This is a genomic window from Bradyrhizobium sp. (assembly GCF_035935975.1).
Classification (GTDB): domain Bacteria; phylum Pseudomonadota; class Alphaproteobacteria; order Rhizobiales; family Xanthobacteraceae; genus Bradyrhizobium.
Window position 1 is genome coordinate 56,118 of the sequence record NZ_DASYWN010000045.1, and the last position, 56,967, is coordinate 113,084.

At 65.6% G+C, this 56,967-nt stretch carries 53 protein-coding genes, 1 tRNA gene and 1 other RNA gene (2 of these 55 running past the window's edge); 36 read left to right on the forward strand and 19 right to left on the reverse strand.

Features of this window, described 5'->3' with window-relative positions:
- The 3 genes from VGR99_RS27760 to VGR99_RS27770 form a co-directional block, all read left to right on the forward strand.
- Positions 1-4,301: the 3' portion of an NAD-glutamate dehydrogenase gene (locus VGR99_RS27760; protein ID WP_326903058.1), read on the forward strand. Its footprint begins 523 nt before the window's first position; 4,301 of the gene's 4,824 nt are visible here — the last part of the coding sequence; its start codon lies off the left edge, out of view; its stop codon occupies positions 4,299-4,301.
- Between the two features lie 38 nt (positions 4,302-4,339).
- Positions 4,340-4,660: a hypothetical protein gene (locus tag VGR99_RS27765; RefSeq protein ID WP_326903059.1), complete on the forward strand. Its 321-nt coding sequence runs from the start codon at positions 4,340-4,342 to the stop codon at positions 4,658-4,660.
- A gap of 64 nt (positions 4,661-4,724) precedes the next feature.
- Entirely contained in the window at positions 4,725-5,543 is an 819-nt protein-coding gene (locus VGR99_RS27770; RefSeq protein WP_414645192.1) for a pentapeptide repeat-containing protein, read from the forward strand.
- Between the two features lie 55 nt (positions 5,544-5,598).
- On the opposite strand, the gene VGR99_RS27775 is transcribed toward VGR99_RS27770, so the two are convergent.
- The 3 genes from VGR99_RS27775 to VGR99_RS27785 all read right to left on the reverse strand — a co-directional run bounded on the left by VGR99_RS27775 (position 5,599) and on the right by VGR99_RS27785 (position 8,356).
- On the reverse strand, positions 5,599-6,501 hold the full coding sequence (locus VGR99_RS27775; RefSeq protein ID WP_326903060.1) for a hypothetical protein: 903 nt from the start codon (positions 6,499-6,501) through the stop codon (positions 5,599-5,601).
- Between the two features lie 20 nt (positions 6,502-6,521).
- Positions 6,522-6,598: transfer RNA gene (locus VGR99_RS27780), tRNA-Arg, on the reverse strand.
- A gap of 258 nt (positions 6,599-6,856) precedes the next feature.
- Positions 6,857-8,356, reverse strand: a complete 1,500-nt coding sequence (locus VGR99_RS27785; protein ID WP_326903061.1) for a HAMP domain-containing sensor histidine kinase — start codon at positions 8,354-8,356, stop codon at positions 6,857-6,859.
- A 349-nt stretch (positions 8,357-8,705) separates the two neighbouring features.
- On the opposite strand from VGR99_RS27785, the gene rpmH reads away from it, so the two are divergent.
- The 12 genes from rpmH to dapE all read left to right on the forward strand — a co-directional run bounded on the left by rpmH (position 8,706) and on the right by dapE (position 18,702).
- Positions 8,706-8,840 carry a 50S ribosomal protein L34 gene (rpmH, locus tag VGR99_RS27790; RefSeq protein ID WP_008542748.1) on the forward strand — a complete coding sequence of 45 codons (135 nt, stop codon included), beginning with the start codon at positions 8,706-8,708 and terminating at the stop codon, positions 8,838-8,840.
- Between the two features lie 28 nt (positions 8,841-8,868).
- Positions 8,869-9,291, forward strand: coding sequence for a ribonuclease P protein component (gene rnpA, locus VGR99_RS27795; RefSeq protein ID WP_326903153.1), 423 nt, complete (start codon positions 8,869-8,871; stop codon positions 9,289-9,291).
- Positions 9,292-9,307: 16 nt separating this feature from the next.
- Positions 9,308-11,155, forward strand: a complete 1,848-nt coding sequence (gene yidC / locus VGR99_RS27800; RefSeq protein WP_326903154.1) for a membrane protein insertase YidC — start codon at positions 9,308-9,310, stop codon at positions 11,153-11,155.
- Positions 11,156-11,263: 108 nt separating this feature from the next.
- A complete protein-coding gene (gene yihA / locus VGR99_RS27805) occupies positions 11,264-11,917 on the forward strand; it encodes a ribosome biogenesis GTP-binding protein YihA/YsxC (protein ID WP_326903155.1) in 654 nt (217 codons plus the stop codon).
- A complete protein-coding gene (locus VGR99_RS27810) occupies positions 11,917-12,279 on the forward strand; it encodes a DUF423 domain-containing protein (RefSeq protein WP_326903156.1) in 363 nt (120 codons plus the stop codon). The genes yihA and VGR99_RS27810 overlap by 1 nt, the downstream gene beginning before the upstream one ends.
- A gap of 208 nt (positions 12,280-12,487) precedes the next feature.
- Positions 12,488-13,375: an acetylglutamate kinase gene (argB, locus tag VGR99_RS27815; protein ID WP_326903157.1), complete on the forward strand. Its 888-nt coding sequence runs from the start codon at positions 12,488-12,490 to the stop codon at positions 13,373-13,375.
- A gap of 77 nt (positions 13,376-13,452) precedes the next feature.
- Entirely contained in the window at positions 13,453-14,439 is a 987-nt protein-coding gene (locus VGR99_RS27820) for a DUF1036 domain-containing protein (protein ID WP_326903205.1), read from the forward strand.
- Between the two features lie 14 nt (positions 14,440-14,453).
- Positions 14,454-15,143 (forward strand): pyrimidine 5'-nucleotidase, encoded by a 690-nt coding sequence (locus tag VGR99_RS27825; protein WP_326903158.1) that lies wholly within the window; start codon positions 14,454-14,456, stop codon positions 15,141-15,143.
- A gap of 215 nt (positions 15,144-15,358) precedes the next feature.
- Positions 15,359-16,204 carry a 2,3,4,5-tetrahydropyridine-2,6-dicarboxylate N-succinyltransferase gene (dapD, locus tag VGR99_RS27830; RefSeq protein ID WP_326903159.1) on the forward strand — a complete coding sequence of 282 codons (846 nt, stop codon included), beginning with the start codon at positions 15,359-15,361 and terminating at the stop codon, positions 16,202-16,204.
- A gap of 89 nt (positions 16,205-16,293) precedes the next feature.
- Positions 16,294-16,827, forward strand: a complete 534-nt coding sequence (locus VGR99_RS27835) for a DUF805 domain-containing protein (RefSeq protein ID WP_326903160.1) — start codon at positions 16,294-16,296, stop codon at positions 16,825-16,827.
- Between the two features lie 67 nt (positions 16,828-16,894).
- Positions 16,895-17,539: a DUF805 domain-containing protein gene (locus tag VGR99_RS27840; RefSeq protein WP_326903161.1), complete on the forward strand. Its 645-nt coding sequence runs from the start codon at positions 16,895-16,897 to the stop codon at positions 17,537-17,539.
- Positions 17,536-18,702 carry a succinyl-diaminopimelate desuccinylase gene (gene dapE / locus VGR99_RS27845; protein ID WP_326903162.1) on the forward strand — a complete coding sequence of 389 codons (1,167 nt, stop codon included), beginning with the start codon at positions 17,536-17,538 and terminating at the stop codon, positions 18,700-18,702. The genes VGR99_RS27840 and dapE overlap by 4 nt, the downstream gene beginning before the upstream one ends.
- 193 nt (positions 18,703-18,895) lie before the next feature.
- Here the strand turns inward: dapE and truA are convergent, their stop codons facing one another.
- The 3 genes from truA to def all read right to left on the reverse strand — a co-directional run bounded on the left by truA (position 18,896) and on the right by def (position 21,224).
- A complete protein-coding gene (truA, locus tag VGR99_RS27850) occupies positions 18,896-19,633 on the reverse strand; it encodes a tRNA pseudouridine(38-40) synthase TruA (protein WP_326903163.1) in 738 nt (245 codons plus the stop codon).
- Positions 19,633-20,556, reverse strand: coding sequence for a methionyl-tRNA formyltransferase (fmt, locus tag VGR99_RS27855; protein WP_326903164.1), 924 nt, complete (start codon positions 20,554-20,556; stop codon positions 19,633-19,635). The genes truA and fmt overlap by 1 nt, the downstream gene beginning before the upstream one ends.
- Positions 20,557-20,699: 143 nt before the next feature.
- Positions 20,700-21,224 (reverse strand): peptide deformylase, encoded by a 525-nt coding sequence (def, locus tag VGR99_RS27860; protein WP_212027407.1) that lies wholly within the window; start codon positions 21,222-21,224, stop codon positions 20,700-20,702.
- A 171-nt stretch (positions 21,225-21,395) separates the two neighbouring features.
- Between def and VGR99_RS27865 the strand changes: the two genes are divergently transcribed.
- The 3 genes from VGR99_RS27865 to VGR99_RS27875 all read left to right on the forward strand — a co-directional run bounded on the left by VGR99_RS27865 (position 21,396) and on the right by VGR99_RS27875 (position 24,440).
- Positions 21,396-22,598, forward strand: coding sequence for a DNA recombination protein RmuC (locus VGR99_RS27865; protein WP_326903165.1), 1,203 nt, complete (start codon positions 21,396-21,398; stop codon positions 22,596-22,598).
- Positions 22,599-22,686: 88 nt separating this feature from the next.
- Positions 22,687-22,989, forward strand: coding sequence for a GIY-YIG nuclease family protein (locus VGR99_RS27870; protein ID WP_326903166.1), 303 nt, complete (start codon positions 22,687-22,689; stop codon positions 22,987-22,989).
- 86 nt (positions 22,990-23,075) lie between these two features.
- Complete coding sequence (locus VGR99_RS27875) at positions 23,076-24,440, forward strand: AmpG family muropeptide MFS transporter (RefSeq protein ID WP_326903167.1); 1,365 nt, start codon at positions 23,076-23,078, stop codon at positions 24,438-24,440.
- A gap of 132 nt (positions 24,441-24,572) precedes the next feature.
- Here the strand turns inward: VGR99_RS27875 and VGR99_RS27880 are convergent, their stop codons facing one another.
- From VGR99_RS27880 to VGR99_RS27905, 6 genes are all read right to left on the reverse strand, one after another.
- Positions 24,573-25,010, reverse strand: a complete 438-nt coding sequence (locus VGR99_RS27880; RefSeq protein ID WP_326903168.1) for a hypothetical protein — start codon at positions 25,008-25,010, stop codon at positions 24,573-24,575.
- Between the two features lie 27 nt (positions 25,011-25,037).
- Positions 25,038-25,640, reverse strand: a complete 603-nt coding sequence (gene recR, locus VGR99_RS27885) for a recombination mediator RecR (RefSeq protein ID WP_027561562.1) — start codon at positions 25,638-25,640, stop codon at positions 25,038-25,040.
- Position 25,641: 1 nt separating this feature from the next.
- Positions 25,642-25,962, reverse strand: a complete 321-nt coding sequence (locus VGR99_RS27890) for a YbaB/EbfC family nucleoid-associated protein (RefSeq protein ID WP_326903169.1) — start codon at positions 25,960-25,962, stop codon at positions 25,642-25,644.
- 39 nt (positions 25,963-26,001) lie between these two features.
- On the reverse strand, positions 26,002-27,840 hold the full coding sequence (locus VGR99_RS27895; RefSeq protein WP_326903170.1) for a DNA polymerase III subunit gamma/tau: 1,839 nt from the start codon (positions 27,838-27,840) through the stop codon (positions 26,002-26,004).
- Between the two features lie 94 nt (positions 27,841-27,934).
- Positions 27,935-28,031, reverse strand: an RNA gene (gene ffs / locus VGR99_RS27900) — signal recognition particle sRNA small type.
- A 106-nt stretch (positions 28,032-28,137) separates the two neighbouring features.
- Positions 28,138-29,109: a GlxA family transcriptional regulator gene (locus VGR99_RS27905; protein WP_326903171.1), complete on the reverse strand. Its 972-nt coding sequence runs from the start codon at positions 29,107-29,109 to the stop codon at positions 28,138-28,140.
- Between the two features lie 148 nt (positions 29,110-29,257).
- On the opposite strand from VGR99_RS27905, the gene VGR99_RS27910 reads away from it, so the two are divergent.
- The 11 genes from VGR99_RS27910 (at position 29,258) to VGR99_RS27960 (ending at position 39,272) form a co-directional block, all read left to right on the forward strand.
- Complete coding sequence (locus tag VGR99_RS27910) at positions 29,258-29,899, forward strand: HD domain-containing protein (RefSeq protein ID WP_326903172.1); 642 nt, start codon at positions 29,258-29,260, stop codon at positions 29,897-29,899.
- Positions 29,900-29,953: 54 nt separating this feature from the next.
- Positions 29,954-31,423: a catalase gene (locus VGR99_RS27915; RefSeq protein ID WP_326903173.1), complete on the forward strand. Its 1,470-nt coding sequence runs from the start codon at positions 29,954-29,956 to the stop codon at positions 31,421-31,423.
- Positions 31,424-31,900: 477 nt separating this feature from the next.
- Positions 31,901-32,749 (forward strand): transporter substrate-binding domain-containing protein, encoded by an 849-nt coding sequence (locus tag VGR99_RS27920; protein ID WP_326903174.1) that lies wholly within the window; start codon positions 31,901-31,903, stop codon positions 32,747-32,749.
- A 142-nt stretch (positions 32,750-32,891) separates the two neighbouring features.
- Entirely contained in the window at positions 32,892-33,554 is a 663-nt protein-coding gene (locus tag VGR99_RS27925; RefSeq protein ID WP_326903175.1) for an amino acid ABC transporter permease, read from the forward strand.
- A complete protein-coding gene (locus VGR99_RS27930) occupies positions 33,551-34,345 on the forward strand; it encodes an amino acid ABC transporter ATP-binding protein (protein WP_326903176.1) in 795 nt (264 codons plus the stop codon). Before VGR99_RS27925 ends, VGR99_RS27930 begins: the two co-directional genes overlap by 4 nt.
- Positions 34,345-35,100 (forward strand): SDR family NAD(P)-dependent oxidoreductase, encoded by a 756-nt coding sequence (locus VGR99_RS27935; protein ID WP_326903177.1) that lies wholly within the window; start codon positions 34,345-34,347, stop codon positions 35,098-35,100. The genes VGR99_RS27930 and VGR99_RS27935 overlap by 1 nt, the downstream gene beginning before the upstream one ends.
- Positions 35,097-36,224: a muconate cycloisomerase family protein gene (locus VGR99_RS27940; protein WP_326903178.1), complete on the forward strand. Its 1,128-nt coding sequence runs from the start codon at positions 35,097-35,099 to the stop codon at positions 36,222-36,224. The genes VGR99_RS27935 and VGR99_RS27940 overlap by 4 nt, the downstream gene beginning before the upstream one ends.
- 141 nt (positions 36,225-36,365) lie before the next feature.
- On the forward strand, positions 36,366-36,785 hold the full coding sequence (locus VGR99_RS27945) for an HIT domain-containing protein (protein WP_188103091.1): 420 nt from the start codon (positions 36,366-36,368) through the stop codon (positions 36,783-36,785).
- Between the two features lie 11 nt (positions 36,786-36,796).
- Entirely contained in the window at positions 36,797-37,735 is a 939-nt protein-coding gene (nudC, locus tag VGR99_RS27950) for an NAD(+) diphosphatase (RefSeq protein WP_326903179.1), read from the forward strand.
- A 6-nt stretch (positions 37,736-37,741) separates the two neighbouring features.
- The gene (locus VGR99_RS27955) at positions 37,742-38,665 is read left to right on the forward strand and encodes a sugar kinase (RefSeq protein WP_326903180.1); all 924 of its coding nucleotides are present in this window, start codon (positions 37,742-37,744) and stop codon (positions 38,663-38,665) included.
- A 97-nt stretch (positions 38,666-38,762) separates the two neighbouring features.
- Positions 38,763-39,272, forward strand: coding sequence for an Lrp/AsnC family transcriptional regulator (locus VGR99_RS27960; RefSeq protein ID WP_326903181.1), 510 nt, complete (start codon positions 38,763-38,765; stop codon positions 39,270-39,272).
- A gap of 4 nt (positions 39,273-39,276) precedes the next feature.
- Here VGR99_RS27960 and VGR99_RS27965 read toward each other — a convergent pair whose 3' ends face one another.
- Entirely contained in the window at positions 39,277-40,626 is a 1,350-nt protein-coding gene (locus tag VGR99_RS27965) for a sensor histidine kinase (protein WP_326903182.1), read from the reverse strand.
- Positions 40,626-41,348 (reverse strand): response regulator transcription factor, encoded by a 723-nt coding sequence (locus VGR99_RS27970; protein ID WP_326903183.1) that lies wholly within the window; start codon positions 41,346-41,348, stop codon positions 40,626-40,628. The genes VGR99_RS27965 and VGR99_RS27970 overlap by 1 nt, the downstream gene beginning before the upstream one ends.
- A gap of 185 nt (positions 41,349-41,533) precedes the next feature.
- Between VGR99_RS27970 and VGR99_RS27975 the strand changes: the two genes are divergently transcribed.
- The 4 genes from VGR99_RS27975 to VGR99_RS27990 all read left to right on the forward strand — a co-directional run bounded on the left by VGR99_RS27975 (position 41,534) and on the right by VGR99_RS27990 (position 44,953).
- Complete coding sequence (locus VGR99_RS27975; RefSeq protein ID WP_326903184.1) at positions 41,534-41,755, forward strand: hypothetical protein; 222 nt, start codon at positions 41,534-41,536, stop codon at positions 41,753-41,755.
- Between the two features lie 75 nt (positions 41,756-41,830).
- On the forward strand, positions 41,831-42,154 hold the full coding sequence (locus VGR99_RS27980; protein ID WP_326903185.1) for a cysteine rich repeat-containing protein: 324 nt from the start codon (positions 41,831-41,833) through the stop codon (positions 42,152-42,154).
- Positions 42,155-42,163: 9 nt separating this feature from the next.
- Positions 42,164-43,003 carry a sterol desaturase family protein gene (locus VGR99_RS27985; protein ID WP_326903186.1) on the forward strand — a complete coding sequence of 280 codons (840 nt, stop codon included), beginning with the start codon at positions 42,164-42,166 and terminating at the stop codon, positions 43,001-43,003.
- 480 nt (positions 43,004-43,483) lie between these two features.
- On the forward strand, positions 43,484-44,953 hold the full coding sequence (locus VGR99_RS27990) for a methyl-accepting chemotaxis protein (RefSeq protein ID WP_326903187.1): 1,470 nt from the start codon (positions 43,484-43,486) through the stop codon (positions 44,951-44,953).
- A 163-nt stretch (positions 44,954-45,116) separates the two neighbouring features.
- Here VGR99_RS27990 and VGR99_RS27995 read toward each other — a convergent pair whose 3' ends face one another.
- The 4 genes from VGR99_RS27995 to VGR99_RS28010 form a co-directional block, all read right to left on the reverse strand.
- The gene (locus VGR99_RS27995; RefSeq protein WP_326903188.1) at positions 45,117-46,616 is read right to left on the reverse strand and encodes a phosphomannomutase/phosphoglucomutase; all 1,500 of its coding nucleotides are present in this window, start codon (positions 46,614-46,616) and stop codon (positions 45,117-45,119) included.
- A 181-nt stretch (positions 46,617-46,797) separates the two neighbouring features.
- Positions 46,798-47,310 (reverse strand): TIGR02281 family clan AA aspartic protease, encoded by a 513-nt coding sequence (locus VGR99_RS28000; protein ID WP_326903189.1) that lies wholly within the window; start codon positions 47,308-47,310, stop codon positions 46,798-46,800.
- A 238-nt stretch (positions 47,311-47,548) separates the two neighbouring features.
- Positions 47,549-50,023, reverse strand: a complete 2,475-nt coding sequence (gene hrpB, locus VGR99_RS28005) for an ATP-dependent helicase HrpB (RefSeq protein WP_326903190.1) — start codon at positions 50,021-50,023, stop codon at positions 47,549-47,551.
- Between the two features lie 140 nt (positions 50,024-50,163).
- Complete coding sequence (locus VGR99_RS28010; RefSeq protein WP_326903191.1) at positions 50,164-51,480, reverse strand: UDP-glucose/GDP-mannose dehydrogenase family protein; 1,317 nt, start codon at positions 51,478-51,480, stop codon at positions 50,164-50,166.
- Positions 51,481-51,675: 195 nt separating this feature from the next.
- Here VGR99_RS28010 and VGR99_RS28015 point away from each other — a divergent pair, with 195 nt between their 5' ends.
- The 3 genes from VGR99_RS28015 (at position 51,676) to VGR99_RS28025 (ending at position 56,774) form a co-directional block, all read left to right on the forward strand.
- On the forward strand, positions 51,676-52,743 hold the full coding sequence (locus VGR99_RS28015; RefSeq protein ID WP_326903192.1) for an acyltransferase family protein: 1,068 nt from the start codon (positions 51,676-51,678) through the stop codon (positions 52,741-52,743).
- A 187-nt stretch (positions 52,744-52,930) separates the two neighbouring features.
- A complete protein-coding gene (gene polA, locus VGR99_RS28020) occupies positions 52,931-55,990 on the forward strand; it encodes a DNA polymerase I (RefSeq protein WP_326903193.1) in 3,060 nt (1,019 codons plus the stop codon).
- Between the two features lie 148 nt (positions 55,991-56,138).
- Positions 56,139-56,774, forward strand: a complete 636-nt coding sequence (locus VGR99_RS28025; protein ID WP_326903194.1) for a LysE family translocator — start codon at positions 56,139-56,141, stop codon at positions 56,772-56,774.
- 120 nt (positions 56,775-56,894) lie between these two features.
- Here VGR99_RS28025 and VGR99_RS28030 read toward each other — a convergent pair whose 3' ends face one another.
- Positions 56,895-56,967, reverse strand: partial view of a glutathione S-transferase family protein gene (locus VGR99_RS28030; protein WP_326903195.1) — the 3' portion only. 554 nt of this gene lie beyond the right edge of the window; only the last 73 of its 627 coding nucleotides appear in the window; its start codon lies off the right edge, out of view; it ends in the stop codon at positions 56,895-56,897.

Sequence of the window (56,967 nt, forward strand, 5' to 3'; positions counted from 1 at the left end):
CCAGGACATTGAGCAATGTCCGTGCCTGCGTCGCTGACTGGCGCAGCATGCGCGACCGCGTCGAGGAGGCGATCAAGACGTTCTCCTCCAACCCGCCGCCGCTGCCGATCGACGAGGTCGCCGAAGCCAATCAGTTCCTGCAATGGCTCTGCGCGGACAATTTCACCTTCCTCGGCGTCCGCGAATATCGCTTCTCGCCCGACAGCGACGCGTCGGACGACATCACGACCGGCGAAGGCCTCGGTATCCTGCGCGATCCGGACGTGAAGGTGCTGCGCCGCGGCAGCGAAATGGTGGTGATGACGTCGGAAATCCGCGAGTTCATGCACGAGCCGACCCTGCTGATCGTCATCAAGGCCAATGTCAGTAGCCGCGTCCACCGCCGCATCCGGATGGATTATGTGGGCATCAAGCTCTATTCGCCCGACGGCCGGCTCGAAGGCGAGTTGCGCGTCGTCGGCCTTTTCACCTCGGGCGCCTATACCCGCTCGGTCAGGCAGATCCCTTATGTGCGCCACAAGGTTTCGCGGGTGCTGCAGCGTGCCGGCTTCGACCCGAACGGCCATTCCGGCAAGGCGCTGATGCATATTCTCGAAGATTATCCGCGTGACGAATTGTTCCAGATCGACGTCGACACGCTCTACAATTTCGTCATCGAGATCCTGATCCTCTACGAGCGCCCGCGCGTCCGGGCGCTGGCGCGGGTGGACAAGTTCGATCGCTTCGTCTCCATCCTCACCTTCATTCCGCGCGACAAATACGACACCGACGTCCGCACGCGCGTCGGCGCCTTCCTGTCGCAAGTCTACAAGGGGACCCTGTCCGCCTCCTATGTATCGTTCCCTGAAGGTGCGCTCGCGCGCGTCCATTTCATCATCGGGCGCTATGAAGGCAAAACGCCCGTCGTCGAAGCCGCCACGCTCGAAGCCGGGATCAGCGCCATTGCCGCGACCTGGGCCGACAAGCTGAAGGCCGCGCTCACGGCGTCGACCGATGGCATGCGGGCACGCATGCTCAGCAACCGTTATGCCCGTGCCTTTGCCGGCGGCTACACCGAAATCTTCAGCGCGGAACAGGCCATCGCCGATATCGCGACCATCGAAAGGCTGACGCCAGCCCGCCCGGTAACGATTTCGGTTCACCGCGCCGCGGAGGACGATCCCAGGCGGCTCGGCCTGAAGGTGTTTTCGGACGCCGCACCGCTGTCGTTGTCATACCGCGTGCCGGTGATCGAGAATCACGGCCTGCGCGTGGTCGACGAGCGCACCTATCAGATCGTGCCCGGTAACCGGCCGGAGCCGGTCTGGCTGCACGACATGACGATCGAGACCAGTGACGGCCAGCCGATCGGGATCACCCCGGAACTCAGCCATCGCCTGGAAGCCTCGATCATGGCGGTGGTCACCGATCGCGCCGAATCCGACGGATACAATGCCTTGACGCTGCGCACCGACCTGGGCTGGCGGGAGGTCTCCACCATCCGGGCGCTGTCGCGCTATTTGCACCAGATCCGCGCTCCCTTCACCCAGGATTACATGTGGGAGACCTTGCGCAAGAACGCCGCGATCACGGCCAACCTGGTCGCGCTGTTCCAGACCCGCCTCGATCCGCGCCTTGCGCTAACGGATCGCGAGCGTTCGGCGCGCGAGACGACCCTGCTTGCCGAGATCGAGGAGCAGCTCAAATCCGTCGCCTCGCTCGACGAAGACCGCATCCTGCGCCGTTTCACCAATCTGGTGCAGTCGGCCATCCGCACCAATTTGTGGCAAGTCGGCCGGGACGGACATCCGCGTCCGGTGATCTCCTTCAAGTTCGACGCGCGCCGGATCGAGGACCTTCCCCCTCCCCGACCGCTCTACGAGATCTTCGTTTATTCGCCCCGCGTCGAAGGCATTCACCTGCGTTTCGGCAAGGTGGCGCGCGGCGGTCTGCGCTGGTCCGACCGGCCGCAGGATTTCCGCACCGAGATCCTCGGGCTGGTCAAGGCCCAGCAGGTCAAGAACGCCGTGATCGTGCCGGTCGGCGCCAAGGGCGGCTTCGTGCCGAAGCGCCTGCCGCCGCCTTCCAATCGCGAGGCCTGGTTCGCAGAAGGCACCGAAGCCTACCGCATCTTCGTTCGCTCGCTGCTCGAGCTCACCGACAATCTCGATGGCGACGTCGTCGTGCCGCCCGACTCGACCATGCGCCACGACGGCGACGACCCCTACCTCGTCGTCGCCGCCGACAAGGGCACCGCCACCTTCTCCGACGTCGCCAACGCAATCTCGGCCGAGAAGAACCATTGGCTCGGCGATGCCTTCGCCTCCGGCGGCAGCCAGGGCTACGACCACAAGAAGATGGGAATCACGGCGCGCGGCGCCTGGGAGGCGGTCAAGCGCCACTTCCGCGAGCTCGGCACCGACATTCAGAACATGCCGTTCACCGCGGTCGGCGTCGGCGACATGTCCGGCGACGTTTTCGGCAATGGCATGCTGCTCTCACCGGCGACACGGCTTGTGGCGGCTTTCGATCATCGCGACATCTTCATCGATCCCTCGCCCGATCCGGCGGTCAGCTTCGCCGAACGCAAGCGGCTGTTCGATCTGCCGCGATCGAGCTGGCAGGACTACGACAAGTCGCTGATCTCGCAGGGCGGCGGCGTGTTCTCGCGCCAGCTCAAGGCGATCCCGCTCACTGCGGAAGTGCGCACCCTGCTCGATCTCGACAAGCCGCAAGCCACGCCGTTCGAGGTGATGACGGCGATCCTGAAGGCGCGCGCGGACTTGCTGTGGTTCGGCGGCATCGGCACCTATATCCGCTCCTCCTCCGAAAGCGACGATCAGGTCGGAGACCGCGCCAACGATCCGATCCGCATCGCGGGTGGCGACGTGCGCGCCCGGGTGATCGGCGAAGGGGCCAACCTCGGCGTCACCCAGCGCGGCCGCATTGAAGCGGCGCAGAAGGGCGTCAAGCTCAACACGGACGCCATCGACAATTCGGCCGGCGTGAACACGTCCGACGTCGAGGTCAACATCAAGATCGCACTGGCGCGCCCCGAGCGCGAGGGACGCCTCAGTCCAGCCGACCGCAACAGCCTGCTTGCCGCAATGACCGACGAAGTCGGCACGCTGGTGCTGCGCAACAACTATCTGCAGACGCTGGCGCTGTCGCTGGCCGAGCGCAAAGGCGTGGCCGAGACCGGCTTCCTCACCCGCCTGATGCAGTCGCTCGAACGGCGCGGCTTGCTCAGCCGTGCCGTCGAATTTCTGCCCGACGATGCAGCGATCACCGAGCGCACAAGGCGCGGACAGTCCCTGACACGGCCTGAGCTTGCCGTGTTGCTCGCCTACGCCAAGCTGACGCTCTACGACGACCTGCTCGCCACCAGCGTGCCGGACGATCCTTATCTTGCCCGCAGACTGTCCCTTTATTTTCCGCGTGAGCTTCTCGATAAATTCCCGGCCGCGGTCGAACTCCATCGCCTGCGGCGCGAGATCATCGCAACCAGCCTGGTCAATGCCGTGATCAACCGCGGGGGTCCGGCCTGCATCGTTCGCCTGACCGACGAGACCGACGCCGATATCTCGACCATCGTCATGGCGCAAGTTGCGGTGGACGCGATCTACGAGCTCAGGCGGCTCAACGACGCGATCGACGCCCTCGACACACGAATCGACGGGCAGTTGCAGCTCAGCCTCTACGCGGCGATCCAGGATCTTCTGCTTTCCCGCATGGTCTGGTACGTGCGCAATGTCGATTTCAAGGTCGGCCTGGAGGCAGTGATCGCGCGCTTCGGCCCGGGCATCCGCGAGATCGCGACGTCTCTCGACAAAACCCTCCCGCCGGATTTGCAGGCCGCGCGCGGCAAGCGCCGGCAGGACCTCGCTGATGCCGGCGTCCCGGCCGGCCTTGCCGGCGAGCTTGCCGATCTCGACGCCCTGGTCGCGGCACCCGATATCGTGACGGTCGCCGAGCGCACCTCTCGCGCCATCGGCGATGCCGCCGCGACCTTCTTCGCTGCGGAAGCAGATTTCCGTCTCGACCGCATCATCAGTGCCGCGCGCGGCGTGCCGGCGAACGATTATTTCGAACGTCTCGCCATCGACCGCGCCGTCGACCAGATCGGCGGCGCCGAAAGGAGACTGGCCGCGGACATGCTGGCAACCGGCCAGTCCGGCCAGCAGGCGGTCGAGGCCTGGCTCGCGGCCCATCCCGAAGCGACGCGTATCCGCCGCGCGGTCGAGGAGATCGCGGCCAGCGGCCTGACGCTCGCCAAGCTGACGGTGGCGGCGAACCTGCTGGGGGACCTGGTCAAGGCTTGAGGGTCTGCGAGGCCGCGAAGCAGGAACGGAGGAAGCCAATGATCCACGCCACTTGCCATACCGCCGACAATGTCCGCTGCATCGAGTTCGATGCCACACCGTGGTTCAGCGAGGCTGACGCTCCGAGCATTGTCGATTTGGCCCGACGCGGATGGACCAGCCCGACGATCGCAGAATCCCTCGAGCACCGGCGAGGCTACGAAGGCTTGCACGACCTCGTCGAGTATGCGGTGAAGCGACTGCAACCGGAATCGCTGGAGGACCCGACCTGGGAAACCTTCGAGTGTGTCGTCGATGGACCCGAGGCGGTCGCCTGGCTCGAGAAAAACCGGCCCAACGTCGTGGCAAGGATCCCGTAAGCCGCGGCGAGCGCGGCAAGGCCCACAATTGATCGGCGGGTTACCGGAAAGCGGAGAGACAGCGATGCTGTTTCGTCTCGCGTTTGCTCTTGTATCGATGACGGCGCTATTGGTTGATCCCATCGATGCCGTGTCGCAGGACATGCTGCGCAGCGTCGACCTCAACAGCCCCGAAATGTCGACATCCGAGATGACGCGGGCCGAGGTCGAGACGCTTCTCAAGGCGGCGGCTCGAGACGCCGCGGGCCGGAGCTCTGCCGATTTGCAGGGAAAGCGGCTGTCGCACCTCGATCTCTCGGGGCTCGACTTCTCCGGCAGCAATCTCCGGCTCGCCAAGCTCAACCGGACCAGCCTGAAAGGCGCAGCCTTCGATCGTGCCATCCTCAACCAGGCTTGGCTGATCGACGCGGATTTGACGGGGGCGTCTCTCGTAAAGGCATCACTGCTCGGCACGCAGATGCAGCGCGCCAAGCTTGGCGGCGCCGATTTGAACGGCGCTCGCATAACCGCGGATCTTTCTGGTGCCAGCTTGATCGGGGCCAAGCTTGCTGGCGCCGACTTGAGCGCTGATATGCGCAATCAATCGATGGGCTTGATGCGTGGCGTGCTCAAATCCGCCGATCTCAGGAATGCCGATCTGAACGGCGCCAATCTCGCGCGCACCGATCTCGCATTCGCGCGGCTGCAGAACGCCAATCTGGCGAATTGCAATCTTGGCGGTGCCGACCTTTCGGGAGCCGACTTGTCCAACACCAATCTCGCAGATGCCGATTTCACCGAGACCGATCTCGCGTCGGCCCTCTTGCCGAGCGCAGCCGCGCTGGAAAAGGCCCGCAATCTGGACAAGGCCAGGAACTTGAACCTGGCGCGGCGCCTGCCTTAGATGCTCTATCCAGCTGAGCCAGGGGCCCATGCGCCGGCCATGTCACGCGGCGCCGCTACAGTTTTCCATAGACCCGCCCGGCGACCGCCTTCAGGCGCTCGACCGAGCCGGATTCAGGATGCGGCTTGACCGGTGCGAACAGGATCGAAGCCTGCCTGCCCTTCTTCCAGACATAGATGTTGACGGCGTTGCCGTTGCCCTTGGTGCAGGAATGCTCGCCGAACGCTTCGCTGCCGAGTTCGGGTATCGCCACGTGCTTGCAAGGGCCGGCGCGCTTCATCATGTTGATGACCGTGTCGCGCGACATCGCGATCACCGCGACGGTCATGGTGTTGGCCTCGCGATCGAACATCATGCAGCTGCCGGCGCCGGTCCGCTGGACCGTCAGCGTGCTGTTGTCGAGAAAGCCGTCGGCATCCGCGGCGGTGAGCCACTCGCAATCGCCGAACTTCTCGCTGCTCTTGCTCACGTTTCCGATGGCAACGCGCGCGGCTTCGGTGACCGGCCCGAGCAGCGCGTCGTCGGCACGCCGGCCGATCGGATAGACGCTGATCTGCAGAATGGAATCGCCGGACAGGGCGACGACCGAGGCCTCCTGGCGCTCTGCGCCGGCGGCGCTCGTTCCGCCCTGGCCTTCGTCGCCGATCCCCGCGACTGCGTTAAGCGGCATGCGCTCGCCAAGCGTCTTGACGAAGGTCGCGTACAATTCCTTGGCGCGGTCCTTGTCGGGATTGCGGAACACGCTCAGCATCATCGTGTCGCCGCGCCCGGCCTGATAGATGCAGCCGCGGCCGTCCTGATTTGAAATCAGCGACCATTTGAGCGCCGGCATCGCGCCGGCGAGTTCCCGGGCGCTGATGAACGGACAGGTTTCGGCCCCGCGTGCGGGAAGCACCGGGACGGCTGCGATTGCGAGGAACAGAAAGAGGCAGGAGATCAGGCGATCGATAGTAGGCATGGAACTACATACTACCGAAATGGCGCGCCCGGAACGATTCGAACGTCCGACCCTCAGATTCGTAGTCTGATGCTCTATCCAGCTGAGCTACGGGCGCGTTTTTCGCAAACAGCGCGGGCGTAGCCCGCGGCGCATCTCCCGGAGGCCGGGAGGGGTGCGAAAGAGCGCTTTGACTAACCGCTCTTGTCCCGATTGGCAAGGTCCGGGATGGAGAGATTTTCGCGTATTTTCACCCTTCTCGCTGTCATTCCGGGGCTCGCGAAGCGAGAACCCGGAATCTCGACGTCAAACTGGATTCCGGGTTCGGTGCTTTGCGCCGCCCCGGAATGACGTCGTATCTCGGCCTTTGGCCGAGTTACGCCCGCTGCCGCTCGTTGCGGATGGAGAGGAGTTCCACGGGGCGGTCGGGGATGACGATCCGGAAGGTGGCGCCGATGGTGCCTTCGACCAGATGAATCTCGCCACCATGGGCGCGGACGAGCTCGGCGGCGATGGCGAGGCCCAGCCCGCTGCCGCCGGGGCGGCCGGAGGTCTGGAACGCCTCGAACAGATGGTCCCGCGTCTTCTGGGGCACGCCGGGGCCGGTGTCGGAGACCTCCAGGATGGCGACGGCGCCCTCGCGCTTGCCGGTGATCCGGATCTGCTGCGCGCCGCCCTCGACCGACGCATGGCTTTCCAGCGCCTGGGCGGCGTTGCGGACGAGGTTGAGCAGCACGCGGAACAGCTGGTCCGGGTCGGCATCGATCGCGAGCCCACGCTCGATCGCAGCGACCCAGGCGATCGAGGCATCCGAGGCGAGGCCTGCGGTCTCGCGCACCTCGAGCACGACAGGCTCGATCATGATCATGCGGCGGTCGGGCGCGGCCTCCTGGGCGCGGCCATAGGACAGCGTCGACTGGCAGAACGCGATGGCGCGCTCGAGCGAGCGCACCAGTTTCGGCGCAAAGCGCTGCACCCGCGGATCCGGCACGCTGGCGAGCTGATCGGACAGAAGCTGTGCCGAGGCGAGCAGATTGCGCAGATCGTGGTTGATCTTGGAGACCGCGAGGCCGAGCGCGGCGAGCCGGCTCTTCTGATGCAGCATCGACATCAGATCGCGCTGCATGTCCGACAATTCGCGCTCGGCGACACCAATTTCGTCGCTGCGCTGGCTCGGCACGATGATCCGCGCCGAGCTTTCAGGGTTTTCGTGGAAGCCGACCAGGCTGGCGGTGAGCCGCCGCATCGGCCGCACGAAGAGATAATGGAGCGCGAGATAGACCAGGCCCGCGGTCAGCACGCCGATGATCAGCGCGACCACCACGACGTTGCGGGAGAAGCGGTACATCGACTGCCGCAGCGGCAATTCGTCGGTCACGATCTCGACGAACTGGGCGTTGCCGACGCCGGGGCCGACGATGCGGATCGGCTGGTTGCCGGTCTCAAGCATCATCTGGAACGAGCCGGTGATCGCCTCCCATACCGTCATGTCGCGCAGGTCGACGTCATGCTCGATCGCGGTAGGCAGATTGTCGCTGGCGAGCAGCCGGCGCTGCTGGCCCATCTTGATGGCGACGGCGCGGGCATTGATGCTTTTCAGGATCTCGCGCGAGAGCGAATCGGGGACCATGCCGAGCGGCGCGGCATCGAGCACCAGCGCCGCCGTATTGGCGGCCGCGACACGGTCGTTCAGCCGGTTGACCCAGAAGTTGGCGATGGCGGGCACGTAGAGCAGGATCGCCGCGATCATCACCAGGGGGACGGTGAGCAGCAGCAGCTTGCCTGACAGCCCGAGCCCGGCCGTCCCACGCGGCCGCGCCGCCGGCGGGTCCGGCTGATCCACATCCTGGATCGGCTGGCGGTCTGTCGTTGCCACGAAATGAGCCCCTGTTGGCTAGGCTAATGGAAGATGCGACCCGTTCCCGGCCCGGTCAAATTACGGTTCGCTAATCTGCCAAGGTGGGATGTAGGTGTTGATAGGGCGAGTCGCCACCTCTAGGGTTAAAAACCCCGCACAAACAGCGATATTCACCGGAATCGTGCGCTTGTGCGACGTTGACGAAAACAAGACGCTCCCTTATAAGCCGCGCAAATTGTCCGCGATGACCCGGTGTGACGCCGGGAGCGGCTCTCTTGGGGCCGACAAAGGGCCCGTTTTGGGCCGCATCTTCCGGACTTTCCTATCAATTCTACAGGCAAATTGCCCGGTCAGCGGAGAAAAACCCGTGAAGCGGACTTATCAACCCAGCAAACTGGTGCGCAAGCGCCGTCACGGTTTCCGTGCTCGTCTCGCTACTGCCGGCGGCCGCAAGGTTCTCGCCGCCCGCCGCGCCCGCGGCCGCAAGCGTCTGAGCGCCTGAGCCGGACCCCCATTTTTGGGATTTCATCATGGATCGGCTGAGGCAGCGAGCGGATTTCCTCGCCGTTGCCAATGGCGCGCGGGCGAATAGTCCCGCGTTCGTCCTGCAAAGCCGCCGCCGCGACGACAGCGGCCCGATCCGGATCGGCTTCACCGTTACCAAAAAGAACGGCAACGCCCCCGAGCGCAATCGCATCCGGCGCCGGCTTCGCGAACTCGTGAAGCGGCTCGATCCGGTGTCGATGCAGCCCCATCATGATTATGTGCTGGTGGGCCGAAGGGACGCGCTCTCGCGCGACTTCGCGACCATGCTCGACGATCTGCGCATAGCGTTCACGAAGCCCGCGCGGCATACGCCCAAGGGATCAGCGAGGGGACCGGCGAAAGGACGCGGCCAACGGCCAGCTCCGAGCCCCAGCCCTGCTCCTGCGACCAGCCGCAAACCGGATTGATGACGAGACAATAGAGATGACCGATAATCGTAATACCATCCTCGCCGTCATTCTGTCGGGCCTCGTCCTGATCGCCTGGCAGTATTTCTACAACGTGCCGGCGATGGAGAAGCAGCGCGCCCAGCAGCAGGCGCAGGCCGAACTCCAGAAGAACACCCCGCAGCCGACGGCGTCCGCAACGCCGGGCGCCACGCCGCAGGCCGGCGGCGCGGCCCAGCCGTCAGCCGCTCCGGCCGCGAACCAGCAGGCCCAGCCGGTCGTTGCCCGCAGCGCCGCGATCGAAGCCAGCCCGCGCGTGAAGATCGACACGCCGCGGCTTGCCGGCAGCGTCTCGCTCAAGGGCGGCCGCATCGACGACCTCGCGCTGGTGCAGTACCGCGAGACGGTCGACCCGAAATCGCCGCCGATCGTCCTCTACTCGCCCTCCGGCACGGCAGAGCCCTATTACGCCGAGTTCGGCTGGGTGGCCGCGACGGGCGTGACGGCGAAGATGCCTGACGCTCAGACCCTCTGGCAGCAGGACGGCAGCGGCAGCCTGACGCCGACGACGCCGGTTGTGCTGAAATGGGAAAATGGCGACGGCCTCACCTTCCGCCGCACCATCGCGGTCGACGACCATTATCTCTTCACCATCAAGGACGAGGTGAGCAATGTCGGCAATACGCCGGTCACGCTCTATCCGTTCGCGCTGATCTCGCGCCACGGCACGCCGCAGGTCTCCGGTTATTACATCCTGCATGAAGGCCTGATCGGTTACCTCGATGGCCTGCAGGAATACGCCTACAAGAAGATCGACGAAGCCAAGGCGGTGAACTTCAAGGCCACCAATGGCTGGCTCGGCATGACCGACAAGTACTGGGCCTCGGCGCTGCTGCCCGACACCAGCGCGCAGCTCCAGGCGCGCTTCTCCTCGAACCCGGTCGGCAACGTCCACACCTACCAGACCGACTATCTGCTCGACCCCGTCACCGTCGCGATCGGCGGCACCGCGACCGCGAATGCACGGCTGTTCGCCGGCGCCAAGGAAGCCGGCGTTGTCGGCGTGTTCCCGTTCGCCGGCCTCGGCGGCTACAACAAGGAGCTCGGCCTCAACCATTTCGATCTGTTGATCGACTGGGGCTGGTTCTACTTCATCACCAAGCCGATGTTCCTCGGCCTCGACTTCTTCTATCGCTTCTTCGGCAATTTCGGCATCTCGATCCTGCTCGTGACCGTGATCGTGAAGCTCTTGTTCTTCCCGCTGGCGAACAAGTCCTACGCCTCGATGGCGAAGATGAAGTCGATCCAGCCGCAGCTTCAGGCGCTGAAAGAGCGCTACCCCGACGACAAGGTGAAGCAGCAGCAGGAGATGATGGAGATCTACCGCAAGGAGAAGATCAATCCGGTCGCCGGCTGTCTTCCCGTTGTGATCCAGATCCCGGTGTTCTTCTCGCTCTACAAGGTGCTGTTCGTCACCATCGAAATGCGGCACGCGCCGTTCTACGGCTGGATCAAGGACCTCTCGGCGCCGGATCCGACCAATCTGTTCAACCTGTTCGGACTGATCCCGGTCGATCCGACCACGATCCCGGTGTTCGGCCATTACCTCGCGCTCGGCATCTGGCCGATCATCATGGGCATCACGATGTGGTTCCAGATGAAGCTGAACCCGACGCCGCCGGATCCGACGCAGCAGCTCATCTTCAACTGGATGCCGCTGATCTTCACCTTCATGCTGGCGGGCTTCCCGGCGGGCCTCGTGATCTACTGGGCCTGGAACAATCTGCTCTCGGTGCTCCAGCAGAGCTTCATCATGCGCCGCAACGGCGTGAAGGTGGAGTTGTTCGACAATCTCAAGGCGACGTTCGCGCGGAAGGCGACGTAGTCGTCATTGCGAGGAGCGAAGCGACGAAGCAATCCAGGCTGTATCCGCTGAGAAAGCCTGGATTGCTTCGCTTCGCTCGCAATGACGTAGGGAAACAAAGAGCTTCGCATGACCGACGATAAAGATGCGAAGCTGATCGAGGCCGGGCGAAAGCTGTTCGCGCGCGACTGGCAGTTCATCTGGGCCTCGCCCTCGATCCAGACGTTGCCGCCGATGGCGGGGCTGGAGATCGCCTTTGCCGGCCGCTCCAATGTCGGCAAGTCCAGCCTGATCAACGCACTCACGGGCCGCAACGCGCTGGCGCGTACCTCGCATACGCCGGGCCGGACCCAGGAGCTGATCTTCTTCGAGGTCCCCGGGAAAACCGACCTGCGCCTCGTCGACATGCCCGGCTACGGCTACGCCAAGGCGCCGAAGAGCCAGGTCGCGTCCTGGACCGAGCTGATCCACACATTCCTGCTCGGACGAGCCTCGCTCGCGCGCGTCTACGTGCTGATCGACGCACGGCACGGCCTCAAGGACGTCGATCTCGAGATCCTGAAGACGCTCGACCGCTCAGCGGTCAGCTACCAGATCGTGCTCACCAAGGCCGATCAGGTGAAGGCGTCCGAACTGCAGACGCGCATCGCGGACACCGAGGCTGCGCTCGCCAAACATCCGGCCGCGTTCCCGAACGTGCTCGCGACGTCGTCGCGGAGCTCGACCGGCATGGCCGAGCTCCGTGCGGCGATGGCGAAGCTTGTGGAAGAGCGGACCAAGTGATGGCTCGCCTTCTGATCGGGCTTGCCGGTTTGATGGGCGCCGCCGGCGTCGCGCTGGCCGCCGCCTCCGCCCATGGCGCTGACGCCAGCCGGCTTGCCTCCGCAAGCGCCATGCTGCTGTTTCATGCAACTGCCATACTTGCGACCGTCGCCCTGCTCGCGCGCGGCCTTCTACACGGCGGAATTGGCCTCATCGCCGCATTCGGCTTCGTGATCGGCGCCGCGCTGTTCGCGGGCGACCTGACCTTGCGGCAATATGCCGGGCACTCGCTGTTTCCCTATGCGGCGCCGACCGGCGGGACGGTGATGATTCTGGGGTGGCTGGCGGTGACGCTGGCCGCGGTGGTCGTGGCGAGGAAATAGGTCTCGTGCCCCGGACGCAGCGCAGCGCTTCAGCGGTGCGCTGCTGAGCCGGGGCCCATGCCGCTTTCTGGATCCCGGCTCAGCGGCGCGGCACTACGCGCCGCACCGCGTCCGGGACACGAGAGCGACATGCCAGCCACACTTTGCGCTGCCCCTGCCAATCAGATAGAACGCAGGCCGCGTTAGTCCCGCCAGCGAGATCCGCCTCATGACCGAAATCTCCCCGCTCGACCAGGCCCGCATCCTGTCCGAAGCGCTGCCGCACATGCAGCAGTACGACGAAGAAACCATCGTCATCAAATATGGCGGCCATGCCATGGGCGACGAGGAGACCGCGAAGAATTTTGCCCGCGACATCGTGCTGCTCGAGCAGACCGCGATCAATCCGGTGGTGGTGCATGGCGGCGGGCCTCAGATCGCGACCATGCTCAAGCGCCTCGGCATCGTCTCGGAATTCGCCGCCGGCCTGCGCATCACCGACGCGGCGACGATCGAGATCGTCGAGATGGTGCTCGCCGGCTCCGTCAACAAGCAGATCGTCGGCTACATTAACGAGGCTGGCGGCAAGGCCGTGGGCCTGTCGGGCAAGGACGGCAACATGGTGAAGGCGTCGAAGACGACGCGCACCATCATCGATCCGGGCTCGCATATCGAGAAGGCGGTCGATCTCGGCTTCGTCGGCGATCCCGAGAAGGTCGACCTCACGCTGCTCAACCAGCTGATCGGCTACGAGCTGATCCCGGTGCTGGCGCCGCTCGCGACCTCGAAGGAAGGCCAGACGCTGAACGTCAACGCCGATACTTTTGCGGGCGCAGTCGCCGGTGCGCTGAAGGCCAAGCGCCTGTTGCTGCTCACCGACGTGCCTGGCGTGCTCGACAAGTCGAAGAAGCTGATCCCGCAGCTCTCGGTGAAGGACGCGCGCAAGCTGATCGCCGACGGCACCATTTCCGGCGGCATGATCCCGAAGGTCGAGACCTGCATCTACGCGCTCGAGCAGGGCGTGGAGGGCGTCGTCATCATCGACGGCAAGATGCAGCACGCGGTGCTGCTCGAGCTCTTCACCAACCAGGGCACGGGCACGCTGATCCACAAGTGAGGCGCGAGAAGACGAGACACGACGCCATGGCCGGGCAAGAGCGGCGGCACAGCCGCTCGCCTCTGACGCGTCTCCTGATGACGCTGCCGGCCGCCGCCGTCTCGTTCGTCTTCTCCTCCGCGCCGGCTTTCGCCGACCTCAAGATCTGCAACCGCATGTCTTATGTCGTCGAGGCCGCGATCGGCATCGACGACAAGGCGGCCACCGCGACGCGCGGCTGGTTCAGGATCGATCCCGCCACCTGCCGCGTGGTGGTGCAGGGCACGCTGTCTGCCGACCGCATCCTGCTCAACGCCCGCGCGCTCGGAGTCTATGGCGCCTCGCCGATTCCGCAGAACGGCAGCGACATGCTGTGCGTGGCGCAGGACAATTTCGTCATCGCGGCCGCACGGCAGTGCCGCAGCGGCCAGACCCAGGCCGCCTTCACCCAGGTGACGCCGACACAAGGCGACGACGGCAACCTCATTGCTTACCTGGCCGAGGATTCCGAATATGACGACGAGCAGGCGCGCCTCGCAGGCATCCAGCGGCTGCTGGTGATCATCGGCTACGACGTCGGCGCGATCGACGGCGTCGACGGGCCGAAGACGCAGGCGGCGCTCGCCGCGTTCCTGAAGAGCCGCGGGCTGTCATCCGACGCCGCCTCGTCGCCGACTTTCTTCAAGACCGTGGTCGATGCGACGCAGACGCCGTCCGCAAGCGGCCTGACCTGGTGCAACGACACGCCGCACAAGGTGATGGCGGCGATCGCGACCGACGACGGCAAGTCGGTGACCAGCCGCGGCTGGTACCGCATCGACCCCGGCAAATGCCTGCATCCTGACGTCAGCGGCCAGCCGAAGCAGATCTTCAGCTTCGCGGAAGCGATCGATGCCGACAACCGGACCATCAAGCTGAAGGACAGGCCGCTGAACTGGGGCGGCGAGAAGCAGCTCTGCACGCGCGAGACCAAGTTCGAGACCAACGAGCAGACCGATTGCAACGCGCGCGGATTTGCGGCGATGGGCTTTGGTGCGGTGGACATGTCGAGCGGCGGCAAGACGCTGCGCTTTGCGATGCCGTGATTGAGAGAGTTGCGATGAACCAACCCCGCGCCTTCGGCCATGTCGACACCTGGGTGTTCGACCTCGACAACACGCTCTATCCGCATCACGTCAATCTGTGGCAGCAGGTCGACGCGCGGATCGGGGAGTTCGTCTGCAACTGGCTGAATGTCGGCCCTGCGGAAGCGCGCAACATCCAGAAGGACTATTACCGGCGCTTCGGCACCACCATGCGCGGCATGATGACCCTGCACGGCGTACGCGCCGACGACTACCTCGCCTATGTCCATAAAATCGACCACTCGCCGCTGGAGCCGAACCCGGCGCTGGGCGAAGCCATCGCCAAGCTGCCGGGGCGCAAGCTGATCCTGACCAACGGCTCGGTCGACCATGTCGATGCAGTGCTGGCGCGGCTCGGTCTCGGCTCGCATTTCGACGGCGTGTTCGACATCATCGCGGCCGGCTTCGAGCCCAAGCCGGCGGCGCAGACCTACCAGAAATTTCTCGGCGACCATGCGGTCGATCCGACCCGCGCCGCGATGTTCGAGGACCTCTCCCGCAACCTCACCGTCCCGCACCAGCTCGGCATGACCACGGTGCTGGTGGTGCCCGACGGCACCAAGGAGGTGGTGCGCGAGGATTGGGAACTGGAGGGGCGGGACGCGGCCCATGTCGACCACGTCACGGATGATCTGGCGGGGTTTTTGGCGAGGTTGTCGCGGTGACGCCGTAGCCCGGATGGAGCGCAGCGAAATCCGGGGCCTCGCGCCGCGGAGAGACCGTCCCGGATTGCGCTTCGCTCCATCCGGGCTACGGGCTCCAGCGCGCGATTGCGCGCAAGGCAGGTGATGACGGCGAGCCCAGCCTTGACTCCGCCCCGCCAAATCCCGAAAAAGCGCCCCAATCCCCTCAAAATTCCTGATCCCAAGAGGAAATCCCGATGTCCCTCCAAGCCCTCGAATCCACCATCAACAGCGCCTTCGACGCGCGTGACGGCATTTCGACCTCGACCAAGGGCGAGGTGCGCGAGGCCGTGGACCAGGCTCTGGAGACCCTGGACAAGGGCGAGGCGCGTGTCGCCGAGCGCGGCGCCGACGGCAAGTGGAAGGTCAATCAATGGCTGAAGAAGGCCGTGCTGCTGTCGTTCCGCCTCAACGACATGGACGTCATTCCCGGCGGTCCCGGCAAGGCGAGCTGGTGGGACAAGGTGCCCTCGAAGTTCGAGGGCTGGGGCCCGAACCGCTTTCGCGACGCCGGTTTTCGCGCGGTGCCCGGCGCCGTCGTCCGCCGCTCGGCCTTCATCGCCAAGAACGTCGTGCTGATGCCCTCCTTCGTCAATCTCGGCGCCTATGTCGATGAGAGCACCATGGTCGACACCTGGGCCACCGTCGGCTCCTGCGCGCAGATCGGCAAGCGCGTGCACATCTCCGGCGGTGCCGGCATCGGCGGCGTGCTGGAGCCGCTGCAGGCCGAGCCCGTGATCATCGAGGACGACTGCTTCATCGGCGCGCGCTCCGAGGTCGCCGAAGGCGTGATCGTGCGCAAGGGCGCGGTGCTGGCCATGGGCGTGTTCCTGGGCGCCTCGACCAAGATCGTCGACCGCGAGACCGGCGAAGTCTTTATGGGCGAAGTGCCGGAATATTCCGTCGTGGTGCCCGGCGCGCTGCCCGGCAAGCCGATGAAGAACGGCCAGATCGGCCCGAGCACCGCCTGCGCCGTGATCGTCAAGCGCGTCGACGAGCGCACCCGCTCGAAGACCAGCATCAACGAGCTGCTGCGCGACTAGAGCGCGGCAACGCGCCAATCGAACCGAATTCCAGACGGGTGCGACCAACATTCGGGACCGCGAGCAGCACTCGCGGTCTGGAGGTTGCGATGGACTTCGTCTGGCTATTGTTCAGCTTCAAGGGCCGCCTCAACCGCGCCAGATACCTCGTTGTGGAGCTGGCTCTCCTCCTGCTCTGGGTCGTGGCTTGGCACAAGTCCACGTTTCTGGTCTCGTCACCGGAGGCTTTAGGCTGGGTCGCCGCGATCCCGATGATCTGGATCAACACGGCCACGACAGCCAAACGGCTTCACGATCGCAACAGAAGCGGCTGGTGGGCGGTTGCCATTTTCGTCGTCAATCGTCTCTCCTACCTCTATTACGGGCTTTTTTTCGGGCTCTCGTTCGGCGTCGATATCTCGATCGCCAGGGAAATGCTGCTCGTGATGTTTGCTGTTGCGCTGTCCCTGCTTCAGACCTGGATTATCATCGAGTTGTTTTTCCTGATGGGGACCGAGGGGCCCAACCGGTTCGGGCCAGATCCGACGCGTACCGCTCCCGGCGCCGCCGTCGCTTCGCGCCTGGAGCCGCATGGTGTTCCGGATTTTCTCGTGCGCCGTTCTGGCCCACTCCCTCCGAGCTGAATATCGAACCCTCCCTCCCTCCATCGCGACCAATTACCGGGCGGCCTCACCGCCCGGAGCCTAGCGCATGGACTGGACCTGGTACCTCTTCCGCTTCGACGGCCGCATCAACCGCGCTTTGCTTTGGCAGGCGCTGCTGATCGTCGCTGTGATGGTTGCCCTGCTCGGCGTGATCGGTCAGGTGATCCACCTCGTCAGCGCCACGGGATCGTTCAAGCTATCCATCAAGCTCGATTTCGACTTCGGCCTCGACGACCTCTTCAAGCTGGTGGATCCCCGAACCCATCACTCGCTGGCGTCCGTTGACCGCGCAGATCTCATCCTGAAGGGGGCCGGCCTGGCGGTGTTCTCCTGGATTTTCCTGGCGACGGCGATCAAGCGGCTGCACGATCGCAACAGGAGCGGCTGGTGGATCGTTCTGTTCTTCTTCGTCCCCGGCCTTTTCGACCAGTTCTCGGACCTGCTGCCTGCCTCCAACTGGGTGCTTCCGTTCAACTTCACCGCTTCGACTTTATGGCTGTGGGGCATCGTCGAGCTGTTCTTTTTGTCAGGCATCTCCGGCCACAACCGGTTCGGCCCGGACCCGCTGGCTGACGTCGAGGACAGCGCCGCCGCCTCCCCTGCGAAAAGCTGGGACCAGAGCCGCGAGCTCGAATTCGTGCCGCCCAGCGCTAGCCCACCCGGCGGCATGCATGTTAAGCGGGGCGCATGACCGATGCTCTTTCGATTGCCCGCGATCTCATCCGCTGCCCCTCGGTAACCCCGGCCGACGCCGGTGCGCTCGGGGTGCTTGAAACAGCCCTCACCGCCGCCGGCTTCATTTGCCACCGCGTGACGTTTTCCGAAGCCGGCACCGCCGACGTCGACAACCTCTATGCGCGGCTCGGCACCGAAGGGCCGCACATCACCTTTGCCGGCCACACCGACGTGGTACCGCCGGGCGACGAGAACGCCTGGAGCGTCGGCGCATTCTCCGGCGAAGTGAAGGACGGTTTTCTTCACGGCCGCGGCGCGGTCGACATGAAGGGCGGCATCGCCTGCTCGGTCGCAGCTGTGCTGGAGCATCTCGCCGCCAACGGCGGCAAGCCGCGCGCGGACGGGGCGGGCTCGATCTCGTTCCTGATCACGGGCGATGAGGAAGACGTCTCGATCAACGGCACCATCAAGCTGTTGAAATGGGCCGCGGAGCGCGGCGAAAAATTCGATCATTGCGTGCTCGGCGAGCCCTCCAATGTCGAGACGCTCGGCGACACCATCAAGGTCGGCCGCCGCGGCTCGCAATCCGGCACGCTCTATGTCGACGGCGTGCAGGGCCACGTCGCCTATCCGCACCGCGCCGCCAATCCGGTGCCTGACATCTCGCGGCTGATCGTTGCGATCTCCGACGAGCCGCTCGACCACGGCAGCGCGCAATTCCAGGCCTCCAACCTCGAATTCACCTCGGTCGACGTCGGCAACAAGGCGAACAACGTCATCCCCGGCGAGGCTCGCGCCAAGTTCAACATCCGCTACAACGACAACCACACGCAGGCGAGCCTGCGCGAGCTGGTCGAGACGCGCCTCGCCAAGGCCTGCGGCAACCGCATCAAGGCCCGCATCGTCTGGGAGCCGTCGAACTCCAACGTGTTCGTCACCAAGCCCGGCCCGTTCACCGATCTCGCGGTCTCCGCGATCGAAGAGGTGACGGGGCGCAAGCCGGAGCTGTCGACGTCGGGCGGCACGTCGGATGCGCGGTTCATCTCGAGCTATTGCCCGGTGATCGAGTTCGGCCTGGTCGGGCAGACCATGCACCAGGTCAACGAGCGCGTGCCGGTGGTGGATCTGGAGAAGCTGACGAAGGTGTACCGCGGGATTTTGACGCGGTATTTTGCGTAGGCGCTGCGGCCTCCTCCGCGTCCACTCCGCCGTCGCCCCACACTCCGCTGTCATCGCCCGACTTGATCGGGCGATCCAGTATTCCAGAGACGACAGCGATAGAACCGAAAGGCCGCGGCGTACTGGATGCCCCGGTCAAGCCGGGGCATGACAGCGGTGGGTGCGGTGAGATCCTACGCTCTCCGCGCGCCCCTCAATAATCCACCTTCACCAGATACAGCCCTTCCGGCGGTGCGACGATGCCGCACGCGGCACGGTTGCGCGCGGCGAGCGCTGCGGAGAGATCGTCCGCGGTCCAGCGGCCCTCGCCGACCCAGACCAGCGAGCCCACCATTGAGCGCACCTGGCTGTGCAGGAACGAGCGCGCCGAGGTGACAATGGTGATCTCGCGGCCGTCGCGCAGCACGTCGAGCTGGTCGAGCGTCTTCTCCGGCGACTTGGCCTGGCACTCGGTGTCGCGAAAGGTCGTGAAATCGTGCCTGCCGAGCAGGCGTTGCGCCGCCGCATGCATCGCATCGGCATCGAGCCGGCGCGGCACGCGCCAGGCGTGGCCGACGTCGAGCGCGAGATTGGCGCGCGTGTTGATCACGCGATAGCGGTAGTGGCGCTTGATGGCCGAGAAGCGCGCCTCGAACGTGTCGGGGACGATCTCGGCCTCGAGCACCGCGATCGGATGCGGGCGCAGATGGGCGTTGAGACCGTCGCGAAAACGGCCCGGTGGAAACTGCTTCTCGATGTCGACATGCGCGACCTGGCCGCGCGCGTGCACGCCGGCATCGGTGCGGCCGGCGCCGTGCACGCGCAAATCCGCACCGGTCATCGCCTTCACGGCCGCTTCCAGCGCGCCCTGCACCGAGGGCAGCGTCTCCTGCACCTGCCAGCCGAAGAAGGGTGCGCCGTCATATTCGATGGTGAGCTTGTAGCGGGGCATCAGGCGAGCCGCATCGGCGGCTCGACCTTCACGCCGCGCAAAAAGTCCGCCGCCTGCATCCGGCCTTTGCCTTCGCGCTGCAGCTCGATGATGCGGATCGCGCCCTCGCCGCAGGCGATGGTCAGTTGGTTGTCGAGCACCTCGCCCGGCGCACCCGATCCTTTGGCCAGCTCGCAGCGCAGAATCTTCACGCGCGCGTTCTCGAGCTCGGCCCAGGCGCCGGGAAACGGCGACAGGCCGTGGATGTGGCGCAGCACCTCGCGCGCGGGCTTGCTCCAGTCGATCCGCGCCTCGGCCTTGTCGATCTTGGCGGCATAGGTGACGCCGTCCTCGCTCTGCTTCTTCAGCTGGAGCCCGCCGCGCGCGAGCGCGGCCATGGCGCGCACCATGAGATCGGCACCCAAGCGGGACAGGCGATCATGCAGATCGATCGCGGTCATGGTGTCGGTGATCGCAAGCCGCTCGGCCATGGCGACGTCGCCGGTATCCAGGCCGACATCCATCTTCATCACCATCACGCCGCTTTCGGCATCGCCGGCCATGATGGCGCGGTTGATGGGCGCAGCACCACGCCAGCGCGGCAAGAGCGAGGCATGCAGATTGTAGCAGCCGAGCTTCGGCGCATCGAGGATCGCCTGCGGCAGGATCATGCCATAGGCGACGACGACGGCGGCATCGGCGTCGAAGGCGCGAAATTCTGCGAGCGCCTCCTCGGTCTTCAACGTCTTCGGCGTCAGCACGGGCACGCCGAGTCTTCGCGCAGCTTCTTCAACTGGCGTCGGCTGCAATTGCAGCCCGCGCCGCCCGCCGGGCTTCGGCGCGCGGGTGTAGACGGCCACGATCTCGTGGCCGTGCGCGACCAGCTCGAGCAGCGTCGGCACGGAGAAATCGGGCGTGCCCATGAAGATCAGGCGGAGGGGCATGGGAGAAAACCTGCGAACGACGCAATCCACTGACAGTCATTCCGGGGCGGCTCGGGGAGCCGAACCCGGAATCTCGAGATTCTCAGGTGCGCAATTGCGCACCTTAGTTCGATGCTGCGCATCGCCCCGGAATGACGGAAAGCTCACTCCGCGCGCTTGGCGGCTTTCTCGAACTTCTTCATCACGCGGTCGCGCTTGAGCTTGGACAGGTAGTCGACGAACAGCACGCCGTTGAGATGGTCGATCTCGTGCTGGATGCAGGTGGCGTAGAGGCCTTCGGCGTCCTCCTCATGCACCTTGCCGTCGAGATCGGTGAAGCGCACGCGCACCTTGGCGGGCCGTTCGACCTCCTCGTAATATTCGGGGATCGAGAGGCAGCCTTCCTCGTAGACCGAAAGCTCCTCGGACGAGGCGATGATCTCCGGATTGATGAACACGCGCGGCAGCGGCGTGGTCTCGCCGTTCTCGTCGCGCTTGGCGAGGTCCATGGTGATCAGCCGCAGCGGCTGCGCGATCTGGATCGCCGCCAGCCCGATTCCGGGCGCGTCGTACATGGTCTCGAACATGTCGTCGGCAAGCTTGCGGATCTCCGGCGTGACCTTCTCGATCGGCTTGGAGACCAGACGCAGCTGCTTGTCGGGCAGGATGATGATTTCTCTGAGGGCCATGGCCGCGATTTAAGCCGCATGCCGGATGCGGTCAATGCGCCCAGGAACCCCGTTAACCCTCCGCTAACCATAAAACTTCAGGTTTCGTTAACCATAAAAGTTAGGGATCGATTAACCATAAATGTTCGCTATTCGTTCGTGCGCCCCGGCGAATCGGCTAGAAGGACGGGCATGAACGAGATCATTTTCATGCTGGGCGACTGGCCGGTGCGCACCATCGACGCGCTGATCGGCTTCGGTGCACTGGTCCTCATCCTGCTGATTGTCATTGCCGTCGTGATCGCGCGATCCGGGCGGCGCGGCGCGGAACTCGCCATGGCGCACGCGATCCGGGCCGACGAGCTCGAGGAGCGTCTCAGCCAGGTGCTGCACGCCCAGAGCGAGGCCGCCGGCCGAGCCGACGCCATGACCCAGGCGCTGGCGGGACGCCAGGCCGAGATGGCCCGCGCGGTCAACGAGCGGCTGGATTCGGTGACCCACCGGGTCGGCCAGTCGATGGAACACTCGACCCGCAACACCATGGAGAGCCTGCGCGCGCTGCACGAGCGGCTCGGCATCATCGACAACGCCCACAAGAACCTCACCGATCTCACCACGCAGGTGACGACGCTCCGCGACGTGCTTGCCAACAAGCAGTCGCGTGGCGCCTTCGGCCAGGCGCGGATGGAGGCGATCGTCCAGGATGGTCTGCCGAAGGGCTCCTACGAATTCCAGTTCACGCTCTCGACCGGAAAACGGCCCGACTGCGTCGTGTTCCTGCCCGATCAGCGCCCGCTCTGCATCGACGCAAAGTTTCCGCTGGAAGCGATGACCGCGCTGCACGACGCCCGCACCGACGAGGAGAAACGTGCCGCCACGCAGCGTCTGCGCGGCGACGTGATGAAGCATGTCAGCGACATCGCTGAAAAATATCTCGTCACCGGCGAGACCCAGGAGATGGCGCTGATGTTCGTGCCGTCGGAATCGGTCTACGCCGAGATCCATGACGGTTTCGACGACGTGATCCAGAAGGCCTATCGCGCCCGTGTCGTGCTGGTGTCGCCCTCGCTCCTGATGCTGGCGATCCAGGTGATGCAGCAGATCATGAAGGACGCGCGCATGCGCGATGCCGCCGACCAGATCCAGACCGAAGTGATCAAGCTCGGCGACGATTTGGGACGCCTGCGCGACCGCGTGCTCAAATTGCAGAAGCACTTCGCCGACGCGAACGAGGACGTCCGCCAGATCCTGATCTCCGCCGACAAGATCGAGAAGCGCGCCGGGCGGATCGAGGAGCTCGATTTCAGCAAGACCGACGCGCCGGCCGAGAGCCCGCGGCTGGTGGCGACCGCCGCGGGCGAGCTGTTCCCGAGGAAGCTCCAGGCGGGAGAGTGATTCTCTTCCGAGATCCGGTACGCTGCCGCCCCGATTTCGCTGTCGTCGCCCGGCTTGACCGGGCGACCCAGTATCCCAGAGGGGGCAGATGGGCGAACGCTGCTACTACGTCTACATTCCCGCCAGCAAGATCGGCGGAACGCTGTACATCGGCGTGACGAACGACATCATCCGCCGCGTCGCGGAACACAAGTTGAAGCTCATCGAGGGCTTCACGAAAGACTATGATGTGGTGAGGCTGGTCTATTTCGAGCAGTTCGGCGATCCCGAGAACGCGATCAAGCGGGAGAAGCGGCTGAAGAAATGGAAGCGCGACTGGAAGATTGCGCTGATCGAGAAGGACAATCCGGACTGGAACGACCTTTATCCGGAAATTGCAGGTCCTCCATGAATGCGGCCTCTGGAATACTGGGTCGCCCGGTCAAGCCGGGCGACGACACCTCCCTTGTGGCCCCCAGAATCTGCTAACACCTCCCCATGACCGCACCCGACGCGACCTCCTCCGCCGCGACTTCCGCCCCTGCGACCTCATGGCGCGACAGCCTGGCTGTCTACCTGCAGCCGCGGGTGCTGATCGTGTTGTTCCTCGGCTTCTCCTCGGGGCTGCCGCTGGCGCTGTCGGGGTCGACGCTGCTGGTGTGGATGCGGGAGGCCGGGGTCGACCTGAAGACCATCGGGCTGTTCGCGCTGGTCGGCACGCCCTACACGCTGAAATTTTTGTGGGCGCCGCTGGTGGACGCGCTGCATGTGCCGCTGTTCACGCGTGCGTTCGGGCGGCGGCGCGGCTGGCTGGTGTTCTCGCAATTGCTGCTGATCGTCGCGATCCTGCTGCTGGCCATGACCGATCCCGCGCGTTCGCCGTTCTACGTCGCGCTCGGCGCGCTGCTGGTGGCAACGACATCCTCGACGCAGGACATCGTGGTCGACGCCTTCCGCGTCGAGAGCCTGCCCGAGAGCGAGCAGGCCGCCGGCATGGCGGCTTACGTTGCCGCCTATCGCATCGGCATGCTGGTCTCGACCGCGGGGGCGCTGTTCATCGTCTCCGGCTTCGAGAGCACCGGCATCACGCGCACCTCCGCGTGGATGTGGGGTTATGTGGTGATGGCATCGATGGTGCTGATCGGAACGATCACGGCCCTGGTCGCGACCGAGCCCGAGCAATCGGTGCGCGCCGATGCGGCGACGCAAGCCGACAGCGCGTTCACCCGCGTGCTGCACGCGGCGATCGGCGCCTTCTCGGAATTTTTGACGCGCAAGGATGCGCTCGTCGCACTCGCCTTCGTCGTGCTGTTCAAGTTCACCGACGCCTTCTCGGGCACCATGACCGCGCCGTTCGTGATCGACCTCGGCTTTACCCGCAACGACTATGCGGCGATCGTGAAGGGCGTCGGGCTTGCCGCAACGCTGATCGGCGGCTTTGCCGGCGGCTTCGTCGCGCGGCGCTACTCGCTGGCGACATCGCTCTGGATCGGCGGCGTGGTGCAGGCGCTGGCCAATCTGTCGTTCTCCTGGCTCGCCGTGGTCGGCACCAATCAATGGGCGCTGGCGCTCGCCATCTGCGCGGAGAATTTCACCAGCGCCATCGGCACCGTGATCTTCGTCGCCTACCTCTCGGCGCTGTGCCAGAACCCGCTGCACACGGCGACGCAATATGCGCTGCTGACCGCGCTCGCGGCGGTGGGGCGGACCTATCTGTCATCGGGCGCCGGCTTCATCGCTGACGCGACCGGCTGGGCGGCGTTCTTCGTGATCTGCGTGCTGGTGGCGATCCCGAGCCTGGTGCTGCTGGCGTGGCTGCAAAAGCGCGGGCACTTTGAGGCGCTGGGGCCGGTGAGGGTGTGACCCTCGCTGTCATGCCCCGCGAAGGCGGGGCATCCAGTATTCCAGAGACAGCCGTGATTGACCGAGAAGCCGCGGCGAACTGGATCGCCCGCCTTCGCGGGCGATGACACCGGAATCGTAGAGAGACGCCCCCTATTGCTTCTTGATCAGGCTCCACTTCGTGATCACGGCCTCGCTCATCTGGCCGGGATCGCTGGCGCAGGCGACCTCGTCCACCTTGACTGAGATCGCCTTGCCGACGAAGGATTTCAGCTGCACGGCCTGCGCGTCGCTGGAGGTCACGAGCTGGAAGGTCTCAGGCCCGGTCTCGAGATTGCACAGCCCGTTCGGCGCCGGCAGGCGGCGCGGCTCGGAGGTGATCTGGTACATCGCAATCCGCTTGCCCGCGTTCTTGACGTCCCGCACCTTCATCGCGTTCAGCTCGCCCGAGAGCACGTCGCCATTGTTGATCGGCTTGCCGGGCTTCGAGGGCGGCGGCGCACCGTCGTCCTGCTGCGCGGAGATGGCGGGGGTCACCACCGCCATCATCATCGCGACCAAAGCCAGCCGTTTGGCGAATCGTTTCGTCATGTCGTCCGTTCCGTGAAGTCTGGATTGTTAGAACAGGGTCCGCTGCCGCATGGCGGCCGATAGCGTACCTTCATCGAGATAATCAAGCTCGCCACCGACCGGCACACCATGGGCTAACCGGGTTACTTTTACGTTGGCGTCCTGGAGCAGGTCGGTGATGTAGTGCGCCGTGGTCTGGCCGTCGACTGTCGCATTCAGCGCAAGAATGATCTCGTGCACCTCGGCTGCGTGGGCCCGCGCCACCAGCGCGTCGATGGTGAGATCCTGCGGGCCGACGCCGTCGAGCGGCGACAATGTCGCGCCCAGCACATGGTAGCGGCCCTGCGTCGCATTGGCCCGCTCCAGCGCCCAGAGATCGGCGACGTCGGCGACCACGACGATGATGGCGGGGTCGCGCTTCGGATCGGTGCAGACGGTGCAGGGATTTTGCGTGTCGATGTTGCCGCAGGTCTTGCAGACCTGAACCTTGTCGAGCGCGACCTGCAAGGCCGAGGACAGCGGCATCATCAGCGCTTCGCGCTTCTTGATCAGATGCAGCGCCGCGCGCCGCGCGGAGCGCGGGCCTAGGCCCGGCAGCCGTGCGAGAAGCTGGACCAGCCGCTCGATTTCGGGACCTGCAACCGCGCCCATCTTACTGGCCGAACAGCCCCGGCGGCAGGCCAAGCCCGCCTGTCAGCGACTGCATCTTTTCCTGCACCGCGGTCTCCGCCTTGCGGCGGGCATCGCCGAGCGCGGTGACCAGCAGGTCCTCCAGCACCTCGCGCTCTTCCGGCTTCATCAGCGAGGGATCGATCTTGATGCCCTTCACATCCATCTTGGCGGTCATGCGCACGGCGACGAGGCCGCCGCCGGAGATGCCTTCGACCTCCACGTTGGCGAGCGCGTCCTGCATCTCCTGCATCTTGGATTGCAGCTGCGCCGCCTGCTTCATCATGCCGAGAAAATCAGCCATGGGAGTTCGTCCTGGGTGTTCGTCCTTGGAAAGATAGGCTCAGAGATCGTCGTCGGCGTCGGAACCGTCTGGCGGATCATCGCTGCCATAGTCAGCGTTAATATTGGATTCCGGCGCCTCGGGGGCAAGCCTGCGGACCTCGACGACCTTCGATCCAGGGAAGCGCGACAGCACCTCCTGCACGCGCGGATCGGCCTCGGCGGTGCGCGCATGCTCCTGCTTCGCGGCCTGGTTCACCGAGCGCAGCGTGGGCTGGCCCTGCTCGTTGGAGACGATCACGGTCCAGCGGCGGCCGGTCCAGAGCTCGAACTTGCGCGCAAGCTCGGTGATCATGGTCTTGGAGGCGTTAGGCTCGAGCGCGACCTCGAGCCGGCCCTCCTCGAAACGAACGAGGCGCATGTCCGCCTCGAGCGCGCCCTTGGTCATGAGATCGCGCTTCTGCCCGGCAACCGCAACGAGCTGGGTGAAGCTGGTGATGCGGAGCTGGGGCGCGGCACCTTGCGGATCCGGCGCGGGCGCCGCCATCTGCGGACGGGCCGCACCGCCGAAGCCCGACGGCGCGCTCGGTGCGCGCACGGGCGCAGCCGAGACGGCAGGCGCTGCGGCGCCCATCGGCGCGGCCGGCGCACTGCTGCGCTCGGCACTTCCGCCGCTCACGATTGGCGAGCCGCCGCCGTTCTGCTCCAGCATCCTGATCGCCTCGTCTGGCGTCGGCAGATCGGCGACATAGGCGATGCGCACCAGCACCATCTCGGCGGCCGCAGCAGGCCGCGTCGCGGCCTGCACCTCCGTGATGCCCTTGAGCAGCATCTGCCACATCCGTGACAGCACGCGCATCGAGATCTTCGAGGCGAAATCCTTGGCGCGGACGCGCTCGGTCTCGCCATAGGCGACGTTGTCGGCGGTCGCCGGCACGATCTTCACGCGGGTGACGAAATTGACGAACTCTGCAAGGTCCGAGAGCACGACGATGGGATCGGCGCCGACATCGTACTGGTCGCGGAACTCCTTGAAGGCCGCGGCGATGTCGCCGCGCGCCAGCGAATCGAAGAGATCGATGACGCGGGTGCGGTCGGCAAGGCCCAGCATCTGGCGGACGGCGTCGGCTTTGACCTGGCCCGCCGCGTGCGCGATCGCCTGGTCGAGCAGCGACAGCGAGTCGCGCACCGAGCCTTCCGCCGCGCGGGCGATGATGCCGAGCGCCTCCGGCTCGATCTCGACGCTCTCCTTCGCGGCAATGTTGGCGAGGTGCTTCATCAGCACATCAGCCTCGACGCGCCGCAGGTCGAAGCGCTGGCAGCGCGACAGCACCGTGACCGGAACCTTGCGGATCTCCGTCGTGGCGAACACGAACTTGGCGTGCTCCGGCGGTTCCTCGAGCGTCTTCAGGAAGGCGTTGAACGCCGCCGTCGACAGCATGTGAACTTCGTCGATGATGTAGACCTTGTAGCGGGCGCTGGCCGGCGCGTAACGCACGCTGTCATTGATCTGGCGGACGTCGTCGACGCCGGTATGCGAGGCCGCGTCCATCTCCAGCACGTCCATGTGCCGGCTTTCCATGATCGCCTGGCAATGCACGCCGAGGGTCGGCATGTGGATGGTCGGTCCCTTCACCGAGCCATCCGGCATCTCGTAGTTGAGCGCACGGGCCAGGATGCGCGCCGTGGTGGTCTTGCCGACGCCGCGGACGCCGGTGAGGATCCAGGCCTGCGGAATGCGCCCGGTCTCGAACGCATTGGAGACGGTACGGACCACGGCCTCCTGGCCGATCAGGTCGTCGAAGCTTGAAGGGCGGTATTTGCGCGCCAGCACCCGGTAGGGCGTGTTGCCGGCCTGGCCGGCGCTATCGGGGTTCGGAGGGGCGCCAGCGTCGGTCATCGGTCGATCCGCAATGAAATGTCTCTCGGCCGGCTTTTGCGGAAAGGAGCGCGCTGGCGGGAGACCCGCCGGCGCAATTCGCTCGAAAAAACAGGTAGGAGACTGACGAGCGACCCGATCCGGACCTCGTTAGGGCTGCTTCCTTCCGGACCTGACCCGGTTGGCGAGTGGCTCGTCCACCGCCAATCTCCCGGTCCCTATTTGGGGCCAAAAGGTCGGGAAAGCAAGCGGGTATCCACCGATCCCGTCCTCTCCCGGAGGGACGGCCGCCACCCTGTTTGGATCGCGACAGGCGCCTCAGCGCCGGCCGCCTGGAACTTCGGTGATTCGCGCGAATCGCTTGCGGTACTCGGCAGGCGTCACGCCGACGTGGCAATGGAATGCACGACGCAGCGTATCGGCGTCGGCAAAGCCACAATGCAGCGCCACCTGCTTCGGTGCTTCGTTACCGAACTCGAGCAGCCGCCTCGCCGCATTGACGCGGGCTTCCTCGACCCAGGTCGCAGGCGTGACCCCCACCTCGGCGCGGAACAGCCGGGCGAAATGCCTGGGGCTCAGCTCCATGCGCGTCGCCAGGCGAGCAACGCTGTGATCGAGCCCGGGATTGGCGGCGACCCAGCGCTGCAGCTCCTGCAAAGCGGCACGGCCGGCCGGAACAGCCTCGCCCTTGCGGGTGAACTGCATCTGCCCGCCGGGGCGCTTGAAGAACATCACGAGCTGGCTTGCGACCTTCATGGCGGTGTCGCGCCCGAGATCTTCTTCCACCAGCGCCAGCGCGAGATCCAGACCCGCCGTCACGCCCGCGGCGGTGCGGAGCTTTCCGTCGGTGACGTAGAGGGCATCCTTGTCCACCGTGACCGACGGAAATTTCCGGGCCAGCACGTCCGCGACCGCCCAATGGGTCGTGACCCGCCTGCCATCGAGAAGACCGGCGGCGGCAAGGAAAAAGGCCCCGCTGCACACCGAGCCGAACCGGCGGGTCCGCGAAGCCCGCCGCCGCAGCCAATCGATCACGATGCCATCCGCCGGCACTTCGGCAGCGTTCGGGCATCCCGCCACCAGCAAGGTGTCGATCGGCTCCTGGAAATCGCGGTCGACGATACGATCGGGCATCAGCCGGACGCCTGAGGAGCTGTGGATCGGCCCCGGCTCCGCGCCCGCCACGAACAGCGCATAGGCGGGATAGCCGGCCTGCACGTTCGCCTCGGCGAACACGTCGAGTGGCCCGGCAACGTCGAGCAGCTGCACCCCCGGCAGCGCCACGATCACGACCGTCCTTGGTTTCGGCTTGGCACTCACGCCTTGGCACCCATGTCCGCCTCGATCCGGATTTGTCCGTTTTAGACGTATTACGTCGATTCAAGACAAGCTAGCCGAAATCTAGGATGCAGGCGACCTCAATTTTCAGGAGCTGCTCATGACGAAGATCACCGAAGCCGCCGCCGTTCCCGACAGCAAGCTGGCGCGCGCCATCACCGAATATATCCGCGACACCGAAACCGACCTGCTGTTCAACCACTCCAGCCGCGTCTACCAGTTCGGCGCGATGGCCGGCGTCCGCCGCGGGCTGACATTCGACCGCGAGCTGCTTTACGCCGGCGCCATGTTTCACGACATCGGCCTGATGCCGGGCCATGGCAGCAAGCACGAGCGGTTCGAGGTCGACGGCGCGCATGCCGCGCGCGACTTCCTGCGCAGCCACGGCATTTCCGAGTCGGATACCTACACGGTCTGGACCGCGATCGCCCTGCACACGACGCCGGGCGTGCCCCAACACATGCACCCCGTCGTCGCGCTGGTAACCGCGGGCGTCGAGATGGACGTTCTCGGCCTCACCTACGGCGAATATTCCGACGCGGAGCGCGAGGCGGTCGTGACGGCGTTTCCGCGCACGCCGCATTTCAAGGAAGACATCATCCAGGCCTTCTACGACGGCATCAAGCATCGGCCGGATACGACGTTCGGCAACGTCAAGGCCGACGTCATCGCCGACAAGGAGCCGCATTTCCATCGCGGCAATTTCTGCAGCGTCATCCGCAACTCGCATTGGCACGGCTGAGCGCAGCTCGTGCCGCGCAAATCCCCACCGCAATCATCGACCAGGAATCACGACATGAGCGACAAACGCCCGCATCTGACGCACGCAACGGGAGCTCCCGTCAGCGACAATCTCAACATCATGACCGCCGGCCGCCGCGGCCCCGCCTTGTTGCAGGACGTCTGGCTGATCGAGAAGCTCGCCCATTTCGATCGCGAGGTAATTCCCGAGCGGCGCATGCACGCCAAGGGATCCGGCGCGTTCGGGACCTTCACGGTCACCCATGACATCTCCCGCTATACCAAAGCGAGGATCTTCTCGGAGATCGGCAAGACAACGCCGATGTTCGCGCGCTTCTCGACGGTGGCCGGCGAGCGCGGCGCAGCCGACGCAGAGCGCGACATCCGCGGCTTTGCGCTGAAATTCTACACCGAGGAAGGCAATTGGGACATGGTCGGCAACAACACGCCCGTGTTCTTCTTCCGCGATCCCTTGCGCTTTCCCGACCTCAATCATGCGATCAAGCGCGACCCCAGGACCGGGATGCGCAGCGCCGACAACAATTGGGACTTCTGGACGTTGTTGCCGGAGGCGCTGCACCAGGTCACCATCGTGATGAGCGAGCGCGGCATTCCCAGAAGCTTCCGGCACATGCACGGCTTCGGCAGCCATACCTACAGCTTCCTCAACGCCGCCAACGAGCGGTGCTGGGTGAAGTTTCACTTCCGGACGCAGCAGGGCGTCGAGAACCTGACCGACGCCGAAGCCGAAGCCCTCATCGGCAAGGACCGCGAGACCCACCAGCGCGACCTGTTCGACAGCATCGAGCGCGGTGAATTCCCGCGCTGGACGATGTTCGTGCAGATCATGACCGACGACCAGGCCAAGGCGTTTGCCTTCAACCCGTTCGACCTCACCAAGGTCTGGCCGAAGGGAGACTTCCCGCTGATCGAGGTCGGCTATTTCGAGCTGAACCGCAATCCGGAAAACGTCTTCGCCGAGGTCGAGCAGGCCTCCTTCTCGCCTGCCCATGTGGTCCCGGGGATCGGCTTCTCGCCTGACAAGATGCTGCAGGCGAGGTTGTTTTCCTACGGCGACGCGGCGCGCTATCGCCTCGGCGTCAACCATCACCTGATCCCGGTCAACGCGCCGAAATGTCCGTATCACAGCTACCATCGCGATGGCGCCATGCGGACCGACGGCAATCTCGGGGGTACGCCGACCTACTTCCCGAACAGCCGCGGCGAGTGGACCGACCAGCCCGATCTCAACGAGCCGCCGCTCGAGATCGATGGGGCGGCGGCGCATTGGGATCACCGCGTCGACGACGATCATTACCGGCAGCCCGGCGACCTCTTCCGAAAGATGAACGCTGCCCAGCGGCAGGCCTTGTTCGACAACACGGCGCGCGCCGTGGGAGCGGCGGCCGTCCCGATCCAGCAACGGCACATCGCCAACTGCAGCAAGGCCGATCCCGCCTACGGCGCCGGCGTCCGCGACGCGCTGACGCGGCTTGCGACGGTCCGCGCCAAGGCCGCGGAATAGGATCAGCTGTACCGACCCGCTTGTGGTCCTTAGCGAACGGCGCCGGGAAGGTGCCGTTCGCCTGACTCCACAGTGTCAGCCGCCCCCGCTGCGGCCACCAGGGCAGCAGCTCGCATTTTTAAAGCGAGCCGCCGAAGGCTCTCAATTTCCTCGCGAAAATGCCCCTTGCCGACCCCGCTCGCGTCACCGCGCCTGACGCATCGCCGCGACGCGCAGACGCAGACATTCGCCTCGGAAAGCGTCATGGCCGATAGGCGTCGTGCCTATCTTCGAGGCCACGCACATCCCTGAGGCAATCGAGTCTTGACAGGGCCCGCCCCGCAGCGCCTTGCTATCAAATCCCGCCAGAACCGAAATAAAGGGTGCGCGAAAATCCGATCCAGAGCATTTTCAGCCGGCTGACGCCGATTGAAGGGTGAATTTTCCGCGCGAGATCAACCACACACCTTCATCCAACCAGAAAAGCGATTCCTCAAAATGGTTACACGTCGTGATGTCGCATCGATTGTCGGACTTGGCGCGATGACTGCCGCCGCACTGGCTGCCCCGGCTGTCGCGCAGACCGCGGCCGATGCCAACGAATCGACCTTCGCCCGCATCCGCCGCACCAAGAAGATGCGCATCGGCGCAGTCGGCGGCGGCGCGCCCTATTACATGAAGGACCTCGCCAGCGGCCAGTGGAAGGGCTTCTACATCGACATCGCCAAGGGGCTCGCCGACGACATGGAAGCCGAGCTCGAGATCACCGAGACCACCTGGGGCAATTCGGTGCTCGATCTGCAGTCCAACAAGATCGACATCTTCTTCGGCCTGAACCCGACCCCGAAGCGCGCGCTGGTCGTCGACTTCTCGGTGCCGGTTTTCAACAACGCCTTCGGCATCCTCTGCAAGAAGGACTTCAAGCCGAAGAGCTGGGCCGAGCTGAACTCGCCCGACATCAAGATCGCGGTCGACCAGGGCTCCTCGCACGACCAGGTCGTCAGCCGCCTGACGCCGAAGGCGCAGATCTCGCGGCTGAAGACCGCCGACGACGCCACCGCCGCGCTGCAGACCGGCCGCGTCGACGCACAGTGCCTGATCACCATGCTGTCGCTGACCGTGCTGAAGAAGAACCCCTCGCTCGGCCAGTTCGTGCTGCCGACGCCGATCTTCGCGACCACGTCGAACGCCGGCTTCCGCCGCGAGAACGACAAGACGTTCCGCGACTTCGTCAACACCTGGATCGACTTCAACAAGGGCCTCGGCTTCATCCGCAACGCGATCATCACCAACATGGAGCTGGTGGGCGTGACCGAGGCGGACATTCCGCCGGGCGTTTCGTTGTAAGCTCCCACTGTCATTCCGGGGCTCGCGAAGCGAGAACCCGGAATCTCGAGGTTCTCTGGTGCGCAATTGCGCACCAGAGTTCGATGCTTTGCATCGCCCCAGAACGACGGTGCCAACGGCACCCACGACGAGTTAAACACGCATGTATCAGTGGGACTTCGGCATCCTCTGGAGCTATCGCTGGCTCTTTCTCAACGGGCTCGGCGTCACCGTCGGTTTCACCGTGGTCATCGTCGTGCTGGGCCTCGTGTTCGGCCTGTTCGGCGCCTTCGGCAGCCTGTCGCGCTTCAAAGCGGTGCGCCTCACCGCCCTCGCCTTCATCGATGCGTTTCGCTGCACGCCGATCCTGGTGCAGCTGATCTGGTTTTATTACGCGCTGCCGATTCTCGCCGGCGTCGAGATGACGCCGATCACGGCTTCCGCGCTGGCGCTCTCGCTCTATGGCGGCTCGTTCTATTCCGAGATCATCCGCGGCGGCATCATCTCGATCGACAAGGGCCAGTCGGAAGCCGGCGCCGCGCTCGGCATGACGCCAGGCCAGAGCATGCGGCGCATCGTGCTGCCGCAGGCGATCAAGCGCATGATCCCGGCGCTGATGAACCAGTCGATCATCCAGTTCAAGAACACCTCGCTGGTCTCTGTGCTGGCGGTGCCTGATCTGGTCTATCAGAGCCAGGTCGCGGCCCATGACAGCTACCGGCCGCTGGAGACCTATACCGCGGTTGCGGTCGCCTATGCCGCGATCCTGATCCCGCTCACCATCATCGTCCGCCGCGGCGAGAAGCGACTGGCGGTCAGCGAATGAGCGAGACGCAAAAGATCGAGATCCGCAGCCTTCGCAAGAGCTTCGGCAGCAACGAGGTCCTGAAGAACATCAATCTCGACGTCGCCAAGGGCGGCGTGGTCGCGCTGATCGGGCCATCAGGCTCCGGCAAGTCGACGCTGCTCCGCTGCATCAATCTCCTGGTCGTACCCGACGGCGGCAGCGTCCGCGTCGGCGATACACGCTTTTCATTCGGTGAAGGCACAAAGCTTCCCGACGTGAAGACACTCGCAAGGTTCCGCGCCACCACCGGCATGGTGTTCCAGCACTTCAACCTGTTCCCGCACATGACGACGCTCCAGAACGTGATGGAGGGGCCGGTCACGGTGCGCCGCATGGCCAAGGCGGATGCCGAGAAGCTCGCGCGGGCGCAGCTCGCCAAGGTCGGCCTTGCCGAGAAGGCGGACCAATATCCGGCGACGCTCTCCGGCGGCCAGAAGCAGCGGGTCGCGATCGCGCGTGCGCTCGCGATGGAGCCTGACGTGATGCTGTTCGACGAAGCAACGTCGGCGCTCGACCCCGAGCTGGTCGGCGAGGTCCTGAACGTGATCCAGCAACTAGCCTCCGAGGGCATGACCATGGTCATCGTGACCCACGAGATCGCGTTCGCCCGCGAGGTCGCCGACCGCCTCATCTTCATGCGCGACGGTGTCGTGGTCGAGGAAGGCCCGGCGCGTGAGGTGATCGACAATCCGAAGGAGGCCGCGACCCGCGCCTTCCTCAGCCATTTCCACCGCACCGGCGCATTGCCGCCGGCCACACCGGCATCCTGATGTCCGATATCAATCGCGTCTATCTCATCACCGGCGCCGCCAGCGGCATCGGTCGCGCCACCGCAAAGCTGCTCGCCGCGCCCGGCGCGGCGCTGCTGCTGCATACGCGTTCCAACGCAGAAGGTCTCGACGCAACTGCGACGGAGGCCGAAGCAAAGGGCGCCGTAGTGGCAAAGTGCCTCGGCGATCTCGCCGAGGACACTGCCGCCGCTGTGGCCATCGCCGCCGTGCAAGCCGCGTTCGGCCGGCTTGACGGACTTGTTCTCGTCGGCGGCCACGCCCGCCGCGGCAGCGCGATCGGCACGCCGGCGGATCAATTCCGGCAGGCGATGGACGAATCGGCGCTGGCGTTCACGCGAATGGTCGAGGCGGCGCTGCCGCTGCTGCGCGCGGGGCAAGACGCACGGATCGTGGCGGTGTCGTCTTTCGTAGCGCATGCAATCCGCCCTGAATTCGCGCCGTTCGCAGCCACTGCGGCTAGCCGCTCAGCACTCGAAGCGCTGGTCCGGCTGACCGCGATCGAGCTCGCCAGCGACGGCATCACCGTCAATGCGGTCGCGCCCGGCCTCATCGTCAAGGACAAGCCGAGCGAGAGCCGGCTGTCGCCCGAGCAGATCGCCGCGACCGAGGCGCTGATCCCGATGCGCCGCCGCGGGCGGCCGGAGGAAGTCGCCGAGATCATCACCTTCCTGGCATCACCAAAAGCATCTTACGTCACCGGCCAAGTCTGGCACGTTAACGGAGGCCTGACATGACCGAAGCAACGATTGAACGTCTCAGGCTGTTCCTGATCGAGAGCCCGATCAAGATGGCGCGCCTGCAGGGCGTCGGCAACGTCAAGGGCACGGTGAAGCGCGTGCTGATCGAGCTGACCTCCAGCGACGGCGTGATCGGCTGGGGCGAAGCCGCACCATGGGAAGTCTTTACGGGAACGCCGGAAGCCGCTTTCTCCGCGCTCGATATCTATCTGCGGCCGATCCTGCTCGGCAAACCCGCGCGCCGCATTCGCGCGCTGATGGCCGAGCTCGACCGCGCGCTGGTCGGGCATGCCGAGGCCAAGGTCGGAATCGAGATGGCGCTGCTCGACATCGTCGGCAAATCGTCGGGGCTGTCGGTTGCCGACCTGCTCGGCGGCCGCGTGCGCGACGCCATTCCGCTGTCGTTCTCGATCGCCGATCCCGATTTCGCCGCCGATCTGGAGCGCATGCGGAAGATGGTTCCGGAGGGGAACGTCATTTACAAGGTCAAGACCGGCGTGAAGCCGCACCGCGAGGATCTCGACCATCTCGCAGCGATCCGGAAGGAGTTCGGCGACAAGGTCGATCTGCGCGTCGATTACAACCAGGCGCTGGCGCCGTTCGGCGCCATCAAGATCCTGCGCGATGTCGAGGAATTCGCGCCGACCTTCATCGAGCAGCCGGTGCCGCGCAAATTTCTCGACGTGATGGCGCAGCTCACCGCGGCGCTGGAAACGCCGGTGCTTGCCGACGAGAGCTGCTTCGACCGCCGCGACATGATGGAGGTCGTGCGCCGCGAGGCGGCCGATGCCGTCTCGATCAAGCTGATGAAGGCCGGCGGCCTGTTCGAGGCGCAGGCGATCATGGCGATCGCCGACATCGCCGGCCTGCCCGGCTATGGCGGCACGCTGTGGGAGGGCGGCATTGGGCTTGCCGCCGGCACGCAACTGATCGCAGCCACGCCTGGCATCTCGCTCGGCTGCGAGTTCTACATGCCGCATCACGTGCTGACTGAGGATGTGCTGGAGGAGCGCGTTGCCAACCGCGCGGGTCACGTTGTCGTGCCCGATGGCCCGGGCCTCGGGATTCGCGTCAGCGAAGCCTCGATCCGCGCCAATGCGCGGGTGCTGGCGGAGGCGTAGTTGCCGTCATTCCGGAACGCGCACAGCGCGAGCCCGGAATGACGATCGCGTATGCGGTCCCGATCCTTCCCCAATCGAAATCGGTATCGTATGGTCGGACCAAACGAGCCCCGTTCCCGCGCGGGCCTTCCGGAAACGCATATGCCCGAACCCGCCTGGTCGCTGCACTCCCGCCTGAAAGAGGACACCATCGACATCGGCGATCTGCCGCTGTCGAAGGTGCTGGTCATCAAGGATGCTCATTATCCCTGGCTGCTGCTGGTGCCGCGGCGCGCCGATGCGGTCGAGATCATCGATCTCGACGAGGTGCAGCAGGCGCAATTGATGACGGAGATCTCCCGCGTCTCGCGCGCACTGAAAGAGATCACCAAATGCGACAAGCTCAATGTCGCAGCCCTCGGCAACCTCGTGCCGCAGCTTCACGTCCACATCATCGCGCGCCGCACCGGTGATGCCGCCTGGCCGCGGCCGGTCTGGGGCGTGATGCCGCCGTTGGCGCACGATGCCGCGGAGGTACAGAATTTCATCAGCGCGCTTCGCAAAAAGATCTGGTTGGGTTGAAAGAACAAGAAATGTCAGCATTCGACTCGTTTCCGCTGGGACAGCCGGCCTTCGTCACCAACGTCCTCGACCGCGCCGCGCATCTGCGCCGCGACGACGAAAAACTGTTCGCGCTGGAGCAGAAATCGTCCTCGCGCGCCTATGTCGTGTACCGCGACTCGCTGCTGGTGAAGCGCGAGGGCGACAAGGTGCGCGCGCTGCTCTCGATCGACGAGGCGCTGAAATGTGGCGCCAATCCCGGCACGATCTTCCTCGGCCTGCGCGAGGGTGCGGCCCTGTTCGGCATGGGCCTGGCGCAGGCCGCGGCCGAGAAGCTGGTCGGCCGCGACGACTACACCGTCACCGAACTGCGCGGCATGGCGATGCAGGGGGTGATCCCGCCCGACGAGCTGTCGGCGATCGCGATGGCGAAGTCGATGGTCGGCTGGCATCAGCGCCACGGCTATTGCGCCAATTGCGGCGCCCGCAGCGGGATGAAGGAAGGCGGCTGGAAGCGCGAGTGCCCGGCCTGCAAGGCCGAGCACTTTCCACGCACCGATCCGGTCGTGATCATGCACGTGGCGTCCGGCGAAAAGTGCCTGCTCGGGCGCCAGAAGCAGTTTCCGCCCGGCATGTATTCCTGCCTTGCCGGCTTCGTCGAGGCCGCCGAGACCATCGAGGACGCGGTGCGCCGCGAGATCCTCGAAGAGTCCGGCATTCGCTGTACCGACGTGCAGTATTACATGACCCAGCCCTGGCCCTATCCATCGTCGCTGATGATCGGCTGCAGCGCGCGGGCGCTGAACGAGGACGTCGTGGTCGATCATTCCGAACTCGAGGACGCGCGCTGGTTCACGCGCGAGGAGGCAGCCCTGATGCTGAAGCGGACGCATCCGGACGGGCTCGCCGGCCCGCATCCCTTCGCCATCGCGCACCATCTGCTCGGCCGCTGGGTGCACAACAAGAGCTGACCGCCGATGGCGCCATCCGGGACCGCGCCGCGCATCCTCTGTATCGGCATTCCCGTGCGCGACCTCACCTTTCGGGTCGAGGCCGTGCCGGAGCGCGGCAGCAAGGCGAACGCCACGCATCTCGCCGAGATCTGCGGCGGCAACGCGCTCAATGCCGCCATCGCGATGGCGCGGCTCGGCGGCCGCGTCTCGTTTGCGGGGCCGATGGGCGACGCGCGGGAGACCTCGAGCGGCTTCATTCTCGAGCGGATGGCCACCGAAGGGATCGAGACCGCTCACATCGTGCGCATGCCGGGTGCGGCCACGCCCGTCTCTGCGATCATCATCGACGCGACGGGCGAGCGGACGCTCACGATCTATCGTGATCTTGTGTTGTGGAGCGTGACGCTGCCTGACGCTGACGGGCTGCTCGCCGATCGTCAGGCAGTCCTGGTCGAGAGCCGCTGCGGCGCCTTTTGCGTCGACCTCTGCACCGAGGCGCGCCAGCGCGGCATTCCCGTCATCGTCGGCGTCGATCGCGCGATAGCGCTGACTGATGACCTGCTCACCGCCGCCTCGCATCTGCTGTTTTCCAGCGAGCAGGTCCAGGAGACGGCGGGAGTGGCTGACGACGGCGAGGCCCTGAAGCGGCTCGCCGGGCTGACGCCCGCCTTCCTCGCGGCGACCCGCGGCCCGCGCGGCACGATCTGGCTGAACGAGGCGGGCGCGCTGGAGGAGACGCCGGCCTTCCCGATCGAGGCGGTCGATACACTCGGCGCCGGCGACGTCTTCCACGGCGCCTTCACGCTGCGGCTCGCCGAGGGTGGCGGGGTACGGGAGGCGCTGCAATTCGCCGCGGCCGCCGCAGCCCTGAAATGCACCCGCCACGGCGGCGGCCAGGCCGCGCCGCAACGCATTGAAGTTGAAGGGTTTTTGCAGAACCGGCTTTAGAGCCATTCTGCCCGCACGCCGAGATTATGGGCTTGCGGTAGAAGATTTTCCTCTATATGACGGAAATCAGCCCTAATATTGGAACAAAGTTCTTCAAATGACCGACGCCGCTGTCCAGATCCCCGAGACCAGCCGCCGCCTCGACGCCATCGACCGCAAGATCCTGATGGTACTCCAGGAAGATGCCTCCCTGTCCGTCGCCGAGATCGGCGACCGGGTCGGGCTGTCCTCGACCCCCTGCTGGAAGCGTATCCAGCGCCTGGAGGCCGATGGCGTGATCCTGAAGCGGGTCGCCCTCGTCGACCAGAACAAGATCGGGCTCGGTATCTCCGTGTTCGTCTCGGTCGAGAGCGCCGACCATTCCGACGCCTGGCTGAAGAAGTTCGCCGAGGCCGTCAGCGCCATGCCGGAGGTGATGGAGTTCTACCGGATGGCCGGCGACGTCGACTACATGCTGCGCGTCGTGGTCGCGGACATGCAGGCCTACGACATCTTCTACAAGAAGCTGATCAGCGCCGTGCCGCTCAAGAACGTCACCTCGCGCTTCGCGATGGAGAAGATCAAGTCGGTCACCGCGCTGCCGATCCCGGCGGTGGTGGCAGCCTGACGTCTCACGCCGGCTGAAACACCGGCAGCGCGACATTGACGCGCGTGCCCCCGCCGGAGGCCGCGGCAATCTCGATCGTCCCGCCATGCGCCTCAACCAGGCTGCGCACCACGGCAAGGCCGAGACCTGCGCCGCCGGTCGCGCGATTGCGCGACTTCTCCAGCCGGTGAAACGGCTCCAGCACGGTCTTGCGCTGATCCGCGGGAATGCCCGGCCCCTCGTCGTCGATCGACACGACGACGGCCCCGTCCTTCAGGGAGGTCCGCACATGCGCCGCATGGCCATAGGCGAGCGCATTGTCGATGATGTTGGCGAGAATTCGCCGCAACGCCAGCCGGTCGCCCAGCACCACCACGCTGCGGGCGCGCTCGTCCGCGACGAGATCGACCGGCTTGCCCTGAATGCGCCGGTCGTGCACTTCGACCGCGATCAACGCGGCCAGCTCGACCATCTCCTGTGACAGCCCGCCGGCACCCGCCCGCGTTGACAACAGCGCGTCGTCGAGCAACCGGATCATGTCGTCGATGTCGGCCACCGCCCGCTGCCGCTCGGCATCATCGGGGATGTGCTCGACGCGCAGCCGCAGCCTGGTCGCAAAGGTCCTGACATCGTGGGCGATGCCGCCGACCAGCGTCATGCGCGCGCGCAGCATCTCCGCGAGCCGCCCCTGCAGGCGGTTGAACGCGGCGATGACGGCACGGATCTCCGGCGCGCTGCGCCGTGCATCCGGCAGCGGCGGCGGATCGGCCGACAGGTCGACGCGATCGACCGCGGCCGCGAGCTGCGCCAGCGGCCGCGTCTCGCGCTGCATGACCAATAGCGCGAGCAGCGCCACGATCGATCCGAACAGGCCCGCGCCGAAGCCGACCGGCAGGCCGAGCGGGGTCACCGGCAGGCGGGTATAGGCATCGATGATCAGCATCTCGCCGCTGCGCAGGCCGATGCGGAATTCGATCGCATTAGCCATCAGCCGCGCGATGCGGGGGAACCAGCGGCTGGCGCGATGATCGGGCGGCGACACGATCTCGACCGGGCGCCCCGCCAGACCCGCCGCATAGGCCTCGCGCAATTGCTGCTGCGGCGGCGGCGTCTCGCCGCTGACCGGCGCGCCATCCGGCGCGATCCGCACCCGAAATTGCGGCGACGACACCGCATCGAGCACGGACTGGCGCTCGCCGGCGGCCGTGCGCTCGACCAGCGTTGCCAGCGCGTCGAGGCGCGCCGGCGATGGCCGCGTCAGCTCGTTCTCCTGCACTGTGGTCCGGTAGAAGATCGCCAGGACCACGGTGACCACCACGCTGAACCCGACCAATCCGATCAGGGCCAGCCGCGCGGCAAGCGTCACGCGCAGCATCACGACACCTGCTTGACGGTCGCGGTGAACAGATAGCCGCCGTTGCGGACCGTCGTAATCAGGTTGGAGCCTGGGCTCGCGCCGTCGAGCTTGCGGCGGAGCCGCGAGATCAGCATGTCCACCGTGCGGTCGAACGGCTCGGCCGAACGTCCGCGCGTCCAGTCGAGGATCTGGTCGCGCGTCAGCACCCGGCGCGGGCGCTGCACGAAACAGCCGAGCAGATCGAACTCGGCGCTGGTCAATTGCAGCCCCGTTATCTCAGTCTCGACGGTCTCGACGCTGCGTGAATCGAGATCGATGACAAAGCGGTCGAACGCGAAGCGCCGGACCATGGGCTTTGCGGGCGTCCCGTTGGCGCGCCGCAAAATGGCGCGCACGCGCGCCAGCAGCTCGCGAGGGCCGAACGGCTTTGCAAGATAGTCGTCGGCGCCCATCTCGAGGCCGACGACGCGATCGATCTCGTCGCTCTTGGCGGTGAGCATCAGGATCGGGATGGAATCGTCCGTGCGCAAGCGGCGGCAGATCGAAAGTCCATCCTCGCCCGGCAGCATCAGATCGAGGATCACGATGTCCGGCCGCAGGCGCTGGAGCATCGCATCCATCGCCTTGCCGTCGGCAACACAGGCGATCTCGAACCCCTCGCGCTGCATGAAGTCGGCGACGAGGCGGCTGATCTCGGGATCGTCCTCCACCATGAGAATCGTGGCTGGCTGCGTGTTCATCGCCGCATTCTGGATGACGGCGCGGCCCACGCAAGGGCGCGGGCGCCGTTGTTACACACTGTTACACGCATCGGACAAAGCCATAACAATCGTTTCGCCGCGGCAAAGCGGCAGCGACGCAGCTCGCCCAGTCTCCTCGCATGGCTTCCGGTCGCGGAACGCCCCCATCCGTCAAGGAGACGATCATGAACAAGCTCTTCCTCTCAACCCTCGTCGTCGGCGCATTGTCGATCGCAGCCGCGGCGGACGCCAATGCCTGGACGCGGACGGCGACCGGCACCGGACCGCGCGGCACCTCCAGCGTCACCGCGACCGGCGGCTGCGCCAACGGCAGCTGCAACCGCAACGTCACCCGCACCGGTCCCGCCGGCAACACCTACACCCGCACCGGCACGATCTCGCGCTGATCCGGGTCGGCCGTCGCCGCGCTAGCCCCGCGCGGCGGCGGCTCGTCGTCATCAAAATCAGAGAGACCAATAACCATGTCCCCCAGCTTCAATGCCAGTTCGCTCGCACGTGCCGCGGCCATCATGGCGTTCGGCATTGCCTCCGCGTCACCCGCGCTCGCCCAGTCGCAACTCCAAACGCAGATGACACCGCAAATGCGCAGCGAAGCGCGCGCCGTGATGCAGGCCTGCCGCGGCGATTATGACCGTCTTTGCGACAACGTCACGCCGGGCGGCGGGCGCATCCTGGCCTGCCTGCAATCCCATGCCGGCCAGCTTTCGTCGTCCTGTGCGCAGGCCCTGCCGCGTGCACAGGCCCTCAGAGACGGCGCCGTCAGCGCCGGCGTCGCACCGAAATAGGAGGGCACCATGGGTTACGCGTCGCTGCTGCTCGACCCGACACTCCGACGCGTGATCCTGGCAACGGCGATCGGCCTGATGCTGCTCGAATACGGCATCGGCCGGCTGGTCCACCGCGAGACCCATGACTGGCGCGAGAGCGTGGCGTCATTCGGCGTTGCGCTCGGGCAGAACGTGCTGCGCGCGGTCGAAGCCGGACTTCTCGCGGTGCCGTTCGCCTTCCTCTACGAGCACCGCCTGTTCGACTTCGCACAGGGCAGCCCGCTCGCACTTGCCGGATTGTTCATCGGCAGCGAGTTTCTCTATTACTGGCAGCATCGCGCCTCGCACCGCATTCGCTGGATGTGGGCGACGCATGCCGTGCATCATTCGACGACGCGACTGAACCTGACTGCCGCCATTCGACTCGGCTGGACCGGCAACATTTCCGGCAATTTTCTCTTCTTCCTGCCGCTCGCGCTGATCGGCTTTCATCCCTTCGCGATCGTGACGATGCTCGGGATCAATCTGCTCTACCAGTTCTTCATTCACAGCGACTTCGCACCGCGCCTCAGAGTGCTCGAATGGGTGCTGAACACGCCGAGCCATCACCGCGTACACCACGCCTGCAACGAGCCGTGCCTCGACCGGAATTACGGCGGTATCCTCATCGTGTTCGATCGCCTGTTCGGCACCTTCGCCGAACGCCCGTCCGACCAGCCGCTCCGTTTCGGCCTCGTCGGCGGGACGCCGTCCTTCAATCCTGTCCGCATCGCGCTCGGCGAATGGATCGCGATGCTGGGCGATGCCTGGAAGGCGCGGGGTACGAGCGCGAAGCTGCGCGCGCTGTTCGGCCCGCCGGGAGGCTAGATCACCCGCATACCTTCAAGCGGCGGCGGGGCGGTAGTCCTACGAGCCGATCCTAACCGGTCATTTACCGAGAATTAGGTCCGGCCGCCTAGATTTGCGGCATGGAGGGGAGAACGGCGATTCCGTCCCGGCTTTGGCCTGCCTGGGCGAATGCGACAGCGTTGCTGGTTGCAGGCTGGGTCGCGCTGGCAATCCTCACCTTACAGGTTCGTCCGGGTGCGACTGTTGTCGCGGTTGCGTTTCCGCCCTGGTGGAGCACGCAGCAGGTGTTTCAGGCTGCGGTATCCGCGCAAGCGGCGATCGTCGGGGCAACCGCCCTTCCCACCCTCCTCGTCGTCCGCCCGGATGACCATGACGGACTGCGCCGCCTACATGATGCAGGCGCCTGGTTCGTGATGGACGCGCAAGCGGTCTCAGCATGTTTTGGCAGATAGCCCTTTGGCGTGTAGCCACTCGGCTCGCAGTCCTGGAGAGGATGAAATGGTTGTCGAGAACGACGGACTGGAATCGCTGCGCCAGACCACCAGCAAGATTCTCGTTGCAGCGCTCTGGCTGCACGTGCCGATCAGCGTGACGGTCGGCCTTGTGCTCGGCAAGCCCTGGCTCATCCCCGCGACGTTCATGACGATCTTCGCGCTCGCCGCGACCTTGTCCTGGCGCATGTCGGGCAATGGCCTCTCCACGCGCCTCGTATTCGCCGTCGCACTGATGAGCGGCGTGTCGATGTTCACCTGGCAGTTCGAGGGACATCCCTGGCAGATCGACATGCACATGTACTTCTTCGCGGCGCTGGCCTGCACGGTCGCCTATTGCGACTACCGGCCGATCGTCGCCGCGACGGTTGCGGTCGCGCTGCATCACATCGCGCTGAACTTCCTCTTGCCCGCGGCGATCTATCCCGGCGGCTCCGATTTCGGCCGCGTCGTGCTGCATGCGGTGATCCTGCTGATCGAGGCCGGCGTGCTGATCGCGCTGGCGCACAAGCTGCAGGAGCTGTTCGAGACCACGGCAGTCAAGACGGCCGAGGCACAGGCCGCGATGGAAGCGGAAGCGCGCGCCAACAGCGAGCGCCACGACGTCGAGCAGCGCGCCAAAGAGGAGCGCGAGGCCGCCAAGCAACGGCTGGCCGGCAATTTCGAGCGCAGCATCGGCGGCATCGTCGAGGCAGTGGCGATCGCCGCCAGCCAAGTGCAGCAGCTGTCGTCCTCGATGAGCAACAACAGCACCGACACCGCGCGTCAGACCGCCGCCGCGGCCGCGGCCTCGAACCGGGCCTCCAGCAATGTCGAGACGGTCGCCGCCGCGACCGAGGAACTCACCGCGTCGGTCACCAGCATCACGCAGCAGGTCGCCCGCTCCGCCGAAATCGCCGCCCGCGCCGCGGACGAGGCCCGCCGCACCAACCAGGTCGTTGAAGGGCTTGCCAGCGGCACGCAGAAGATCGGCGAGGTCGTGACCCTGATCCAGAACATCGCGAGCCAGACCAATCTGCTGGCGCTGAACGCCACCATCGAGGCGGCCCGCGCCGGCGAGCACGGCAAGGGCTTTGCGGTGGTCGCGAGCGAAGTGAAGGCGCTGGCGAACCAGACCGCGAAAGCCACCGAGGAGATCTCGACGCAGGTGCAGAACATCCAGAGCGCGACCGGCGATGCCGTCAACGCCATCCAGGCGATCGGCGCGACGATCGCGGAGATCGACCAGATCTCGGGCCAGATCTCGACCTCGGTCGATCAACAGAGTCTGGCGACGCGCGAGATCGCCGGCAGCCTGCAGCAGGCCGCCACCGGTACTCGCGAGGTGAACGACAATATCGCCAGCGTCAGCAGGGCCTCCGACGAGGCAGGCGCTGCGGCTTCGAAGATGCACCAGGCCGCCGCGGGACTGTCGTCGCAGTCCGGGCGCCTGAAGGCCGAGGTGGACGGCTTCCTGGGGTCGTTGCGGACCGCGTAGGACGTAACCGCTGCAGCGCTAGCTCGGCCTCGTGGTTCGAGACGCCCGCCTTCGGCGGGCTCCTCACCATGAGGGTCCAACATCTCGCCGCGAAGCCAGACCTCATCCTGAGGAGCCCGCCAAAGGCGGGCGTCTCGAAGGACGGCCGCGCGCGATACTCCAATCAGATCGTCTGATTGTACTCGCCGACTTCCGGATGGTTACGCAGCACGCTGTTCACCATCTCGAACATGTCGTGCATGCGCTGCTCGGACACCGGGCTCTCGACCACGACGACGAGCTCGGGCTTGTTGGAGGACGCCCGCACCAGGCCCCAGCTGCCGTCCTCGACCGTGACGCGCACGCCGTTGACGGTGACGAGATCGCGGATCGACTGGCCGCCGATCTTGGCGCCCTTGGCCTGCAGGCCCTCGAAATGCTTCACCACCTTGTCGATGACGCCGTACTTGGTCTCGTCGGCGCAATGCGGCGACATGGTCGGCGACGACCACGTCTTCGGCAGCGCGTTCTTCAGGTCGGCCATCGACTTGCCGGGGGCGCGGTCGAGCATGTCGCAGATCGCGATCGCCGAGACCAGGCCGTCGTCATAGCCGCGGCCATACGGTTTGTTGAAGAAGAAGTGGCCGGACTTCTCGAAGCCCGCGAGCGCGCCCGTCTCGTTGGTGCGGCGCTTCATGTAGGAATGACCGGTCTTCCAATAGGCGGTCCTGGCGCCCTGCTTCTGCAGAATCGGATCGGTGATGAAGAGGCCGGTCGACTTCACGTCGACGATGAAATGCGCGTCCTTGTGGATCGCCGACATGTCGCGCGCCAGCATCACGCCGACCTTGTCGGCGAAGATCTCCTCGCCGGTGTTGTCGACGACGCCGCAGCGGTCGCCGTCGCCGTCGAAGCCGAGGCCGACATCGGCCTTGTGATGCAGCACCGCGTCGCGGATCGCGTGCAGCATCTCCATGTCTTCCGGATTCGGATTGTATTTCGGGAAGGTGTGGTCGAGCTCGGTGTCGAGCGGGATCACCTCGCAGCCGATCGCCTCCAGCACCTGCGGCGCGAACGCGCCGGCGGTGCCGTTGCCGCAGGCGGCGACGACCTTGAGCTTGCGCTTGAGCTTCGGACGGCTGGTGAGGTCGGCGATGTAGCGTGCCGGATAGTTCTCGTGGAACTGGTAGGAGCCGCCGGGCTTGTTCTTGAAATCGGCGTTCAGCACGATCTCCTTGAGCCGGGTCATCTCGTCGGGGCCGAAGGTCAGCGGGCGGTTGGCGCCCATCTTCACGCCGGTCCAGCCATTGTCGTTGTGCGAGGCCGTGACCATGGCGACGCAGGGCACGTCGAGATCGAACTGCGCGAAATAGGCCATCGGCGTCACCGCGAGCCCGATGTCGTGCACCTTGCAGCCCGCCGCCATCAGGCCGGAGATCAGCGCATATTTGATCGAGGCCGAATAGCCGCGGAAATCGTGGCCGGTGACGATCTCTTGGCTGACGCCGAGCTCTGCGATCAGCGCGCCCAGACCCATGCCGAGCGCCTGCACACCCATCAGGTTGATTTCCTTCTGGAACAACCAGCGCGCGTCGTATTCGCGAAAACCGGTGGGCTTCACCATCGGCTCGGATTCGAAGGCGTAAGTGTTGGGCAGCAAAACAGATTTCGGCTTGGGAAACATTGAGACGGTCTCGTGAAAAGGGCAGGAATTGATGCAGCCTTAGCGAATGCCGGGCCGCAGCGGAAGGCGGGAATGAGGGCTTGTGGCCGATAATTGCGGCCGTTTGGTAACAGGAAAACGTGACCTGCAGCCGGGCTCGCTCAGGGCAATATCAAATTATCGAGCCGTAACCTGCCCGAATTTACTGCTCCAGCACCATCTGGCCGTTGGCGTACTCAAAACGCTTGAGGCGGGACAGGAAGGAGAGGCCGAGCAGGTTCTCGGACAGCGCCTCGTCCGGCAGCACCATGGCATCGACGTCGCGCACGATCAGGCCGCCGACGTCCAGCATCGCGATCCGGGTGCGGGCGGCCTTGATGGTGCCGTTGGCGGTGGAGACGGTGGCGTTGTACTCGCCGCGCGAGGGACGCAGGCCGAAGCGGGCGGCCGAGGTCTCGTTCAGCGCCACCACGGAGGCGCCGGTGTCGATCATGAAGCCGATGCGCTGGCCGTCGATCCGACCTTCGGTCTGGAAGTGGCCGCGGCCGTCGCGGGGGATGTTGATGCTGCGGCCGCCGGCCGGCGCGGTGGCCGCGACCGCGACCGTCGTGCGCGGCGCTGATGTCGCTGAAGCGGAGCTCATCTTGTCCGCCATCTGCGCCATGAAGGTGCCGAGGCCCATCATGACGGCCGCGATGATCACAATGTTACGCATCACACCTTTTCCGGGTCGAACGCCCGATTTCACCACGCGGCACGCCGGGCCGCGAGCGATGCCCCGGCCTAGCCGGTGTCATTTTGACGAAAAGGATGAGCGAACGGTTAATCGGGCGGTGTCCTCATCCTGAGGAGCCCGCCGAAGGCAGGCGTCTCGAAGGATGGCCGCGGGCGAGATCCCGGCCTGCATGGTTCGAGACGCGCGTTCCGCGCTCCTCACCATGAGGGTCTCCTATTCACGTCCCGCGCGGCTTCGCCCGCCGGGTCGGCACAGCGCTGACGGGATCGTCCGGCCAGGGATGGCGCGGGTAGCGGCCGCGCAAATCGGAGCGCACCGCGGCGTAGCTGCCGCGCCAAAAGCCGGGAAGATCGCGCGTCACCTGCACCGGGCGCTGCGCCGGCGACAGCAATTCCAGCACCAGCGGCACCTTGCCGGCTGCGATCGACGGATGGGTGTTGAGGCCGAACAATTCCTGCAGCCGCACCGCGATGGTCGGCCCCTGCTCGGCCTCGTAGTCGATCGCGAGCACGCTTCCGGTCGGCGCCTCGAAATGCGTCGGCGCCTCGCGATCGAGCCGCGCGCGCATCTCCCAGGGCAGCAGCGCCATCAGCGCATCGGAGAGATCGCCGGGCGAGATGTCCTTCAGCGCGATCTTGTCGTAGAGCGCCGGCACCAGCCAGTCGTCGCGGCGCGCGATCAGCCCGTCGTCGGTGAGATCCGGCCAGCTATCGCCTTCGGCCTTGCGCAAGAACATCACGCGGTCGCGCCACTGCTTGGCCGCCTTGGACCAGGGCAGCCGGTCGAGGCCCGCCGCGATCAGCCCATCGGCGAAGATGCGCGCGGTGTCCTCGGAGGGCGACACGGCAAGCGTCGCCTCGGACAACGTGATCGCATGCAGCGTGCGCTTGCGCCGCGCGCGGAGTGCCATCGCACCGCGGTCGAACGAGATCTCGTCGACGTTCTCGATATGCTCGGCAAAGTGCCGCTCGATCTCCTCCTGGGTGATCTGCGCGGCGAGCAGGATGCGGCCGCTCGCGGCCGTGCCGGTCATCTCGCCGATCGCGATATAGGGCGCGCGGGCCAGCGAGGAGGTCTGCTCGACGGCAGCGCCGCGGCCGTTGGCGAGCACAAAGCTGCCATTGCCGCGGTTGCGCGCGACGCGGTCCGGGAAGGCGTAGGCAAGCATCAGACCGGTGGAGAGATCATCCGGCTGCCCCGCCTTCTCCGACGCCGCCACCTGCGAAGCCCAGCGCCGCGCCAGGTCGCGCGCGCTCGCGGCACGTGGCGAGCGGTCGCGACGGAACTGGTCGCGGCGATGCTCGAGATCGACGCTGTCGCCGCCGAGCCCGCGTTCGGTGATGATCGCCGCGATCTCGGCGGCGGCTTCGCCCTCGCCGGCGCGATGCGAATCCACGATCATGCGCGCCAGCCGCGGCGGCAGCGCCAGCGCGCGCAGGCTTTTTCCCTCCGCAGTGATGCGGCCGTCGCCATCGAGCGCGTTGAGCTCCGACAGCAGGCTCTTGGCTTCCTTCCAGGCCGGCTGCGGCGGCGGGTCGAGAAACGACAGCGCCGAAGGATCGGCAACGCCCCATTGCGCGAGGTCGAGCACCAGCGAGGACAGATCGGCGCTGAGGATCTCGGGCTGGGTATAGGGCGCGAGCGAAGCGGTCTGCGGCTCGTCCCAGAGCCGGTAGCAGACACCGGGCTCGGTACGGCCGGCGCGGCCGCGGCGCTGGTCCACCGCGGCGCGCGCGGCGCGCACGGTCTCGAGCCGGGTCAGGCCGATGTCGGGCTCGTAGCGCGGCACGCGGGCGAGACCGGAATCGACCACGATGCGCACGCCTTCGATGGTAAGCGAGGTCTCCGCGATCGAGGTCGCCAGCACGACCTTGCGCATGCCTTTGGGCGCGGGAGAGATGGCACGATCCTGCACGGCGGCGTCGAGCGCGCCGAACAGCGGCACGATCTCGATGCTGGCATCCTGCACGCGTTCGCCGAGGAAATTCTGGGTGCGGCGGATTTCGGCGGCGCCGGGCAGGAACGCCAGCACCGAGCCGCTGTCCGCGCGCAGGGCCGAAGCAATCGCATCGGCCATCTGCCGCTCGATCGGCGCGTCCGCCTTGCGGCCGAGATAGCGGGTCTCGACCGGAAAGGCCCGGCCCTCGCTCTCGACGACGGGCGCCTCGCCCAGCAGAGTTGCGACGCGTGCGCCATCGAGCGTCGCCGACATCACCAGGATGCGCAGATCCTCGCGCAGGCCGGTCTGCGCGTCGCGCGCCAGCGCGAGGCCCATATCGGCATCGAGCGAGCGCTCGTGGAATTCGTCGAACAGGACGGCGGCAACGCCTGACAGTTCAGGATCGTCGAGAATCTGGCGGGTGAAGATGCCCTCGGTCACCACTTCGATTCGCGTCGCGCGCGAGATCTTCGAGCCGAAGCGGACGCGATAGCCGACGGTCTCGCCGGCGCGCTCGCCCAGCGACTTGGCCATGCGGTCGGCGCTGGCCCGCGCCGCGATGCGCCGTGGCTCCAGCACGATGATCTTCTTCCCCCTGGCCCAGGGGGCATCGAGCAGCGCCAGCGGCACGCGCGTGGTCTTGCCGGCGCCCGGGGGCGCTACCAGCACAGCCGCGTTATTCGTCTCCAGCGTGCGCGCGAGGTCGTCGAGCACGGCATCGATCGGGAGGGGCGTGTCGAAGGTACGGGGCAAAAGTCTCGATCCGTCATCGCCGCCCTGTGCGCAATTGCGCCCCGGGGCGGCTGATCCAGTGAACTCAGATCCCGATCCTCACGAAGATCGGGATGACTGGATACCCCGCCTTCGCGGGGTATGACAATCGTGTGCCGCTATCAGGCCTGGGCCGGTGGGCGTCCGACGCTCTCGTAGGTAAAGCCGGCCGCACGCATGTCGTCCGGGCTGAAGATGTTGCGGAGGTCGACGACGACCGGCTGCGCCATGACGCTCTTCAGCCGGTCGAGATCGAGGCCGCGGAACTGGACCCATTCCGTGACGACGACCAGCGCATCGGCACCTTCAGCACAGGAATAAGCATCTTCGCTATAGTCGATGCTGGGCAGCTCACTCTTGGCCTGCTCCATGCCGACGGGATCGAAGGCCTTCACCTTCGCACCCATGTCGAGAAGGCCGGTGACGAGCGGGATCGACGGCGCATCGCGCATGTCGTCGGTATCCGGCTTGAAGGTGAGGCCGAGCACCGCGATGGTCTTGCCGCGCAGCGAGCCGCCGAGCGCCTGGCTCACCTTGCGCGCCATCGCACGCTTGCGGTTCTCGTTGACCGCCAGCACGGATTCGACGATGCGCAAGGACACGTCATAGTCCTGCGCGATCTTGATCAGCGCCTTGGTGTCCTTCGGGAAGCATGAGCCGCCGAAGCCGGGACCCGCGTGCAGGAATTTGGTGCCGATGCGGTTGTCCAGGCCAATGCCGCGCGCGACCTCCTGCACGTTGGCGCCGACCTTTTCCGAGAGGTCCGCGATCTCGTTGATGAAGGTGATCTTGGTCGCGAGGAAGGCGTTCGCGGCGTATTTGATCATCTCGGCGGTGCGGCGCGCGGTGAACATCAGCGGCGCTTGGTTCAGCGACAGCGGGCGATAGATGTCGCCCATCACCTTGCGGCCGCGCTCGTCGGAGGTGCCGACCACGACGCGGTCAGGGAATTTGAAGTCGCGGATCGCCGCGCCCTCGCGCAGGAATTCGGGGTTGGAGGCGACGACAACGTCGGCCTTCGGATTGGCCTCGCGGATGATGCGCTCGACCTCGTCGCCGGTGCCGACAGGCACGGTCGACTTCGTCACCACCACGGTGAAGCCGGTGAGCGACTGCGCGATCTCCTTGGCGGCGGCGTAGACATAGGACAGATCGGCGTGGCCGTCACCACGGCGCGAGGGCGTGCCGACCGCGATGAATACGGCGTCGGCGTCCGCGACCGGCTTCGACAGGTCGGTGGTGAAGTCGAGCCGCTTGGCCTTCACATTGGTCGCAACCAGTTCGTCGAGGCCCGGCTCGTAGATCGGGATCTCGCCGCGATGAAGTGCCGCGATCTTCTTCTCGTCCTTGTCGACGCAGGTGACGTCGTGACCGAAATCCGCAAAGCAGGCTCCGGATACCAGTCCCACATAGCCCGTTCCGATCATCGCGATGCGCATGGAAAACCCTGTTTAGCTTGGTTAACGAAACCCCAATCCGGAGGTCGGTTTAGCATTTTCCCCGCGGAAGGGAACCGTCAGCATCGCAAAAACCGGCACGCGAATTGTACCGGTAAAGAAGTCGGAAACCGCAAGGCTTCAAACTGCCCCACGCCCATACAGGGCCGGGCGGAACACGGCTCGAAAAGGGACACCATGGCCTCATCAGGCACAATCGCTGCGGGCGGGCTTTCCAGGGGCCCTGCTGCCGCGCGTGTCGACTGGATCGACTATGCCAAGGGCATCTGCATCGTCATGGTGGTGATGATGCATTCGGTGCTGGGGGTCGAGCTCGCCGCCGGCAAGACCGGGTTCATGCATGTGCTGGTGGCCTTCGCAAAGCCGTTCCGGATGCCGGATTTCTTCCTGATTTCGGGCCTGTTCCTGCCACTGGTGATCGATCGCGACTGGCGAACCTATCTCGACCGCAAGGTGGTGCATTTCGCCTATTTCTATGTCGTCTGGGTGACAATCCAGTTCGGCTTCAAGGCCCCCGCCTTCGCAGCGGAATCGAGCTGGCGCGACGCGGGACTATTGTACCTGGAATCCTTCATCGAGCCGTTCGGCACGCTCTGGTTCATCTACCTGCTGCCGATCTTCTTCGTGGTCACAAAATTGACACGGCGAATCCCCGCGCCGGCGATCTGGCTCGTGGCGGCCGCGCTGGAGACAGCGCGCATCACGACCGGCTGGACCGCGATCGACGAGTTCTGCGCGCGCTTCGTCTATTTCTATTCAGGCTATCTGTTCGCGCCCTACGTGTTCGCGCTGTCGGATCGCGCGCGCAATCGTGCCGCGCTGGCACTCGTCGCGCTCGCGGCCTGGGCGCTGGTCAATGCCGGCCTCGTTTCGCTCGGCGTCAGCGAATGGAAAATCGTCTCGCTCGTGCTCGGCTTTGCCGGCGCCTGCGCCATCATCACGATGGGCACGCTGCTCGCGCGTGCGCATTGGCTCAACTTCTTCCGCTTCTGCGGCGAGCATTCGATCGTGATCTATCTCGCCTTCTTCCTGCCGATGGCGGCGACACGCACGCTGCTGCTGCACACCGGCATCATCCCTGATATCGGCACGGTGTCGCTGGTCGTCACCATTGCCGGCGTGATCGGATCGCTCGCGATCTGGAAGGCCGCGTTGCGGCTCAATGCGCACTTCCTGTTCGAGCGGCCGGATGCGTTCTGGATCGCGCCAAAGAAGAGGGGGCCGGTGTTGCAGGCGGCGGAGTAATACGCTGTCGTCGGCTCGACCAGGCGACCCGGTACGCCGAGACGCCAGTGATCAAGCCGAGAAGCCGCGGCGTACTGGATTCCCCGCTTTCGCGGGGAATGAATGACAGTGGGGATAGCGGCGCCAGCAGGGCAAAAATCCCCCTCCCAAGGCTGTCAAAGCCCGCAAAAATTCATACATTGCGGCCATGCCCAAAACATCCCCGAAGACCTCCGCCAAAGCTGATACCAAGGCTGCCGTCGACGCCAAACCCGCCGCTGCGACAGCTGCCGCCAAACCGGTTGCGGCGAAGGCGGCCGGCAAGGGCGACCACATCTTCCTGGTCGACGGTTCCGGCTACATCTTCCGCGCCTATCACGCGCTGCCGCCGCTGAACCGCAAGTCCGACGGGCTGCAGGTCAACGCGGTGCTCGGCTTCTGCAACATGCTGTGGAAGCTGTTGCGCGACATGCCCGCCGACAACCGGCCGACGCATCTGGCGATCGTGTTCGACAAGTCGGAAGTCACCTTCCGCAACAAGATCTATCCCGAGTACAAGGCGCACCGGCCGCCGGCGCCCGACGACCTGATCCCGCAATTCGCGCTGATCCGCGAAGCCGTGCGCGCCTTCGACCTGCCCTGCCTGGAACAGGGCGGCTTCGAGGCCGACGACCTCATCGCGACCTATGCGCGGCAGGCCAGCGATCGCGGCGCCCACACGACCATCGTGTCCTCCGACAAGGATTTGATGCAGCTCGTGAACGACAAGATCACGATGTACGACACCATGAAGGATCGCCGTATCGGCATTCCCGAGGTGATCGAGAAGTTCGGCGTGCCGCCGGAGAAGGTGGTCGAAGTGCAGGCGCTGGCCGGCGATTCCACCGACAACGTGCCTGGCGTGCCCGGCATCGGCATCAAGACCGCGGCGCAGCTGATCGTCGAATATGGCGACCTCGAGCAACTCCTGTTCCGCGCCACCGAGATCAAGCAGCCGAAGCGGCGCGAGGCGCTGATCGAGAATGCCGAGAAGGCGCGGATCTCGCGCCAGCTCGTTCTGCTCGACGACAAGGTCGAGCTGGAGGTGCCGCTGGACGACCTCGCCGTCCACGAGCCCGATGCGCGAAAACTGATCGCCTTCCTGAAGGCGATGGAATTCTCGACGCTCACCCGCCGCGTCGCCGATTATTCGCAGATTGATCCCGCCAATGTCGATGCCGATGCAAGCAACAGCAGCGCCGCCAAGGCCGGCGGCGCGGCCGCGAAAACGACATCGTCCGAGACCTCAGGCGATCTCTTCGCCGCTCCTGCCGCGGCCGCAACCGGCGGCGACAAGGGAGACAAATCGGCGAGCATCAAGGGCGCGCCGATCTCGCTCGCCGCTGCGCGCGAAGAGGCGTTGCGCAAGCTCCCGGTCGATCGCAGCAAGTACCAGGCGATCAAGTCGCTGAAAGAGCTCAACGCCTTCATTGCGCGCATCCATGACACCGGTCATGTCGCGATCGAGATCAAGGCGAACAGCATCGATCCGATGCAGGCCGATCTCTGCGGCATCGCGCTGGCGCTGGCGCCGAACGATGCCTGCTACGTCCCTCTCGCGCACAAGCAGTCCGGCGGCGGCGCCGGCCTGTTCGACGCGGGCCTCGCACCGGATCAGGTCAAGCATGACGACGCCATCGAGGCATTGCGGCCGGTGCTGGAATCGGCGGGCATCCTCAAGATCGGCTTCGATGCGAAGTTCACCGCCGTGATGCTGGCGCAGCACGGAATCACGCTGCGCAATACCGATGATGCAAAACTGATCTCTTACGTGCTCGACGCCGGCCGCGGCTCGCAAGAGCTGGACTCGCTGTCCGAGCGCTGGTTCGGCCACGCCATGCTGAAGGAGAGTGAGCTGCTCGGCAGCGGCAAGGGCAAGATCACCTTCGACCAGGTGCCGATCGACAAGGCCGCGCCGCTGTCGGCGGAAGGCGCCGACATGGCGCTGCGCGCCTGGCGCGTGCTGAAGCCGCGCCTCGTCGCCGAGCATATGACGACGGTCTACGAGACGCTGGAGCGACCGCTCGTCTCGGTGCTCGCGCGCATGGAGCGGCGCGGCATCTCGATCGACCGCCAGGTGCTGTCGCGGCTATCAGGTGACTTCGCCCAGACCGCGGCGCGCGTCGAGGCCGAGATCCAGGAGATTGCCGGCGAGCCCGTCAATGTCGGCAGCCCCAAGCAGATCGGCGACATCCTGTTCGGCAAGATGGGATTGCCGGGCGGCACCAAGACCAAGACCGGCGCATGGTCCACGACCGCGCAGGTGCTCGATGACCTCGCCGAGCAGGGCTACGACTTCCCGAAGAAGATCCTGGAATGGCGCCAGGTCTCGAAACTGAAATCGACCTACACCGACGCGCTGCCCGAATACGTCAATCCGCAGACCCATCGCGTGCACACGACCTACGCGCTGGCCGCGACCACGACGGGCCGGCTGTCGTCGAACGAGCCGAATTTGCAGAACATCCCGGTGCGTACCGAGGACGGCCGCAAGATCCGCCGTGCCTTCATCGCGACGCCCGGGCACAAGCTCGTCTCCGCCGACTATTCGCAGATCGAGCTGCGGCTGCTGGCGGAGATCGCCGACATTCCCGTGCTGAAGCAGGCGTTTCGCGATGGGCTCGACATTCACGCCATGACGGCCTCGGAAATGTTCGGCGTGCCGATCGAGGGCATGCCGAGCGAAGTTCGCCGCCGCGCCAAGGCGATCAATTTCGGCATCATCTACGGCATCTCGGCGTTCGGCCTTGCCAACCAGCTTGGCATCGCGCGCGAGGAGGCCTCCGCCTACATCAAGAAGTACTTTGAGCGCTTCCCCGGCATCCGCGCCTATATGGACGAGACGCGCGACTTCTGCCGGCAGCACGGCTACGTCACCACGCTGTTCGGCCGCAAGTGCCACTATCCCGACATCAAGGCCTCCAACGCCTCGGTGCGCGCGTTCAACGAGCGCGCCGCGATCAACGCGCGACTCCAGGGCACCGCCGCCGACATCATCCGCCGCGCCATGACGCGGGTGGAGGATGCGCTGGCCGAGAAGAAGCTCTCGGCGCAGATGCTCTTGCAGGTGCATGACGAATTGATCTTCGAGGTGCCCGACGCCGAGGTGGAGAAGACGCTGCCGGTGGTGCAACACGTGATGCAGGATGCGCCATTCCCGGCCGTGAACCTGTCGGTGCCTCTGCATGTGGACGCGCGCGCGGCGAAGAATTGGGACGAGGCGCATTAGAGGCTGCTCTCCCCGGATCAGCAGCGCACACGCTGCACGCTGCGCCGCGTCCGGGGCACGAGAACTCAATTGTCCTCCGAGCAATTGCGCGATGGCCCGGCGTGGTCGCGCATATTAGAACCGCGCCATCTCCCGCACCGGTTCAATCATGCCCCACACCTCGGCCCTGCTCGGCTTCGCCCTCGTCTGCCTTGGTCTCGTGCTCACGCCCGGGCCGAACATGATCTATCTGATCTCGCGCTCGATCACGCAGGGGCCGGCGGCCGGCATCGTCTCGCTCGGCGGCGTGGCGTTGGGCTTCGTGTTCTACATGCTGTGCGCGGCGTTCGGCATCACGGCGCTGCTGCTCGCCATTCCCTTTGCCTATGACGCGCTGCGCTTCGCCGGCGCCGGCTACATGCTCTGGCTCGCCTGGCAGGCCGTGAAGCCGGGCGGACGTTCGCCGTTCCAGGTGAAGACGCTTTCGATCGACAGCCCGCGCAAATTGTTCACGATGGGGCTCGTCACCAATCTGCTCAATCCGAAGATCGCGATGCTGTATCTGGCGCTGCTGCCGCAGTTCATCGATCCCACCGCCGGCAGCGTGCTGACGCAGTCGGTTGTGCTGGGCGCGATCCAGATCGCGATCAGCGTCAGCGTCAACGCGATCATCGCGCTCGCTGCCGGATCGATCGCGCTGTTCCTGGCGAGCCGGCCAAGCTGGATGCTGGTGCAGCGCTGGCTGATGGGCACGGTGCTGGCCGGGCTCGCCGTTCGGATGGCGGTGGAAGCGAAGAAGGTGTGAGGCACGCTGTCATGCCCCGGCTTGACCGGGGCATCCAGTACGCCGCGGCCTCTCGGCTCAATCACCGCCGTCTCTGGAATACTGGGTCGCCCGGTCAAGCCGGGCGACGACAGCCTCCAATCAATCCAGCTTCGCCTCCATGCCCCGCTTCACGGCCGGGCGCGCCATCAGGGCATCGTACCAGCGCTTGACG

Coding starts and splice junctions, on each gene's coding strand:
- VGR99_RS27765 (WP_326903059.1), top strand. CDS start 4,340: ATGATCCACGCCACTTGCCATACCGCCGACAATGTCCGCTGCATCGAG.
- VGR99_RS27770 (WP_414645192.1), top strand. CDS start 4,725: ATGCTGTTTCGTCTCGCGTTTGCTCTTGTATCGATGACGGCGCTATTG.
- VGR99_RS27775 (WP_326903060.1), bottom strand. CDS start 6,501: ATGCCTACTATCGATCGCCTGATCTCCTGCCTCTTTCTGTTCCTCGCA.
- rnpA (WP_326903153.1), top strand. CDS start 8,869: ATGGATCGGCTGAGGCAGCGAGCGGATTTCCTCGCCGTTGCCAATGGC.
- yidC (WP_326903154.1), top strand. CDS start 9,308: ATGACCGATAATCGTAATACCATCCTCGCCGTCATTCTGTCGGGCCTC.
- yihA (WP_326903155.1), top strand. CDS start 11,264: ATGACCGACGATAAAGATGCGAAGCTGATCGAGGCCGGGCGAAAGCTG.
- VGR99_RS27810 (WP_326903156.1), top strand. CDS start 11,917: ATGGCTCGCCTTCTGATCGGGCTTGCCGGTTTGATGGGCGCCGCCGGC.
- argB (WP_326903157.1), top strand. CDS start 12,488: ATGACCGAAATCTCCCCGCTCGACCAGGCCCGCATCCTGTCCGAAGCG.
- VGR99_RS27820 (WP_326903205.1), top strand. CDS start 13,453: ATGACGCTGCCGGCCGCCGCCGTCTCGTTCGTCTTCTCCTCCGCGCCG.
- VGR99_RS27825 (WP_326903158.1), top strand. CDS start 14,454: ATGAACCAACCCCGCGCCTTCGGCCATGTCGACACCTGGGTGTTCGAC.
- dapD (WP_326903159.1), top strand. CDS start 15,359: ATGTCCCTCCAAGCCCTCGAATCCACCATCAACAGCGCCTTCGACGCG.
- VGR99_RS27835 (WP_326903160.1), top strand. CDS start 16,294: ATGGACTTCGTCTGGCTATTGTTCAGCTTCAAGGGCCGCCTCAACCGC.
- VGR99_RS27840 (WP_326903161.1), top strand. CDS start 16,895: ATGGACTGGACCTGGTACCTCTTCCGCTTCGACGGCCGCATCAACCGC.
- dapE (WP_326903162.1), top strand. CDS start 17,536: ATGACCGATGCTCTTTCGATTGCCCGCGATCTCATCCGCTGCCCCTCG.
- truA (WP_326903163.1), bottom strand. CDS start 19,633: ATGCCCCGCTACAAGCTCACCATCGAATATGACGGCGCACCCTTCTTC.
- fmt (WP_326903164.1), bottom strand. CDS start 20,556: ATGCCCCTCCGCCTGATCTTCATGGGCACGCCCGATTTCTCCGTGCCG.
- def (WP_212027407.1), bottom strand. CDS start 21,224: ATGGCCCTCAGAGAAATCATCATCCTGCCCGACAAGCAGCTGCGTCTG.
- VGR99_RS27865 (WP_326903165.1), top strand. CDS start 21,396: ATGAACGAGATCATTTTCATGCTGGGCGACTGGCCGGTGCGCACCATC.
- VGR99_RS27870 (WP_326903166.1), top strand. CDS start 22,687: ATGGGCGAACGCTGCTACTACGTCTACATTCCCGCCAGCAAGATCGGC.
- VGR99_RS27875 (WP_326903167.1), top strand. CDS start 23,076: ATGACCGCACCCGACGCGACCTCCTCCGCCGCGACTTCCGCCCCTGCG.
- VGR99_RS27880 (WP_326903168.1), bottom strand. CDS start 25,010: ATGACGAAACGATTCGCCAAACGGCTGGCTTTGGTCGCGATGATGATG.
- recR (WP_027561562.1), bottom strand. CDS start 25,640: ATGGGCGCGGTTGCAGGTCCCGAAATCGAGCGGCTGGTCCAGCTTCTC.
- VGR99_RS27890 (WP_326903169.1), bottom strand. CDS start 25,962: ATGGCTGATTTTCTCGGCATGATGAAGCAGGCGGCGCAGCTGCAATCC.
- VGR99_RS27895 (WP_326903170.1), bottom strand. CDS start 27,840: ATGACCGACGCTGGCGCCCCTCCGAACCCCGATAGCGCCGGCCAGGCC.
- VGR99_RS27910 (WP_326903172.1), top strand. CDS start 29,258: ATGACGAAGATCACCGAAGCCGCCGCCGTTCCCGACAGCAAGCTGGCG.
- VGR99_RS27915 (WP_326903173.1), top strand. CDS start 29,954: ATGAGCGACAAACGCCCGCATCTGACGCACGCAACGGGAGCTCCCGTC.
- VGR99_RS27920 (WP_326903174.1), top strand. CDS start 31,901: ATGGTTACACGTCGTGATGTCGCATCGATTGTCGGACTTGGCGCGATG.
- VGR99_RS27925 (WP_326903175.1), top strand. CDS start 32,892: ATGTATCAGTGGGACTTCGGCATCCTCTGGAGCTATCGCTGGCTCTTT.
- VGR99_RS27930 (WP_326903176.1), top strand. CDS start 33,551: ATGAGCGAGACGCAAAAGATCGAGATCCGCAGCCTTCGCAAGAGCTTC.
- VGR99_RS27935 (WP_326903177.1), top strand. CDS start 34,345: ATGTCCGATATCAATCGCGTCTATCTCATCACCGGCGCCGCCAGCGGC.
- VGR99_RS27940 (WP_326903178.1), top strand. CDS start 35,097: ATGACCGAAGCAACGATTGAACGTCTCAGGCTGTTCCTGATCGAGAGC.
- VGR99_RS27945 (WP_188103091.1), top strand. CDS start 36,366: ATGCCCGAACCCGCCTGGTCGCTGCACTCCCGCCTGAAAGAGGACACC.
- nudC (WP_326903179.1), top strand. CDS start 36,797: ATGTCAGCATTCGACTCGTTTCCGCTGGGACAGCCGGCCTTCGTCACC.
- VGR99_RS27955 (WP_326903180.1), top strand. CDS start 37,742: ATGGCGCCATCCGGGACCGCGCCGCGCATCCTCTGTATCGGCATTCCC.
- VGR99_RS27960 (WP_326903181.1), top strand. CDS start 38,763: ATGACCGACGCCGCTGTCCAGATCCCCGAGACCAGCCGCCGCCTCGAC.
- VGR99_RS27965 (WP_326903182.1), bottom strand. CDS start 40,626: ATGCTGCGCGTGACGCTTGCCGCGCGGCTGGCCCTGATCGGATTGGTC.
- VGR99_RS27970 (WP_326903183.1), bottom strand. CDS start 41,348: ATGAACACGCAGCCAGCCACGATTCTCATGGTGGAGGACGATCCCGAG.
- VGR99_RS27975 (WP_326903184.1), top strand. CDS start 41,534: ATGAACAAGCTCTTCCTCTCAACCCTCGTCGTCGGCGCATTGTCGATC.
- VGR99_RS27980 (WP_326903185.1), top strand. CDS start 41,831: ATGTCCCCCAGCTTCAATGCCAGTTCGCTCGCACGTGCCGCGGCCATC.
- VGR99_RS27985 (WP_326903186.1), top strand. CDS start 42,164: ATGGGTTACGCGTCGCTGCTGCTCGACCCGACACTCCGACGCGTGATC.
- VGR99_RS27990 (WP_326903187.1), top strand. CDS start 43,484: ATGGTTGTCGAGAACGACGGACTGGAATCGCTGCGCCAGACCACCAGC.
- VGR99_RS27995 (WP_326903188.1), bottom strand. CDS start 46,616: ATGTTTCCCAAGCCGAAATCTGTTTTGCTGCCCAACACTTACGCCTTC.
- VGR99_RS28000 (WP_326903189.1), bottom strand. CDS start 47,310: ATGCGTAACATTGTGATCATCGCGGCCGTCATGATGGGCCTCGGCACC.
- VGR99_RS28010 (WP_326903191.1), bottom strand. CDS start 51,480: ATGCGCATCGCGATGATCGGAACGGGCTATGTGGGACTGGTATCCGGA.
- VGR99_RS28015 (WP_326903192.1), top strand. CDS start 51,676: ATGGCCTCATCAGGCACAATCGCTGCGGGCGGGCTTTCCAGGGGCCCT.
- polA (WP_326903193.1), top strand. CDS start 52,931: ATGCCCAAAACATCCCCGAAGACCTCCGCCAAAGCTGATACCAAGGCT.
- VGR99_RS28025 (WP_326903194.1), top strand. CDS start 56,139: ATGCCCCACACCTCGGCCCTGCTCGGCTTCGCCCTCGTCTGCCTTGGT.